Origin of the sequence: Pseudonocardia nigra (assembly GCF_019396355.1) — a bacterium.
Classification (GTDB): Bacteria; Actinomycetota; Actinomycetes; order Mycobacteriales; family Pseudonocardiaceae; genus Pseudonocardia; species Pseudonocardia nigra.
The window spans coordinates 1-56782 of the sequence record NZ_JAHKRK010000020.1; the positions used below are offsets into that span (position 1 = coordinate 1).

General features: G+C 73.0%; 53 protein-coding genes, 1 tRNA gene and 2 pseudogenes. 33 read left to right on the forward strand and 23 right to left on the reverse strand.

The features are described from left to right. Positions 1 to 312: 312 nt before the first annotated feature. The gene (locus tag KME75_RS07755) at positions 313 to 618 is read right to left on the reverse strand and encodes a DUF3024 domain-containing protein (protein ID WP_219413849.1); all 306 of its coding nucleotides are present in this window, start codon (positions 616 to 618) and stop codon (positions 313 to 315) included. A gap of 41 nt (positions 619 to 659) precedes the next feature. Here KME75_RS07755 and KME75_RS07760 point away from each other — a divergent pair, with 41 nt between their 5' ends. After that, the gene (locus KME75_RS07760; RefSeq protein WP_219413850.1) at positions 660 to 1238 is read left to right on the forward strand and encodes a peroxidase-related enzyme; all 579 of its coding nucleotides are present in this window, start codon (positions 660 to 662) and stop codon (positions 1236 to 1238) included. Here KME75_RS07760 and KME75_RS07765 read toward each other — a convergent pair whose 3' ends face one another. The 4 genes from KME75_RS07765 to KME75_RS07780 all read right to left on the reverse strand — a co-directional run bounded on the left by KME75_RS07765 (position 1239) and on the right by KME75_RS07780 (position 4402). Next, on the reverse strand, positions 1239 to 1379 hold the full coding sequence (locus KME75_RS07765; RefSeq protein ID WP_219413851.1) for a hypothetical protein: 141 nt from the start codon (positions 1377 to 1379) through the stop codon (positions 1239 to 1241). It lies immediately after the preceding gene. A 533-nt stretch (positions 1380 to 1912) separates the two neighbouring features. Further along, positions 1913 to 2665, reverse strand: a complete 753-nt coding sequence (locus KME75_RS07770; protein WP_308282632.1) for an amino acid ABC transporter ATP-binding protein — start codon at positions 2663 to 2665, stop codon at positions 1913 to 1915. A gap of 112 nt (positions 2666 to 2777) precedes the next feature. Next, positions 2778 to 3584 carry an amino acid ABC transporter permease gene (locus tag KME75_RS07775; RefSeq protein ID WP_219413852.1) on the reverse strand — a complete coding sequence of 269 codons (807 nt, stop codon included), beginning with the start codon at positions 3582 to 3584 and terminating at the stop codon, positions 2778 to 2780. Between the two features lie 8 nt (positions 3585 to 3592). Beyond that, entirely contained in the window at positions 3593 to 4402 is an 810-nt protein-coding gene (locus KME75_RS07780; RefSeq protein ID WP_308282633.1) for a basic amino acid ABC transporter substrate-binding protein, read from the reverse strand. A gap of 214 nt (positions 4403 to 4616) precedes the next feature. On the opposite strand from KME75_RS07780, the gene KME75_RS45710 reads away from it, so the two are divergent. From KME75_RS45710 to KME75_RS07805, 5 genes are all read left to right on the forward strand, one after another. After that, on the forward strand, positions 4617 to 4997 hold the full coding sequence (locus KME75_RS45710; RefSeq protein ID WP_219413853.1) for an antitoxin: 381 nt from the start codon (positions 4617 to 4619) through the stop codon (positions 4995 to 4997). Between the two features lie 239 nt (positions 4998 to 5236). Further along, positions 5237 to 6439, forward strand: coding sequence for a pyruvate dehydrogenase (acetyl-transferring) E1 component subunit alpha (gene pdhA / locus KME75_RS07790; RefSeq protein WP_219413854.1), 1203 nt, complete (start codon positions 5237 to 5239; stop codon positions 6437 to 6439). After that, complete coding sequence (locus KME75_RS07795; RefSeq protein ID WP_219413855.1) at positions 6439 to 7413, forward strand: alpha-ketoacid dehydrogenase subunit beta; 975 nt, start codon at positions 6439 to 6441, stop codon at positions 7411 to 7413. Before pdhA ends, KME75_RS07795 begins: the two co-directional genes overlap by 1 nt. A 6-nt stretch (positions 7414 to 7419) precedes the next feature. Then, positions 7420 to 8820 (forward strand): dihydrolipoamide acetyltransferase family protein, encoded by a 1401-nt coding sequence (locus tag KME75_RS07800; RefSeq protein WP_219413856.1) that lies wholly within the window; start codon positions 7420 to 7422, stop codon positions 8818 to 8820. Positions 8821 to 8970: 150 nt separating this feature from the next. Next, the gene (locus KME75_RS07805) at positions 8971 to 9495 is read left to right on the forward strand and encodes an FxsA family protein (protein ID WP_219413857.1); all 525 of its coding nucleotides are present in this window, start codon (positions 8971 to 8973) and stop codon (positions 9493 to 9495) included. Here KME75_RS07805 and KME75_RS07810 read toward each other — a convergent pair. Continuing rightward, positions 9492 to 10004 (reverse strand): hypothetical protein, encoded by a 513-nt coding sequence (locus tag KME75_RS07810; protein ID WP_219413858.1) that lies wholly within the window; start codon positions 10002 to 10004, stop codon positions 9492 to 9494. The genes KME75_RS07805 and KME75_RS07810 overlap by 4 nt on opposite strands. A gap of 78 nt (positions 10005 to 10082) precedes the next feature. Continuing rightward, positions 10083 to 10724: an SIMPL domain-containing protein gene (locus KME75_RS07815; RefSeq protein ID WP_219413859.1), complete on the reverse strand. Its 642-nt coding sequence runs from the start codon at positions 10722 to 10724 to the stop codon at positions 10083 to 10085. A gap of 97 nt (positions 10725 to 10821) precedes the next feature. Here KME75_RS07815 and KME75_RS07820 point away from each other — a divergent pair, with 97 nt between their 5' ends. Continuing rightward, positions 10822 to 11655, forward strand: a complete 834-nt coding sequence (locus KME75_RS07820) for a DUF1206 domain-containing protein (protein ID WP_219413860.1) — start codon at positions 10822 to 10824, stop codon at positions 11653 to 11655. 31 nt (positions 11656 to 11686) lie between these two features. Here KME75_RS07820 and KME75_RS07825 read toward each other — a convergent pair whose 3' ends face one another. After that, positions 11687 to 12259 (reverse strand): TetR/AcrR family transcriptional regulator, encoded by a 573-nt coding sequence (locus KME75_RS07825; RefSeq protein WP_219413861.1) that lies wholly within the window; start codon positions 12257 to 12259, stop codon positions 11687 to 11689. Positions 12260 to 12341: 82 nt separating this feature from the next. Between KME75_RS07825 and KME75_RS07830 the strand changes: the two genes are divergently transcribed. From KME75_RS07830 to KME75_RS07850, 5 genes are all read left to right on the forward strand, one after another. Continuing rightward, positions 12342 to 13889 (forward strand): MFS transporter, encoded by a 1548-nt coding sequence (locus KME75_RS07830; protein WP_219413862.1) that lies wholly within the window; start codon positions 12342 to 12344, stop codon positions 13887 to 13889. Positions 13890 to 14017: 128 nt separating this feature from the next. Next, positions 14018 to 15208, forward strand: coding sequence for an ATP-binding protein (locus KME75_RS07835; RefSeq protein WP_219413863.1), 1191 nt, complete (start codon positions 14018 to 14020; stop codon positions 15206 to 15208). 194 nt (positions 15209 to 15402) lie between these two features. Then, entirely contained in the window at positions 15403 to 15720 is a 318-nt protein-coding gene (locus tag KME75_RS07840; RefSeq protein WP_219413864.1) for a GroES family chaperonin, read from the forward strand. Between the two features lie 53 nt (positions 15721 to 15773). After that, entirely contained in the window at positions 15774 to 18347 is a 2574-nt protein-coding gene (locus KME75_RS07845) for a VanW family protein (protein ID WP_219413865.1), read from the forward strand. Between the two features lie 102 nt (positions 18348 to 18449). Then, a complete protein-coding gene (locus tag KME75_RS07850; RefSeq protein ID WP_219413866.1) occupies positions 18450 to 18875 on the forward strand; it encodes a CBS domain-containing protein in 426 nt (141 codons plus the stop codon). Positions 18876 to 18935: 60 nt separating this feature from the next. On the opposite strand, the gene KME75_RS07855 is transcribed toward KME75_RS07850, so the two are convergent. Further along, the gene (locus KME75_RS07855; protein ID WP_219413867.1) at positions 18936 to 20780 is read right to left on the reverse strand and encodes an acyl-CoA dehydrogenase; all 1845 of its coding nucleotides are present in this window, start codon (positions 20778 to 20780) and stop codon (positions 18936 to 18938) included. A gap of 18 nt (positions 20781 to 20798) precedes the next feature. Between KME75_RS07855 and KME75_RS07860 the strand changes: the two genes are divergently transcribed. Then, positions 20799 to 22025, forward strand: a complete 1227-nt coding sequence (locus KME75_RS07860; RefSeq protein WP_246631686.1) for a peptidoglycan recognition protein family protein — start codon at positions 20799 to 20801, stop codon at positions 22023 to 22025. 211 nt (positions 22026 to 22236) lie between these two features. Here KME75_RS07860 and KME75_RS07865 read toward each other — a convergent pair whose 3' ends face one another. After that, on the reverse strand, positions 22237 to 23058 hold the full coding sequence (locus KME75_RS07865) for a glucose-1-phosphate cytidylyltransferase (protein ID WP_219413868.1): 822 nt from the start codon (positions 23056 to 23058) through the stop codon (positions 22237 to 22239). Further along, positions 23058 to 23867, reverse strand: a complete 810-nt coding sequence (locus KME75_RS07870) for an IspD/TarI family cytidylyltransferase (RefSeq protein ID WP_219413869.1) — start codon at positions 23865 to 23867, stop codon at positions 23058 to 23060. The genes KME75_RS07865 and KME75_RS07870 overlap by 1 nt, the downstream gene beginning before the upstream one ends. A gap of 140 nt (positions 23868 to 24007) precedes the next feature. Between KME75_RS07870 and KME75_RS45715 the strand changes: the two genes are divergently transcribed. The 4 genes and pseudogenes from KME75_RS45715 to KME75_RS07880 all read left to right on the forward strand — a co-directional run bounded on the left by KME75_RS45715 (position 24008) and on the right by KME75_RS07880 (position 29116). Next, positions 24008 to 26629 carry a helix-turn-helix transcriptional regulator gene (locus tag KME75_RS45715; RefSeq protein WP_219413870.1) on the forward strand — a complete coding sequence of 874 codons (2622 nt, stop codon included), beginning with the start codon at positions 24008 to 24010 and terminating at the stop codon, positions 26627 to 26629. Between the two features lie 228 nt (positions 26630 to 26857). Next, positions 26858 to 27010: a hypothetical protein gene (locus tag KME75_RS42830; RefSeq protein WP_246631687.1), complete on the forward strand. Its 153-nt coding sequence runs from the start codon at positions 26858 to 26860 to the stop codon at positions 27008 to 27010. Between the two features lie 12 nt (positions 27011 to 27022). Beyond that, positions 27023 to 27310: pseudogene (locus KME75_RS47575) on the forward strand (UvrD-helicase domain-containing protein); the annotation flags it as partial. 87 nt (positions 27311 to 27397) lie between these two features. Then, positions 27398 to 29116: a UvrD-helicase domain-containing protein gene (locus KME75_RS07880; protein WP_246631696.1), complete on the forward strand. Its 1719-nt coding sequence runs from the start codon at positions 27398 to 27400 to the stop codon at positions 29114 to 29116. A gap of 152 nt (positions 29117 to 29268) precedes the next feature. Here the strand turns inward: KME75_RS07880 and KME75_RS07885 are convergent, their stop codons facing one another. From KME75_RS07885 to KME75_RS07905, 5 genes are all read right to left on the reverse strand, one after another. Then, complete coding sequence (locus KME75_RS07885) at positions 29269 to 30744, reverse strand: dynamin family protein (protein WP_219413871.1); 1476 nt, start codon at positions 30742 to 30744, stop codon at positions 29269 to 29271. Beyond that, positions 30741 to 32597 carry a dynamin family protein gene (locus tag KME75_RS07890; protein WP_219413872.1) on the reverse strand — a complete coding sequence of 619 codons (1857 nt, stop codon included), beginning with the start codon at positions 32595 to 32597 and terminating at the stop codon, positions 30741 to 30743. Before KME75_RS07890 ends, KME75_RS07885 begins: the two co-directional genes overlap by 4 nt. A 104-nt stretch (positions 32598 to 32701) precedes the next feature. Further along, positions 32702 to 33604, reverse strand: coding sequence for an IniB N-terminal domain-containing protein (locus KME75_RS07895; RefSeq protein ID WP_219413873.1), 903 nt, complete (start codon positions 33602 to 33604; stop codon positions 32702 to 32704). A gap of 251 nt (positions 33605 to 33855) precedes the next feature. Beyond that, positions 33856 to 34506 carry an IniB N-terminal domain-containing protein gene (locus KME75_RS07900; RefSeq protein WP_219413874.1) on the reverse strand — a complete coding sequence of 217 codons (651 nt, stop codon included), beginning with the start codon at positions 34504 to 34506 and terminating at the stop codon, positions 33856 to 33858. A gap of 45 nt (positions 34507 to 34551) precedes the next feature. Next, positions 34552 to 35421: a hypothetical protein gene (locus KME75_RS07905; RefSeq protein WP_219413875.1), complete on the reverse strand. Its 870-nt coding sequence runs from the start codon at positions 35419 to 35421 to the stop codon at positions 34552 to 34554. Between the two features lie 281 nt (positions 35422 to 35702). On the opposite strand from KME75_RS07905, the gene KME75_RS07910 reads away from it, so the two are divergent. Both KME75_RS07910 and KME75_RS07915 read left to right on the forward strand, forming a co-directional pair. Beyond that, on the forward strand, positions 35703 to 37736 hold the full coding sequence (locus KME75_RS07910) for an Hsp70 family protein (RefSeq protein ID WP_219413876.1): 2034 nt from the start codon (positions 35703 to 35705) through the stop codon (positions 37734 to 37736). A gap of 136 nt (positions 37737 to 37872) precedes the next feature. Then, positions 37873 to 38166 carry a hypothetical protein gene (locus tag KME75_RS07915; RefSeq protein WP_219413877.1) on the forward strand — a complete coding sequence of 98 codons (294 nt, stop codon included), beginning with the start codon at positions 37873 to 37875 and terminating at the stop codon, positions 38164 to 38166. A gap of 20 nt (positions 38167 to 38186) precedes the next feature. Here the strand turns inward: KME75_RS07915 and KME75_RS07920 are convergent, their stop codons facing one another. Both KME75_RS07920 and KME75_RS07925 read right to left on the reverse strand, forming a co-directional pair. After that, positions 38187 to 39479, reverse strand: a complete 1293-nt coding sequence (locus tag KME75_RS07920) for a sensor histidine kinase (protein WP_219413878.1) — start codon at positions 39477 to 39479, stop codon at positions 38187 to 38189. Between the two features lies 1 nt (position 39480). After that, positions 39481 to 40153: pseudogene (locus KME75_RS07925) on the reverse strand (response regulator transcription factor). Positions 40154 to 40309: 156 nt separating this feature from the next. On the opposite strand from KME75_RS07925, the gene KME75_RS07930 reads away from it, so the two are divergent. The 3 genes from KME75_RS07930 to KME75_RS07940 are packed head-to-tail and all read left to right on the forward strand — an operon-like array spanning position 40310 to position 42275. After that, the gene (locus tag KME75_RS07930) at positions 40310 to 41128 is read left to right on the forward strand and encodes a hypothetical protein (RefSeq protein WP_219413879.1); all 819 of its coding nucleotides are present in this window, start codon (positions 40310 to 40312) and stop codon (positions 41126 to 41128) included. Between the two features lie 42 nt (positions 41129 to 41170). After that, a complete protein-coding gene (locus tag KME75_RS07935; RefSeq protein WP_219413880.1) occupies positions 41171 to 41893 on the forward strand; it encodes an alpha/beta fold hydrolase in 723 nt (240 codons plus the stop codon). A 31-nt stretch (positions 41894 to 41924) separates the two neighbouring features. Next, positions 41925 to 42275 carry an MmcQ/YjbR family DNA-binding protein gene (locus tag KME75_RS07940; protein WP_219413881.1) on the forward strand — a complete coding sequence of 117 codons (351 nt, stop codon included), beginning with the start codon at positions 41925 to 41927 and terminating at the stop codon, positions 42273 to 42275. Here the strand turns inward: KME75_RS07940 and KME75_RS07945 are convergent. Beyond that, entirely contained in the window at positions 42267 to 42905 is a 639-nt protein-coding gene (locus KME75_RS07945; protein ID WP_308282635.1) for a TetR/AcrR family transcriptional regulator, read from the reverse strand. The two genes, KME75_RS07940 and KME75_RS07945, sit on opposite strands and share 9 nt — an antisense overlap. Before the next feature lie 54 nt (positions 42906 to 42959). On the opposite strand from KME75_RS07945, the gene KME75_RS07950 reads away from it, so the two are divergent. Both KME75_RS07950 and KME75_RS07955 read left to right on the forward strand, forming a co-directional pair. After that, a complete protein-coding gene (locus KME75_RS07950; protein WP_219413882.1) occupies positions 42960 to 43463 on the forward strand; it encodes a quercetin 2,3-dioxygenase in 504 nt (167 codons plus the stop codon). Between the two features lie 336 nt (positions 43464 to 43799). Further along, positions 43800 to 44048 (forward strand): hypothetical protein, encoded by a 249-nt coding sequence (locus KME75_RS07955; protein WP_219413883.1) that lies wholly within the window; start codon positions 43800 to 43802, stop codon positions 44046 to 44048. A 66-nt stretch (positions 44049 to 44114) separates the two neighbouring features. Here KME75_RS07955 and KME75_RS07960 read toward each other — a convergent pair whose 3' ends face one another. Then, a complete protein-coding gene (locus tag KME75_RS07960; protein ID WP_308282636.1) occupies positions 44115 to 44672 on the reverse strand; it encodes a GrpB family protein in 558 nt (185 codons plus the stop codon). Between the two features lie 223 nt (positions 44673 to 44895). On the opposite strand from KME75_RS07960, the gene KME75_RS07965 reads away from it, so the two are divergent. The 7 genes from KME75_RS07965 to KME75_RS07995 all read left to right on the forward strand — a co-directional run bounded on the left by KME75_RS07965 (position 44896) and on the right by KME75_RS07995 (position 50156). Continuing rightward, on the forward strand, positions 44896 to 45081 hold the full coding sequence (locus KME75_RS07965; RefSeq protein ID WP_219413884.1) for a hypothetical protein: 186 nt from the start codon (positions 44896 to 44898) through the stop codon (positions 45079 to 45081). Beyond that, positions 45078 to 45542 (forward strand): DedA family protein, encoded by a 465-nt coding sequence (locus tag KME75_RS07970; RefSeq protein WP_308282641.1) that lies wholly within the window; start codon positions 45078 to 45080, stop codon positions 45540 to 45542. The genes KME75_RS07965 and KME75_RS07970 overlap by 4 nt, the downstream gene beginning before the upstream one ends. Before the next feature lie 142 nt (positions 45543 to 45684). Continuing rightward, positions 45685 to 46434: an SAM-dependent methyltransferase gene (locus KME75_RS07975; protein WP_219413886.1), complete on the forward strand. Its 750-nt coding sequence runs from the start codon at positions 45685 to 45687 to the stop codon at positions 46432 to 46434. Positions 46435 to 46473: 39 nt separating this feature from the next. Further along, positions 46474 to 47451: a helix-turn-helix transcriptional regulator gene (locus tag KME75_RS07980; RefSeq protein WP_246631688.1), complete on the forward strand. Its 978-nt coding sequence runs from the start codon at positions 46474 to 46476 to the stop codon at positions 47449 to 47451. Positions 47452 to 47577: 126 nt separating this feature from the next. Then, entirely contained in the window at positions 47578 to 48303 is a 726-nt protein-coding gene (locus tag KME75_RS07985; RefSeq protein WP_219413888.1) for a hypothetical protein, read from the forward strand. 579 nt (positions 48304 to 48882) lie between these two features. Then, positions 48883 to 49287, forward strand: coding sequence for a cupin domain-containing protein (locus KME75_RS07990; RefSeq protein WP_219413889.1), 405 nt, complete (start codon positions 48883 to 48885; stop codon positions 49285 to 49287). A 2-nt stretch (positions 49288 to 49289) separates the two neighbouring features. Further along, entirely contained in the window at positions 49290 to 50156 is an 867-nt protein-coding gene (locus KME75_RS07995; protein ID WP_219413890.1) for an NAD-dependent epimerase/dehydratase family protein, read from the forward strand. Here KME75_RS07995 and pdxR read toward each other — a convergent pair. After that, positions 50134 to 51528 (reverse strand): MocR-like pyridoxine biosynthesis transcription factor PdxR, encoded by a 1395-nt coding sequence (pdxR, locus tag KME75_RS08000; protein WP_308282637.1) that lies wholly within the window; start codon positions 51526 to 51528, stop codon positions 50134 to 50136. The genes KME75_RS07995 and pdxR overlap by 23 nt on opposite strands. On the opposite strand from pdxR, the gene KME75_RS08005 reads away from it, so the two are divergent. Beyond that, positions 51496 to 54570 (forward strand): ATP-binding protein, encoded by a 3075-nt coding sequence (locus tag KME75_RS08005; RefSeq protein ID WP_308282638.1) that lies wholly within the window; start codon positions 51496 to 51498, stop codon positions 54568 to 54570. The genes pdxR and KME75_RS08005 overlap by 33 nt on opposite strands. Positions 54571 to 54678: 108 nt before the next feature. Then, on the forward strand, positions 54679 to 55692 hold the full coding sequence (locus tag KME75_RS08010) for a methyltransferase (RefSeq protein ID WP_219413893.1): 1014 nt from the start codon (positions 54679 to 54681) through the stop codon (positions 55690 to 55692). A 42-nt stretch (positions 55693 to 55734) separates the two neighbouring features. Here KME75_RS08010 and KME75_RS08015 read toward each other — a convergent pair whose 3' ends face one another. Both KME75_RS08015 and KME75_RS08020 read right to left on the reverse strand, forming a co-directional pair. Continuing rightward, entirely contained in the window at positions 55735 to 56427 is a 693-nt protein-coding gene (locus KME75_RS08015) for an EamA family transporter (protein ID WP_308282639.1), read from the reverse strand. Positions 56428 to 56662: 235 nt separating this feature from the next. Next, a tRNA-Gly gene (locus tag KME75_RS08020) sits at positions 56663 to 56733 on the reverse strand. Between the last annotated feature and the right edge of the window lie 49 nt (positions 56734 to 56782).

Sequence of the window (56782 nt, forward strand, 5' to 3'; positions counted from 1 at the left end):
AGCTCGGCGAGCGTGTCCGCGGCCCAATACCAGCCATAAGTCGCCTCGCCCACCACCTCCGGGGCCTCACCGGCGCGGGCCATCACCTGCCGCAGGAACTCCCGGTCGTTGGAGATCCGCACCGTCTTCCAACCGCTCGCCCGGACTCGGTCATCCGCACCAGCACCGACCGCCGCCGATGCAGATCGATCCCGACAATCTGCCGTCCCGCGTACTGTTCGCTCACAAGGGACCTCCTCGAACCGTGGGACGTGCGCACCCCGAGCATGAGCCGGGAGTCACGAGGAGCGGAGGCCCCGCTCCTTCATCACATCAGGCAGAGACGAGGTCGAGCAGGGCGATCGGGTCGGCGCCCTCGGTCTTGTGCCGCCAGCCGCTGCCCGCCGGGCTGTAGAGCGACCACATTCCCGGCGTCGGGTCGTCCAGGCGCAGCTGTGCGATGGCGGTGGACGACCACGCCGCCCCGAGCTCCGGGTAGGTGGGCGTCCTCCGGTCCAGGATCGTGACCTCCCGGCCCTGGATCGTGTAGCTGATCTGCCGCTGCTCGCGCTCGCTGTGGGAGACGCGGGCGGCGCACCACCTGGACAGCCGGGTGCGGATCTCCTCGGGCACGGCCATGCCCCGCATCGTCCCGGTTCCAGGGGCTACCGTCGACCGCTATGAGTGGAGACCGCGTGAGCCGGTTCGGCCACGTCGAGCTGGAGGACATGCCCGAGGACCTGCAGAGCAGGATCGGGGCGATCGCCGAGAAGTCCGGCTTCGTCCCGAATGTGTTCCGGGCGCTCGCACGCCGGCCCGCCGAGCTCCGGGCGTTCCTGGACTATCACGACGCCCTGATGGAGTCGTCCGACGGGCTCAGCAAAGCCGAGCGCGAACTGGTGGTCGTGGCCACCTCGGGGGCCAACCACTGCACCTACTGCGTGGTGGCCCACGGTGCGATCCTGCGGGTCCGCACCAAGGACCCCGAGATCGCCGACCGGGTGGCGACCAACCCGTGGGGGGCCGAGTTGAGCCCGCGGGAGCGGGCCATCGTCGACCTGGCACTGCTGATCGCCACCGACTCGGCCGCGCTGAGCGACGCCGAGTTGGACGACGCGCGGATGGCCGGGCTCACCGACGACGAGATCTGGGACGTCGGCGCGATCACCGCGCTGTTCGCGATGTCCAACCGGCTCGCCCACCTGACGGCGTTGCGCCCCAACCCGGAGTTCTTCCTGATGGGGCGCCTGCCGAAGTAGCTACTCGCAGCCGACCCCGTCGTTGTCACTGCCGTCGAGCCCGTAGACGTCCTCGCCGGTGACGCGCACCGGGCCGGACACGTACGACGGGCCGTTCCCGGAACCGCCCTCGCAGTCGACGTCCTTCGGGTCGTTCGGCACGCACGGGTCGTAGTTCGGGTTGCAACCTCCGGACGCCCGCGGCTCCGGGTTCGACACCGCCTGCGGCTGGGGCTGCGGCTGGGGCTGCGGGTCGGGCTCGGGCTTCGGTTGCGGCTCGGGCTCCGGTGGCGGCGCGGCCGGCGACTTCGGCGGCGGGGCCGGCTGGGACTTCGGCGGCGGGGCGCCTGCGCGGGGGCGACCGGGGCGACCGTCGTCGGGGCCGGGGTCGTCGTCGGTGCGGGACGGTGGTGGGCGTGGCCTGCGCGGTGGTCGTCGGCGCCGCCGTCGTGGCGGCCTGCGCGGTGCCCAGCGTGGGCTCGGCACCGCCGCAGCCTGCCGTCAACACGAGCACGGCCGCGACGGCGGCGGGGAGCTTGCGAATGATCACTGGGGATCAATCGGGAACGGCGCACTGATCGTTTCGTGCGGTGCCGGGGAGTGTCTCTCCGCGATCAAGGCGGGGATGTCGCTGCTGAATCGGTGTAGGCCGACATCGGCGCCTTGATCAGCGGGTTCCCGCCCGGCTCAGGTGCTCAGGCGGGGTGCCGGTCGTGCAGCACGCGGGCGAGGAACGTGCGGGTCCGCTCGTGCTGCGGGTTCCCGACCACCTCGGCAGGGGGCCCCTGCTCCACCACCACTCCGCCGTCGATGAACAGCACCCGGTCCGCCACCTCGCGGGCGAACCCGATCTCGTGCGTCACCACGAGCATCGTCATGCCCTCGTCCGCCAGCTTGCGCATCACGTCGAGCACGTCCCCCACGAGCTCGGGGTCGAGCGCCGAGGTCGGCTCGTCGAACAGCATGACGGCCGGGTCCATCGACAGCGCCCGCGCGATGGCGACGCGCTGCTGCTGGCCACCGGAGAGCTGCCCCGGCTGGGCGTTGACCTTCTCGCTGATCCCGACCCGCGCGAGGTTCGCCCGCGCCGTCTCCTCGGCCTCGGCCCGGCTCCGGCCCAGCACCCGCCGCTGGGCGATGGTGAGGTTGTCGAGCACGCTGAGGTGGCTGAACAGGTTGAACTGCTGGAACACCATCCCGGTGCTGCGGCGGGCGGCGTCGATGTCGACGTCGGGGTCGGTCATCTCGTGCCCGTCCACCACCACCGTGCCGCTGGTGGGGACCTCCAGGAGGTTCACGCAGCGCAGCAGTGTCGACTTGCCGGAACCGGACGGGCCGATGATGCAGAGCACCTCGCCCCTGGCCACCTCGAGGTCGATGCCACGGAGCACCTCGTTCGCGCCGAACGACTTGTGCAGATCGATGATCCGGACGATCGGCTCGGTCACCGCACTCCCTCGCTGTGCCTACCCACCCCGCCGGCTCCGCCGGCTGCCGTCCCCCGGTGCTCGGTCGGCGGTTCGCACCGGTGCTGTGCCCATGATTCGCTCGCAAGCTCGCTCATACCTCGGCCCCCTTCGGCATCCCGGCGCTGCCGTACCGGCGCTCCAGTCGGCGGGCCAGGTAGCCCAGCGGGAGCGTGATGATCAGGTAGCAGAGCCCGACCAGGAGGACCGGGGTGAGGCTGCGCTCCTGGTTCAGCGCCGTCCGGCCGAACTGGGCCAGCTCCTGCTGCTCGAGCGTGGAGCCGAGGAAGAACGCGAGCGACGAGTCCTTGGTGAGCAGGATCAGCTCGTTGGTCAGCGGCGGCAGCACGATGCGGAACGCCTGCGGCACCACGATGAACGACATCGTCTTGGCGGGCGACATCGCGAGCGACTGGGCCGCCTCGACCTGGCCGCGGGGAACCGCCTGGATGCCCGCGCGGATCGTCTCCGCGATGTACGCGGAACCCACCAGCCCGAGCGCGATCATGATCGACAGGTTGCGGTCGAGGATCACGCCGAACGCGAGCGGGACGGCGACGCCGACCCCGATGAACACCAGCAGGGCCGGCAGCCCGCGGAAGAACTCGATGTATGCGGCGGCCACGATCCGGTACACGGCCACCGACGACAGCCGCATCAGCGCGAGCACGAGGCCGAGCGCGAACCCGAGCCCGAACCCGAGTGCGGTGTAGATGATCGTGTTCTTGAGGGCGATCGTGAAGACCTCGGGCATGAGGTTCACGGCGACCTGGACGTTGAAGAAGGAACGGCCGATCTGGGACCAGTCGGCGGTGAACGCGGCCACCAGGACGACGGCGAGCGCGATCGCGTACTGGATTCCGCGGGAGGCCCTGGCGCGCTGGCGACGGGTGAGTGCCATCGAGCGCGTCAGCCCTGGCTCGGGGCCTGGCCGAACCACTTCTCGTAGATGCGGTCGTAGGTCCCGTCGGACTTGGTCTGGGCGATCGTCTCGTTGACCACCTCGAGCAGCGCGGTGTTGCCGGTGCGGACACCGAACCCGTACTGCTCGCCGGTGTCGAACTCCGTGGTCACCTCGAGCCCGGGGTTCTTCTTGGCGAAGTCGAGCAGCGGACCGTTGTCGTTGATGGCCGCGTCGACGGTGCCGGTCTGCACGGCGGTAAGCAGCAGCCCGAGGTCCTCGAACACCACGAGCTCGGCGCCCTGGACGTTCTCCTGGGCGTAGGTCTGTCCCGTCGTACCGTTCTGCACACCCAGCCGCTTGCCCGCGAGGCCGCTCGCGTCGGTGATACCCGAGTCGGCCGGGACGAGCAGGGCCTGGGTCGCCTCGAAGTAGGGGTCGGAGAAGTCGAGGTTCTGCTCACGCGTCTCGGTGATCGTCATGGCGGCCGCGGCGATGTCGCACTTGCCCGTGTCGAGATCGGCCCCGGACTGGATCGTGTCGAACGGCGTGTCGATGATCGTCTGCTCCACGCCGAGCTTCTGCGCGACGAGGTCGACCATGTCCACGTCGAAGCCGACGATCTCGTCGCCCTGCTGGAACTGGAACGGTTCGTACGGCAGGTGCGTGCAGGTGGTCAGCTGCCCGTCGTTGACCAGGTCCACCTCGCCGTTCCCACCCTGGGCCGCCGGTTCACTGCTCCCCCCACAGCCCGCGAGAACGACGGCGAGCGCGGCCGCGGCGAGCGCAGCCGGCAATGATCGGGAGCTGGGCGACACGGTGACCTCCGGTCTTGTGGACGGCGAGTAGGCGGGAATGCTGCCATCTCGCCGACTCCTGGACACCTCGGGCCGGGTCACCGTTGCGTGACGTCACCGTCCGTGATTCCCGCGGTTCCACGCGTGACGGCCCGGCTAGGTTGGGTACTCCCGGAACCACGACACGCCGACCGGGCGTTGTACCGCTGAGAGCACCACACGACGGAGGACCGCAATGCCCCTGTTCAGGAAGCTGGCCACGCTCGCGACGGCTGCCGAGGCCGCGCGGCGCTACGCCAAGAACAACCCGGAGAAGGCAGGCAAGTACCTCGACCAGGCCGCTGCCTTCGTCGACAAGCAGACGAAGGGCAGGTACTCGGGCCAGATCAGCGGCGTGGCACAGAAGGCGAAGAACGTGGCGGGGATCCGTCACACGCCGGGCCACGGCGCCACCGGCAACGGCCAGACCCAGGGCTACGACCAGAACGCCGGGTTCGGCAAGACCGCCGGCTACAGCGAGCCGCCCACGCCGCCCACGCCGCCCACGCCGCCCCAGGCCGCGCCGAACCCCTCGCCGCAGCCCGGTCAGCCCTACCCCGGCACGCCGGAGCGCTGAGGCGGGCTCGCGGAGCGATCACCTTTCGCTGAGCAGCCGGGCCACGAACGGCACGTCCCGACGCCGGGACGTGCCGTTCGTGCGTTCGTGGCCGGTGCTCCCCGGCGAGCGCCCGCTCGTGTCAGGATGACGCCGAAGCGCCGGATCGTGGCCACCCTCACCCGGGCGTCGTGATCCGGCCGGGCCCGTCCCGCGCCCGCCACGAACGGTCGCGGGTCCGTGAGCACGAGGAGGCATCCATGTCCGTCCCGCACGAGTGGACCCCGTCGGAAACACCGACGCCATCGGGGCCGCGCCCCAGCCGCGAGCAGGTGGTCGCCGGGCTGAAGGCCACCGACGAGGGCGGCGCCGATCTCGTCCAGCTCCTCACCCCGGAGGGCGAGCGGGTCAGCGACTCGCGCTTCGACAGCTATGCGGCCGACGTCGACGTGGCCGCGCTGCAGGCGCTCTACCGCGACATGGTGCTGGTGCGCCGGTTCGACCGCGAGGGCAACGCGCTGCAGCGCCAGGGCCAGCTGGGCATCTGGGTGCCGCTGCTCGGGCAGGAGGCGGCGCAGATCGGGGCGGGCCGCGCGCTGCAGCCCCAGGACATGGCGTTCCCGTCCTACCGGGAGCACGGGGTGGCGTGGACCCGCGGGATCGACCCCACCGAGCTGCTCGGCATCTTCCGCGGCACCGACCACGGCAGCTGGGACCCGAAGTCCGCGGGCTTCCACCTGTACACGATCGTCATCGGCAACCAGTGCCTCAACGCGGCCGGCTACGGGATGGGGCAGCGCTTCGAGGGCAAGGTCGGCGAGGACCCGGACGCCGAGGCCACGATCTGCTTCTTCGGCGACGGCGCCACCAGCCAGGGCGACGTCCACGAGGGCTTCGTCTGGGCGGCGGTCTACGACGCCCCGCTCGTCTTCTACTGCCAGAACAACCAGTGGGCCATCTCCGAGCCCACCGAGCGCCAGACCCGCGTCCCGCTCTACAAGCGGGCCACCGGGTACGGCTTCCCCGGCATCCGGGTCGACGGCAACGACGTGCTGGCCTGCCTGGCCGTCACGCGCTGGGCGCTGGAGGAGTGCCGCACCGGCAACGGCCCGGTCCTGATCGAGGCGTTCACCTACCGCATGGACGCCCACACCACCTCCGACGACCCCACCCGCTACCGGCTGGCCGACGAGCTGGAGCTGTGGAAGCTCAAGGACCCGATCGAGCGGGTGCGGGTGAACCTCGTGCGCGAGCACGGGGTGGAGCAGGAGTTCTTCGACGGCGTGCAGGCCGAGTCGGACGAGCTGGCCGAGCGGTTCCGCAGCTTCTGCCGTGAGATGCCGCAGCCTGCGCCGGACCGGATGTTCTCCGAGGTGTACGCGGAGGCCTCGCCCGTCCTGGACGCACAGCGCGAGGCGTATCTGAAGTACCACGAGTCCTTCGAGACGGAGGGGTCGCGCTGATGACCGCGATGACGATGGCGAAGGCCCTCAACGACGGGTTGCGCGCCGCGATGGAGCGCGACCCCAAGGTGCTCGTCATGGGCGAGGACGTCGGCAAGCTCGGCGGCGTGTTCCGGGTCACCGACGGGCTGCAGAAGGACTTCGGCGAGCAGCGTGTGCTCGACACGCCGCTCGCGGAGTCGGGGATCATCGGCACCGCCGTCGGCCTGGCGATCCGCGGCTTCCGGCCGGTGTGCGAGATCCAGTTCGACGGGTTCGTCTTCCCCGGCTACGACCAGATCGTCTCCCAGCTCGCGAAGCTGCACTTCCGCTCGCAGGGCAAGGTGAAGATGCCGGTGGTCGTGCGCATCCCGTTCGGTGGCGGGATCGGCGCCGTCGAGCACCACAGCGAGTCGCCCGAGGCGCTGTTCGCACACGTGGCCGGGCTCAAGGTGGTGGCCTGCTCGAACGCGGTCGACGCCTACTGGATGATCCAGCAGGCGATCGCGTCCGACGACCCGGTGATCTTCTTCGAGCCCAAGCGGCGCTACTGGGAGAAGGCGGAGGTCGATCCCGACGCCACCCCGCCGCCGCTGTACTCGTCGCGGGTCGTCCGGCCGGGCAGCACGCTCACGCTCGCCTCCTACGGCGCCGAGCTGAAGACGTGCCTGGAGGCCGCCACCGCGGCCGGGGAGGACGGCCACGACCTCGAGGTGATCGACCTGCGCACGCTGTCCCCGCTGGACCTCGACCCCGTCCTGGACTCGGTGCGCCGCACCGGCAGGCTGGTCGTGGTCGCCGAGTCGCCGTCCGAGGTGTCGGTGGCCGCCGAGGTGGCCGCCAGGGTGCAGGAGCAGTGCTTCCACTCGCTGGAGGCGCCGGTGCTGCGGGTGTGCGGGTTCGACACCCCCTACCCGCCGTCGCGCTGCGAGGACGACTACCTCCCCGACCTCGACCGGGTGCTCGACGCCGTCGACCGCTCGCTGGCCTGGTGATCGAGGATGCGTAGAGAGTTCGCGGTGCCCGACGTCGGCGAGGGTCTGACGGAGGCCGAGGTCGTCGGCTGGCGGGTGGCCCCGGGCGACACCGTCACCGTCAACCAGATCATCGTCGAGATCGAGACGGCCAAGGCGGCCGTGGAGCTGCCGTGCCCGTGGGCGGGCACGGTCGGCGAGCTGCTCGTCGAGGTGGGGCAGACCGTCGACGTCGGCGCGCCGATCATCACGATCGAGACCGCGGAGGCGGGTTCGGCCCCCGCGCCCGCCCAGGGCGCCGCCGAACCGACGGGTGAGGGCGGCGCCAAGATCGGCGAGGCCGGCGCCGACGGGCGGATCGCCACGCTGGTCGGTTACGGCCCGCGCGCCGGTTCGGTCAAGCGCCGGCCCCGGCGCTCCACGGCGGAGCCGGTGGCACAGGGGGCGGCTGCCCGGGCGAGCACGCCACCCGCCGCACCGCCTGAGTCCCCCGCATCCCCGGAGCCCATGGCGGCCGAGCCCGCCGGCGGGAGCTCGAACGGCGCCCCGGCGGCCGGTGGGCTCGTGCCGCTGGCCAAGCCGCCGGTCCGCAAGCTCGCCAAGGACCTGGGCGTCGACCTGCGGGAGGTCACCGCCACCGGGGACGGCGGCGTGATCACCCGCGCCGACGTGGAGGCGTACGCCGCAGGTGGTACCGCCGCGCCGGAGCCCGCCGCCGCCCCGAGCGTCGGCGGCGTCCGGCGGGAGCCGATCCGCGGCGTCCGCAAGGCCACCGCGGCGGCGATGGTGAGCAGCGCGTTCACCGCCCCGCACGTCACCGAGTTCCTCGCCGTCGACGTCACGGAGACGATGGCGCTGCGCGACCGGCTGCGCGCCACCCGCGAGTACGCCGACGTGCGGCTGACGCCGCTGGCGTTCGTCGCGAAGGCGGTCTGCCTCGCGGCGCGGCGCACCCCGGAGGTCAACGCCCACTGGGACGAGGCGGCAGGCGAGATCGTCTACCACGACCGGGTGCAGCTGGGGATCGCCGCGGCCACCCCGCGCGGGCTGATCGTGCCGAAGGTCCGCGACGCCGACACGCTCTCCCTGCGCGACCTGGCGGCGGCGCTCGGCGAGCTCACGGCCACGGCGCGGGCCGGGAAGACCCCGCCCGCCGACCTGGTCGGTGGCACGTTCACGATCACGAACGTCGGGGTGTTCGGCGTCGACACCGGCACGCCGATCCTCAACCCGGGTGAGGCGGGCATCCTGGCCGTCGGCTCGATCAAGCAGGCGCCGTGGGTGGTCGACGGGGAGCTGGCGGTTCGCACCGTGTGCCAGCTCGCGCTGTCGTTCGACCACCGCCTGGTCGACGGCGAGCAGGGCTCCCGGTTCCTGGCCGACGTGGGCGCGCTGCTGACGGACCCGGGCCTGGCCCTCACCTGGTAGCCGGCCCTCGGTGTCAGGAAAGCCACGTTGCTGTCGTTCAGCGTCAGGAACGTGGCTTTCCTGACGGTTCGGCAGGCCTGATCACTCGCTGACACCCATCCGTGACCCTTCGTCGGGAGCACGAACGGCATCTCGTGCGTTACTAGAGGCATGCCGTTCGTGCTCCTGTACCTCGTGGTCGAGATCGTCGCGCTGGTCGCGCTGGGATCCGCGATCGGGCTGGGCTGGACGCTGCTCGTCCTGCTGGCCGGATCGGTCCTGGGCCTGTGGCTCGCCCGCCGGGAGGGGGTGCGCGCCGCGCAGGCGCTCGCTGAAGCGGTCTCGAACCGCCGGGTAGCCCACTCCGAGCTCACCGACGGGCTACTCGTGGCGGCGGGCGGTGTGCTGCTGTTCGTCCCCGGCCTGGTCACCGACCTCGCCGGGCTGCTGCTCGTGCTGCCGCCCACCCGCGCGCTCGTGCGCAGGCGGCTCGTGCGGGCCGCCGAGCGGCGCTCGCCCGGGCTGCGGTCGGCGCGGATCCGCTCGCAGGGGCCGGTCGTCGACGGCGTCGTCGTGGACGACGTGGACGAGCGCACCGGCGACCGGCCGAGTCACGACGGCCGGGTGAGCGAGGGCCGGGTGAGCGAGGGCCGGGTGATCGAGGGCACCGTCGTCCCCGGTCCCGGGGAGCGCTAACGCGCCCGGCCGCTCCACACCGGCTCGACGCGGGCCCACTCCGTGGCCCAGGCGGCGCTGTCGCGGGCCGCCAGCCGGCTGCGCCACACCGCACCCGCAGCGAACACCACGGCCCAGCCGCCCAGCGCGGTCGCGACGCCGACCTGCAGCCCGCTCGGCCGGGCCAGCTCGCTGTCCCCCACCGCACCGACGAGCCGGCCGGCCGCGTCGATCTCGACGGGCACGGTGGCACCGAGCGGCAACCCGGCGGCCACCTCCAACAGGCCGGTGTGGGCTCGGCCGTCCGGGTCCGTCCAGCCGATCGCGGTGGGGGACGCGGCGCCCACCATCGCCAGCTCCGGTGCGGGACCGGGCTCCAGCAACTCGGCCACGACGACCGCGTCGGGGTCGGGCTGGACGGCCTGCTGCACCACCGCCGTACCGACGACCACGGCGACCCCGGCGACCAGCAGGCCGAGGAACACCTCGACCCGGCGCAGCACGCCGCGGGCGTGGTCCGTGGGGCGCATCAGGGGTGCCGGGGCCCCGCCGGGCTCACGCTGCGTGCCGGGTTCCACATCAGATGCATCGGGCGCGTGCTGACGGTGTTACTGCGTCGGCAGGAACGCCCAGGTGGTGGTGCACTGCGCCGTCACGCGGACGGGTTCCGGCTCGAGGCCGAGATCGCGGACGTCCGGTCCGGCCGCTTCCGCCGCCGCCAGCCGGTACCCACCGGCCGGGAGCGCGTGGTTGAGCCCCTCCGACAGCTTGCGCAGCGGACCGAGCGTGCCGCCCAGCGCCACCGCGTAACCCTCCGCCCGCCGCCGGGCGTCCTCGACGGCCAGCCGCTGGGCCTCGCGCAGGCCCGCGGCGGGGTCGGTGAGCTGCCAGCGGGGGCCGTGCAGGGCCGTCGGCTCGGTGGCCACGAGCGCGGACAGCGTGGCCTCGAGGACCGTGACGTCGGTGACCAGTAGCGCGATCTCCTCGGCCGCCCGGCAGCCGACGACCCGGTTGCCCCGCCACTCGTTGTGCACGCGGAGGCTGCGGCGCGTGACACGGAGGCCGGGACCGTCGAGCACGGGGTTCGCACCTGCGACGCGGTGGTTGAGCTCGTGGACGGCGTCGGTGCGCGTCCGGGCGATCGCGGTGTAGGTGAGGTCCAGCTCCGCCCGGTCGCCCGGTTGCTCGTGCCAGCCCGCCCCTTCGGTCACGATCTCCGGGCCGGTTGCGTCGAACAGGCTCTCGTCCACGCCGTCACTCAACCAGATCGGCTCGTATACGCCTTCCTAGCGAGAATCCGAGAATGGACAAGAGAGTGCGATGAGGAGCTGCGGGGTAGGTGACCGCATGACCCGTCCGCTCGCCAGCCTGCGTCGCTCGGTGCGGAAGGGGCGGTCGGACGCGCCCGGCCGGATCGTGGACCTGCTGGGCCGGATCGGGCTCGTCGGGTACGGGTTGGTGCATGTGATCGTCGCGTGGCTCGCGCTCGAGGTGGCGTTCGGAGTTCCCGACGCGCCGCCCGACCCCGAGGGCGCCGTCGGGACGATCGCCCGCACCCCGGGCGGCGTGATTGCGCTCGTGCTCGGCGCCGTCGGACTGGTCGCGTTCGCCGTGTGGCAGCTCAGCGCCGCTGCCGTCGGCTTCCGCTGGGTGCACGGCGGCGAGCGGTTCCGCAAACGCGTCGGGGCGGTCGCCAAGTCGATCGCGATGGGCGGCCTCGCGGGCATCGTCGTCAACTATCTCGTCGGCCGCAGGTCGCAGGACGGCACCGCCGTGCAGACGATGGCGGCGCAGGTGCTGGCGCTCCCGGCCGGACGGATCCTGCTCGGCCTCGCGGCGGCCACGATCCTGGTCATCGCGGGGGCGATGACCTACACCGGCGTGCGCCGGACCTTCATGGGCGACCTCGACCTGCGCGGGCTCGGGCCTGCCGCCCGGCGGACGATCGAGCTGGTCGGGGCGGCGGGCCACCTGGCGCGGGCGCTGGCGATGGCCGTCATCGGTGTGCTGGCCGGGTCGGCGGCCCTGTTCTCCGACCCGCAGCGCGCCGGCGGGCTGGACGCCGCGCTCCGCGCACTCGGGACCACCGGGCTGGGCGCGTGGCTGCTCGTCGTCGTGGCGGTCGGGTTCGCGGCGTTCGGGCTGTTCTGCTTCGCCGACGCCGTTACGCGGCGCGCGTAGCTCGCCTGCGCGCCGGCCCGCCGCCCGTGGCTCAGGTCCGGGGCGTCAGCAGTACGCGGATCGCCGCCGCCAGCTCGCTGCCCGACGGCGCCCGCTCCGGGTCGATGAGCCATTGCAGGACCATGCCGTTGACCAGGGCGAGCCCGAGCGAACCGATCGCACGGCCGCGCTCGTCGTCGATCTCGCTCTCTTCGACCTGCAGCAGCATCGCGGCGAACGCCCGCCGGCCGCGGTTGTACGCCTCGCCGAGCTGATCGCGCAGCTCGTCGGAGTACTCGGCCTGGGCGGCTGCCTGCAGGCTCGCCCCGGCGAGCGCTCGGTCGGAGGTGGCGGCGTGCAGGACGGCGTCGAGGAACGCGCTGAGTCGCTCGGCCGGTTCACGGTCGCGCTGGCTGTGCAGCGCCTGCTCGATCTCGTCGTCCCAGTCGTCGAACCAATCGATGACGGCAGCTGTGAGCAGGGCGTCCTTCGAGCCGAAGTGGTAGCCGATGGACGCGAGGTTGGTGCCCGACGCGGCCACGATGTCCCGTGCGGTGGTGCGGGCATAGCCCTTCTCGGCGAGGCAGCGCTTCGCGCCGGCGAGCAGGTCCTCGCGGTGTCCCATCCCGTCAGTCTACGAACCCGCCGTACGTGCGTCTTATACAAGCGTAATAGACGCACGTATAAGACCCTTGTATGGTTCCTGTATGACCACCTCCCCGGCGTGCGCGGGCGGACGTGAGTGGGCCGGCCTCGGGGTGCTCGTCCTGCCGGCCCTGCTCGCCTCGATGGACCTGTCCGTGCTCTTCATGGCCTCGCCGTGGCTCAGCGCCGACCTCGAGCCGACCGGACCGCAGCTGCTGTGGATCATGGACATCTATGGCTTCCTCATGGCCGGGCTGCTACTCACGATGGGCTCGCTCGGCGACCGCATCGGGAGGCGGCGCCTGCTGCTCGTCGGCGCCACCGCCTTCGGGGCCGCATCCGTCCTCGCCGCCTACGCGAGCACTGCCGCGGCGCTCGTCGCGGCGCGTGCCCTGCTCGGGGTCGGCGGCGCCACGCTCGCGCCGTCGTGCCTGGCCCTGATCCGTAACATGTTCCGCGACGCCGACCAGCGCCGCGCGGCGATCGGCGTGTTCACGGCGGCCCTCACCGGCGGCATCGCGATCGGCCCGATCGTCGGCGGCCTGCTGCTCGAGAACTTCTGGTGGGGCTCGGTGTTCCTGATCAACGTGCCGGTGATGGTCCTGCTGCTGGTGGTGGGCCCATTGCTGCTCCCGGAGTCCACCGACCCCGACCCCGGCCGCTTCGACCTGCTCAGTGCACTGCTGTCGATGGCGGCGATCCTGCCCGTGATGTACGGCGTCAAGGAGATGGCGGAGGCAGGGCGCGTCGAGTGGCTGCCCGTGGCGACGGTCGCCGTCGGCATCGCGGTCGGGGTGACGTTCGTGCGCCGCCAGGCGACGCTGTCGGACCCGCTGTTCGACGTCGGGCTGTTCCGCAACAGCGGCTTCACGGCCGCGTTCGGCGCGTACGGGCTCCTCATCGTCGGCAGCGCCGGGATGGGGTACCTCGTCACCCAGCACGTGCAGCTCGTCCTCGGCCTCCGGCCCTTCGCCGCCGCGCTCTGGCAGCTTCCGACGATCGGCGGGACGCTCACGGGGATCGTGCTCGCGACCACGCTGGTCCGGTGGGTCCGGCCCGCGGTACCGGCGGGCGCGGGCCTCCTGCTCGCCGCAGCCGGCTTCGCGTTCGTGAGCAGCCTCGGCGCGGCCTCCGGCGTCGGCGTCCTCGTGCTCGGCTACTCGGTGCTGACGCTCGGCACGGGGCTGCTGGCCCCGCTCGCCATCGACATGATCGTCACCACCGCGCCGTCGGAGCGGGCGGGGAGCGCGGCCGCCATGGGTGAGACCGGGGCGGAGCTCGGCGGTGCGGCGGGCATCGCGGTGCTGGGCAGCATCGCCGCGGCCGTCTACCGCGCACGCGTGGCCGACGCCGTTCCGCCGGGTCTTCCGCCGGAGGACGTCGAGGCGGCGTCCGGGACGCTCGGCGGGGCCATCGCGGTCGCCGACCAGCTTCCCGAGACGCTCGGCGGGCCGCTGCGGGAGGCCGCGACAACGGCGTTCGCGGCAGGCTTCAGCACCACCGCCGCCGTCGCCGCCGGGCTCATGCTCCTGACGGCGGTCGGGGCGACCGCCCGGCTGTGGCGGGTGCGCCTGGACGCCGGCACGGGCCAGCCCGCCCGCGTGCACTAGCGATCGCGCCTTCTACGCGTATCTAGGGAAGAGCCGAGAAACCTCGATACGGACCGATCGGCGACACGCCATCGCGTTCGCTAGCCGCTTCTACGGTTCGGGCAAGATTCGCCGATACCGTCCGATGGGTGGATCCCGTGCGCAACCCGTTCGCCCCGGGTGCCGGCCAGCGCCCACCCGAGCTGGCCGGTCGCGACCGGGAGGTCGACGCGTTCGAGATCGTGTTGGAGCGGGTGGCGCGCGGGCGCCCGGAGCGGAGCCTGGTGCTCACCGGCCTGCGCGGTGTCGGGAAGACCGTGCTGCTCGGCGAGCTGCGGTCGATGGCGATGCGGGCCGGCTGGGGCGCCGGCAAGATCGAGGCGCGGCCGGACGCCGACCTGCGCAGACCCCTGTCGGCCGCGCTGCACCGCGCGATCCGCGACCTGGCCGTGCGCCACCGGGCGCCCGAGCGCGTCGACGAGGTGCTCGGGGTGCTCAAGGCGTTCGCCCTGCGGTCCGCCCCGGACGGGGCGAAGCTGCGCGACCGCTGGCAGCCGGGCATCGACGTGCCGGTGAAGAACGGGCGCGCCGACTCCGGCGACATCGAGATCGACCTCGTCGAGCTGTTCACCGACGTCGCGGAGCTGGCCGCCGACGTCGGCACGGGCGCCGCTCTCCTGATCGACGAGATGCAGGACCTCCGCGCCGACGACGTCTCCGCGCTCTGTGCGGCCTGCCACGAGCTCTCGCAGTCGCGCGCCCCGCTCGTCGTGGTCGGCGCCGGGTTGCCGCACCTGCCCGCGGTGCTGTCGGCGTCGAAGTCGTACTCGGAGCGGCTGTTCAAGTACGTGCGGATCGGGCAGCTCGACCGGGCCGACGCCGACTTCGCGCTCCTCGCGCCGGCGGAGCGGGAGGACGCCACCTTCGACGCCGACGCCCTCGACGCCCTCTACGAGGCCTCCGGCGGGTACCCCTACTTCGTGCAGGCGTACGGCAAGGCGGCGTGGGACGCGGCGGTCCGCAGCCCGATCAGCGCGGCGGACGTGAAGATGGCCGCTCCGGACGCGGAGGCCGAGCTGGCCGTCGGGTTCTTCGGCTCCCGCTACGAACGCGCGACGCCTGCGGAGCGCGAGTACCTGCGGGCGATGGCCGAGCTCGCCGACGGCCGGGACGAGCCCGTGGGCACGGCCGGGATCGCCGAGCACCTGGCCCGGCGGGCCTCGTCGCTGTCGCCCGCGCGCGACAGCCTGCTCAAGAAGGGGCTCGTGTTCTCCGCCCAGCGGGGCCAGATCGCGTTCACCGTGCCGCACTTCGGCCGGTACCTGCTCGCCCAGCCCTGACTCGCAACTACTCCGAACAGGTGAAAACCCGGTGACAGCGCGTGCCGGGTAACGATGGGGCGCCCGGTTCCGATTCCCAGTACAGCCCCGTGGCGCTGTCGGACCCCCGACCTGACAGCACCACGGGGCTTTCCCGTTCCCGGGGCGCGAGGGCGTCCCCGGACCGCGACCGGGGAGGCCGTAGCATCGGGCCGGTGCAGGACCCCAAGCTCGAGATCCAGATGCTGCACGACCGCGTGATGGTGCGGCCGGACAGCGGCGGTGAGCGTCGCAGCAACGCCGGCATCGTGATCCCGGCAACCGCAGAGGTCGCCAAGCGTCTCATCTGGGGAGAGGTGTTCGGCGTCGGCGCCAACGTCCGCACGGTCAAGGTCGGCGACCGGGTGCTGTTCGCGAGGGACGACCAGTACGAGGTCGACGTGCACGGAGTGACGTACCTGGTCCTCCGGGAACGTGAACTGCACGCCGTCGCGACCGAGCGCACCGAGCACGGTACGGGGTTGTACCTGTGACGTACCGGGCCGCCCGCCGGCCCGGTCGAACTGGTTGAGGGGAAACGGACTTCATGCCCGAGCGGCAGTCCTCGCCCGGCGAGGCGACGGCCCGTCCGGAGACGGACCTGACGGAGAACGCCAGCGGCCACGGGCCGAAGGCACAGGTGGAACAGGCCGTGCCGGCCGCCGGAACCCCGGACCAGGGGGCCGAGCGCGAGCAGGCAGGCCCTGTTGCGACAGCACCGGCCCCGGACGGGTCCGCGGGCGACGTGCCTGCTGCCAACCCGTCGGAGGCGGACGAGAACACCGCTGCACCCGAGTCCGCCGCGCAGCCGGGCGCCCCCGCCGCACCCGCCGCGCAGCCGGGACCCTCCGCGACCCCGGAGGCGCCCTCTGGCGAGCGGCCCCGCCCAACTCCGCACCCCGCCCCGGCGGCCGAGCCGGCGGCTGCCGAGCGGCCCCGACCCACACCCCGTCCGGCGAAGCAGCCGGCCCCGGCCGACGCGCCGGCGCCCGAGCAGAGCACCGTGGAGCTGAACGCCGAGGCACCCGCGCGGCCGCGCCCGACGCCCGCACCTGCCGCCCGGCCGGAAGCCGCGGCGGCCAGGCCCGTCCCGCGCCCGCGGCCCGCTGCCGAGCCCGCGGCCGAGGCGGCGGACGAGGGGCCCACTGTTCGCACGGCCGTCGGGGCGGCGTCGGGCAGCGCCCCGGTCGGGAGCGAGGCCGCAGCAGCCGAGGCGCCGACCGTCAACGTCCGCGCCGGTGGTGCCACCACGCAGGTCACCCGTCCCACCGAGGGCAACGGCTCCTGGTTCAACCCCACGGACGGCGAGGCCACGCAGGCGCTCCCGCGCACCCCGCCGCCCCCCGGGGGCGCGCGCGGTCCCGTGGACCCGCCCACGGAGCGCATTCCGCTCACGGAGACCGCTACGGGCCTCCCGCCCACCGCTGACGCCGATGGTCCGGGCGGCGGCGAACGCCGCAGGCGGAGGCGGCCGCTGCTGATCGTCGCGGCCGTCGTCGGCGTGCTGGCACTGCTCTACGTCGGCGACCTGCTGCTCAGCTCCGGTTCGGTGCCCCGCGGCGTCACCGTGGCCGGAGTGCGCATCGGCGGGCTCGGCATGGCCGAGGCCGAGCAGCGCCTGCGCAGCGCGATCGAGCCCCGCACCACGCAGCCCGTGGCCGTCACGGTCGGGCCGGCGCGCAGCGAGCTCGACCCGACGGCGGCGGGCCTGACCGTCGACTGGGCCGGCACCCTCGAGCAGGCCGGCACGCAGCCGCTCAACCCGATCACGCGCATCACCTCGTTCTTCACCACCCGCGACGTCGCCCCGGTCACCACGGCCGACGACGCTGCGCTCACCGCGGCGCTGGAGCAGCTGTCGCCGATCGTCAACCGGGCGCCCGTCGAGGGCACCGTCCAGTTCGAGGGCACTACGCCGGTGCCCGTCGACCCCGTGGCGGGTCAGGAGCTCGACGTGCAGGCGGCCGCCGAGGTCCTGCGCACCGAGTGGGCTGCCGGCGACGTCGTCGACCTCCCGCTCACCGAGCTGCCGCCCACGACCACCCCGGAGGACGTCACCGCGTCGATGGAGGGCGTCGCCCGGCCCGCGGTGTCGGCCCCGGTCACGGTGCTGGGCGAGGGTGGAACGCAGGGCGTCCTCGAGCCCGAGGTGATCGCCACTGTGCTCTCCTTCCGGGCCGAGGATGGCGAGCTGGTGCCGGAGATCAACTCGACCGCCGTCACCGAAGCGCTCACGCCGCAGCTGGCCGCGTCCGAGCGCCCCGGCCGCGACGCCTCGCTGGACTTCTCCTCCGGTACCCCGGTCGTCGTCCCCTCGCAGGACGGGCGGGGCGTCGACTACGAGGCGACCGTGCAGATGCTGCTGCCCGCACTCACCACCCCCGCCCCGCGCGAGATCACCGCGGTGTACGCCGACCAGCCGGCCGAGCTGACCACCGAGGAACTCAACGCGCTCGGTATCACGGGCGTGATCGGCGAGTTCACCACCGGCGGGTTCGCCGCCGACTCAGGGCAGAACATCCGGCGGGCGGCCGAGCAGATCGACGGCACGGTGGTGGCGCCGGGTGAGACGTTCAGCCTGAACGCCGCCACCAACCCGCGCAACGCCGCCAACGGGTACGTCGAGGCGGGGATCATCCAGGACGGCCATCCCGCACGCGGTATCGGCGGTGGCGTGTCGCAGGTGGCCACCACGCTGTACAACGCCGCCTACTTCGCGGGCATGGTCGACGTGGAGCACCGGGAGCACAGCTTCTACATCAGCCGCTACCCCGCCGGGCGCGAGGCGACTGTCTACAACGACGTCATCGACGTGAAATTCCGCAACGACAACCCGACCGGCGTGCTGATCGAGACGGTCTGGACGCCGCAGTCGCTCACCGTGCGGCTCAACGGCACGAAGCGCTACGAGGTGACGTCCACCCCGGGCCCGCGCACGAACCCGACGGAGCCTCACACCGTCACCATCCCGGCCGGGGAGCCGTGCAGCCCCAGCCGGGGCGCGCCGGGCTTCACCATCACCGACACCCGCACGCTGCGCGAGATCAGCACGGGCGAGGTGAGCACCGAGACCCGGACCGTGACCTACAACCCGTCGCCGATCGTCATCTGTGGCGGCTGAGCGATCTACCGGCGGTAGCCCGCCCGCGACCGGGGTCTTCCGCGACCCCGGTCACACTTCGTACCCTCGAAACGGACAGTCGGCGAGGGATCGGGGGCTCGTATGCGGATCGCGGACCTGTTGCGGAACAAGGGCAGCGCCGTGGCGACGGTGGAACCGTCGGCCACGGTGGCGGACCTGATCGGAGCACTCGCCACCCACAACGTCGGCGCGATGCCGGTGGTGGACGACGACGTGCTGGTCGGGATCGTCTCCGAACGCGACGTCGTGCGCAGGCTGCACGACGGCGGATCGGGGCTCCTCGAGCTCACCGTCGCCGAGATCATGAGCTCGGACGTCACCACGTGCGAGCCGGGCGCCGACGTCACGGAGGTCGCCCGCACCATGACGGCGGGCCGGTTCCGGCATCTCCCGGTGGTGGACGACGGGCGGCTCGCCGGGATCGTCAGTATCGGCGACATCGTGAAGGCCCGGATCGACCAGCTGGAGTCCGAGCGCGAGCAGCTGCAGCACTACATCGCCGGCTGACAAGAGCACGCGAACGGCACTTTCGCACGACAAGTTCGTGCGAAAGTGCCGTTCGCGCCGTCAGAACGCCGCTTCGGGCAGCTCCATGAGGCTGTTGTCCGCCGCCTCCACCACCGCGCGCTGGGCCGACAGCTGCGGCAGCACGGTCTTGGCGAAGAACCGCGCCGCGCCGACCTTGCCCTCGTAGAAGGCCTGGTCCTTCGTGGAGACCTCGCCGCCGAGCGCGGTGAGCGCCACCTCGGCCTGGCGCAGCAGCAGCCACCCGACGAGTAGGTCGCCCACGCCCATGAGCAGGCGCACGGTGTGCTGCCCGACCTTGTACATGTTCGACGGGTCCTCGGCCGACGCCATCAGGTAGCCGGTGAGCGTGCCGAGCATGCCCTGCACGTCGGCGAGCGCGGTGGCGAGCAGTGCGCGCTCCTCCTTCAGCCTGCCGTTGCCGGACTCCGCGTCGAGGAACGCCTGGATCTCCCCCGCGACCTGCATCAGCGCCTGACCGTTGTCCCGCACGATCTTGCGGAACAGGAAGTCGAGCGACTGGATCGCGGTGGTGCCCTCGTAGAGGGAGTCGATCTTGGCATCGCGGATGTACTGCTCGATCGGGTAGTCCTGCAGGTAGCCCGAACCGCCGAGGGTCTGCAGCGACAGCAGCAGCTGCTCGCTGGCCCGCTCCGAGCCGACCCCCTTGACGATCGGCAGGAGCAGGTCGTTGACGCGCTCGGCGAGCGAGGTGTCCTCGCCCGCGGCCTGGCCCGCGCGGATCCGGTCCTGCCAGGTGGCGGCGTAGGTGTAGACCGCGCGCAACCCCTCGGCGTAGGCCTTCTGCAGCATGAGGATGCGACGGACGTCCGGGTGGTGGGTGATCGTGACGCGGGGCGCGGTCTTGTCGAGCATCTTCGGCAGGTCGGCGCCCTGCACGCGCTCCTTGGCGTACTCCAGCGCCGCGAGGTAACCGGCGGAGAGCGTGCCGATGGCCTTGGTGCCCACCATCATCCGCGCGTACTCGATCACCTCGAACATCTGCGCGATGCCGTTGTGCACCTCGCCGAGCAGCCAGCCGACCGCGGGCTTCCCGTGCGTCCCGAACGTCAGCTCACAGGTGGTGGAGGCCTTCAGGCCCATCTTGTGCTCGACGTTCGTGACGAAGGCGCCGTTGCGCTCACCGGGCTCGCCGGTCTCCGGGTCGAAGTGGAACTTCGGCACCAGGAACAGCGACAGGCCCTTCGTGCCCGGCCTGGGCTCCAGTCCGGGGCCCTCGGGCCGGGCGAGCACGAGGTGCAGGATGTTCTCGGTCATGTCCTGCTCGGCCGAGGTGATGAAGCGCTTGACGCCCTCGACGTGCCATGTGCCGTCGGGCTGCCGGATCGCCTTGGTGCGACCCGCGCCCACGTCGGAGCCCGCGTCGGGCTCGGTGAGCACCATCGTGGCGCCCCACCCACGGTCGATCATGAGCTCGGCCCAGCGCTTCTGCTCGTCGGTACCGTTGCGGTGTACGACGGCGGCGAAGTTCGGGCCGGCCATGTACATGAACGCCGCGGGGTTCGAGCCGAGGATGAGCTCCGCCGCCGCCCACTGGACGGTGGGCGGGATGCCGTACCCGCCGAGCTCGGCCGGCAGGCCCAGCCGCCACCACTCGCCGTCCCACAGCACCTTGTAGGCGTCCTTGAGCGACTGCGGCAGCGTCACCGAGTGCGTGGCGGGGTCGAAGACCGGGGGGTTGCGGTCGGCGTCGACGAAGGACGCGGCGAGCGGTCCGGTCGCGACGCTGTTGAGCTCGCCGAGCACGCCCTTGACCGTGTCCATGTCGACCCCGTCGAACGGGGCGGACCCCAGCCGGTCCTGGACGCGGAACACCTCGAAGAGGTTGAACTCGAGGTCGCGCAGGTTGCTCCTGAAGTGCCCCATACCCCGTCACTCCTCATCATGGGCGCCGTCTACTCCTCGGTAACCCACAGCGTATTACTCATGGGTAACAACGACAAGCAGCGGGCCCTCCCCGCCCGGTGGGCCTCGGACGGGCGACACCTCATCGGGGTGTGCGGTTTGTGCGTCGTCAATCGGTGCCGCATCGTCGTGATCACCGACAGCGAGGTGGTGCGGATCGAGGCGGCAGGAGGGCGGCGCGTGGAACGAGAGGGCGTGTCGCGACGCAGGGTCCTGCTCGGCGGGCTCGCGGTGGCCGGCACGGTGACGGGCACGATCGGCGCGGGCCGGGCGACGGCGGTGCCGTCCCCACCGATAATCGGCACCAGCGGATGGGGGGCTCGTCCGAACAGCGCGATCGTGCCCGTCTGGAACCAGCGTCCCATCAAGATCATCGTGCATCACACGGCGACGCCGAACCAGGCCGACTTCAGCCGCGCCGCCGCCGACACCCTCGCCCGCGCCATCCAGAATTTCCACATGGACCGCCGCGGATGGATCGACACGGGCCAGCACTTCACGATCAGCCGGGGCGGTTTCGTCCTGGAGGGCAGGCACCGCAGCCTCGAGGTGCTGCGGATCGGCAGGCAGCAGGTCGAGGGTGCGCACACCACCGGGCAGAACATCGTGGCGGTGGGCATCGAGAACGAGGGCATCTACACCGTCGAGCGGCCGCCCGGCGAGCTGTGGAACCGGCTGCGCGAGCTGTGTGCCTACATCTGCCAGCAGTACGCGATCCGGCCGACCGAGATCTTCGGCCACCGCGACTTCAAGGACACCGCGTGCCCCGGTGACGTGCTGTACGGGATGCTCCCGCAGCTGCGCGCCGAGGTGGCGGGCTTGCTCGGCCAGCACCTGTCGCGCGACGCGGCGGTGCAGGCGTCCTGGCCACTGCTGCGCATCGCCGACCGCGGCGCCGCCGTGCGCGCCGCCCAGCACCTGCTGCGGGCGGCCGGCCTGCGGATCGTGGACGCCAGCGGGGAGTTCGACCGCACGACCGCCGACGCCGTACGGCAGTTCCAGACCGAGCAGGGCACGGAGGAGGTCAACGGGATGATCGGCGGCGAGTCGTGGCCGCTGCTCGTGCGCGTGGTGCGTCCCGACGACGACGGCGAGGCCGCCCTGGCCGTGCAGGCGCTGACGAGCGGCGGCGGCCTGGAGGCCCCGACGATGCTCGGTGTGGAGGAGTGGAAGCAGCTCCTGAGCCACACCACCACCAGCCCGTAGCCCCGCGAGTCGCCCGCCCCCGACACGTGAGTCGCCCGGTTTGACGCGCGAGCCGCCGACTCCCGCCGCGCGAGTCGCCCGATCCGGACGGCGCGGGCCCGCTCGATGTCGAGACTGGCGGCTCGAAGCCCCAGAGCGGGCAACTCGCCGGTCGGAACCAGGCGACTCGCGTGCGGAAGTCGGGCGACTCGCGGGACTGTGGCGCGGGGTTTTACCAGGTGCGGGTGTCGTCGTCCCAGAGTTTCCAGGCCGCGTTGCCGGCGTCCCAGAGCTCGTTGAGGGCCTGGTAGTCCTTGTAGGTGTCCATCGCGGCCCAGAAGCCCTCGTGCTTGTTCACGGTGAGCTGCTGGTCGCGGGCGAGCTGCTGCAGCGGTTCGGCCTCGAGGAACAGGCCCTCGGAGTCGTCGAGGTAGTCGTCGAGGAAGGAGCGGTCGAACATGAAGTACCCGCCGCTCACCCAGCCGGTGACCTGCGTCGGCTTCTCGTTGAACTCGGCCACGAGGTCGCCGTCGACGTTCATCTCGCCGAACTTCGAGGTCGGGTGCACGCCGGTGACGGTGCCGACCCGGCCGCCGGCCTGGTGGACCTTCACGAGGTTCTCGATGTCCACGGCGCTGACGCCGTCGCCGTAGGTCATCATGAAGTGCGGGGTGTCGATGTAGTCGCGGATGCGGCGCAGGCGCGCGCCGGTGCCGGCGTTCAGGCCGGTCTCCGCGAAGGTGATCTCCCAGTTCTCGTCGGCGACGCCGTTGCGGAACCGCGGCTGGTGGTCACCCTCCGACAGTGACAGCGTGAAGTCCGACATGTGGGAGCGGTAGTCCAGGAAGAACTGCTTGATCTCCCAGCCCTTATAGCCCAGGCAGAGGATGAACCGTCGGTAGCCGTAGTGGCTGTAGAGCTTCATGATGTGCCAGAGGATGGGGCGGCCACCGATGTCGACCATGCCCTTGGGCAGCCGCTCGCTGACCTCGCGGATGCGCGTGCCCTGGCCTCCGCAGAGGATGACCACGGGCGTGTCGTGTTGTGCGTCCATCAGGAAGCGGGTCCCTCCGCTGTATCAGGTGCGCCACCGTCCGTGATCGATGCAGTGGCGTGAACATTCCCATTTGGTAGTGCAGATCGGACCGGATCGGCAAATCGTCCGGACGTGAGCCTCTGCACGACGCCGAGTTCTGCGGCCGTGGTGACGTGCAGATTGTCGGGTTCGCCCGGAACGACGTCGATGCGGTGGCCCAGCGCGACGAGCAGGCTCGAATTGTCGACCGGCCGGGGGCGGTCCGCGTGTGCGGCCCGCAGTACCGGTACCCGGAAGGCCTGGGGCGACTGGGTGAGCACCAGTTCGTCCTTCGGCACGGTCTCGACCGCGCGGCCCTGTCGCACGCGCTGGACGACCTCCAGGATCGGCATTACGGGCACCGCTCCGTCGGCACCGGCCCGGACGGCGGCCACCACCGCGCGGAACAGGTCGTCGGACGCGAGTGGGTGCGCCGGGTCGGCGACGACGGCGATCGCGGCGTCGGACGGCAGGGTCGCGAGCCCGGCGCGCAGCGACTCGGACTGGTGGTCGCCGCCCTCGGCCAGCGCGTCGACGGGTTCGCCGTCCCAGTTCCGGCCCGGGGGCAGGACCAGGGTGACGCCGTCGCACGTGCGCCGGGCGGCCGCGACCGTGCGGTCGACCATCCGGAGGCCGCCGACCCGCTCGAACTGCTTCGGCCGATCGCCGAACCGCCGGGACACGCCCCCGGCAAGCACGATCGCCCACACGGGCCCGTCCATCGCCTCCCCCAGCGTCACCGGTCGCCGATGCATCGTCCCACCGGGCCCCGAACGGGTGACGGGCACCCTCGCTCCTCGCGACCGTCCCTGCATGTGACCGCCGTCACCGTGAGTACGCTCGGCGAGGTCCGTCGGAGACCGAGCGGGGGTAGCTGGTGTCCACCCGAACGCAGCCTGCGCCCGGGGCCCGGGCGCAGGACGCGGTCGTGTCCGGATCGCCGGTGGCCCGCAGGCTCGTGCGCGACGTCCTCGCGGGCGCGCCGAGCGCCCGGCGGGTCGACGTGATCGGCGCGGGTGGCCACGGCAAGACCGTGTTGCTCGACGCGTTGGCCGCGGTGTTCCGGGACAGCGGCGTCGTCGTGCGCCGGGACGTCCCCGCGGCCGGAGAGGTCCTCGCCGCCGACGAGGCGCTGCTCGTGGACGACGCCCACCGGTTGGCCCCCGCGGAGCTGGAGCGGCTCGCGGCGCTGGCCGCCGACCCGCACGGATACCTGGTCGTGGCGCATCGGCCGTGGCCGCGCCCAATGGGTACGGCCGCGCTCGGCGCCGTGCTGGCGCAGGCCCGGCCACCGGTGGTGCTCGACGCCCTCGACCGCGCCGGGGTGGCCGCCAGGGCGGCCGTCCTGCTCGGGGCGCGCGACGACCGTCCGCCCGCCGACCTGGTCGAGCTGGTGCACACGCAGACGGCGGGCCTGCCCGCACTGGTCGACCGGCTGCTCGCGGCGCTCGTCGAGCGGGCCGCGCCGGACCACGCCCGCCACGCCCTGCCCGAGCGGCCACCGCCGGAGCTGCTCGCGCAGCTCGGCTACCTGGTGCAGGGGGTGGGCCCCGGCGTGCGCGGGCTGCTCCTGGCCCGCGCGCTGGGTGCGCCGCTGGAGGCGGAGGTGCTCGTCCCGCTGCTCGGGCTCGGCGACGGCGACGCGGCCGCCGAGCTCGACGAGCTGCTGGAGGCGGCCAGGGCGGCGGGTCTGCTGACGGCGGACGGCCTCGCGGTGCCGTTGGTCTCGGCCGCGGTCCTCGCGCGCACGCCACCCGCGGCCCGCCAGGAGATGCGCCGCGCGTTCGCGGAGATCGAGCTGGGCCGCGGCGGCAACGTCCTCACCGCGGCCCGCGGGCTGCTGGGCACCGGCGCGAGCGGCGCCCGCGTGGCGGCGGTGTTCACCGCGGCCGCCGACGAGGCGCTGCGCACCGGGAGCCCCGCCGCCGCCGAACTGCTCGACGCGGCCGTGCGCGCCGGCACGCCCGCGCTCGAGCTCGCCGCCCGCCGGGCCGAGGCCGCCGTGCTCGACGGCGACCTCGACACCGCTCTCACCCAGGCCGACCAGGTGCTGGCCGCCGCCGACCAGGTATCCGTACCGGACGCGGTGCGGGCCGGCACCGTCGCCGCCGCGGTGCTCGCCCGCCGCGGCATGCTCGCCCGCAGCGCCGAGCTGTACCGGTGGATGGGCTCGGCGTCGATGGGCCGGGCCGCGGTGCTCGCGGTGCCCGCGCTGATCGGCGCCGGCGCCCTCGACGAGGCGCGGGAGGTGCTGCACGGCCCGCCGGTGCCCGCCGGCGCGCCCCCGCGCCCGCCGACGCTCCTGGCCGGGGCCGAGGAGCTGATGGCCCAGGGCGTCTACGACTCGGTGGCCGGCTCGCCCACCGCGGCGCTGTCCCAGCTGACGCGCGCCGCCGCGCTGCTGGAGTCGTCGCACCGCGCTGCGCTGCTGCCCGACACACCCGCCGCGCTGGCGGCGCTCGTCGCCGTCCACTGCGGGGAGCTCGACGTCGCGCAGTCGGTGCTGGAGCGGGCGGTGCGGGTGCGGCTCGGGGGTCGGCCCGCCGCCACCCGGCACCGCCTGCTGCTCGGGTGGATCGCCCTGTTCCGCGGCGCCACCGGGGCGGCGCGTGCTGCGCTGGCCGCGGCGTCGCCGCCCGGGGCGGAGCTGGAACCGCGCGACGAGTTCCTCGCCGCCGCCCTCGAGGTGGCGCTGGCCCGCCGCGGGAGCGACCTCGCGGCGCTGATGCCGGCGTGGGGCCGCGCGCGGGAGGCGATCGTCCGGCACCCGGTGGACCTGTTCGTGCTCCAGCAGCTCGGGGAGCTGTCGATCGCGGCCACGCGGCTGCGCGAGTCGAGCTGGGTGCGCCCGCACCTCGACGAGGCGGGCGCGCTGCTCGCCCGCCTGGGCGATCCGGCCCTGTGGGCCGCCCCGCTGCACTGGTCGTCGCTGCAGGCCGCGATCCTCGCCGAGCGCCGCGACGACGCGCAGCGGCACGCCGTGGCACTGGAGGCGGCGGCCGACGGCACCCGCTACACCGCGGCGCTGGCGGCGGCCGCACCGCACTGGGTGCGCATGCTCGACGCCGACGTCGACGCCCCGGCCGTCGAGGCGGCGGCCCGGGGCCTGCACGGCGTCGGCCTGGCCTGGGAGGGCGGCAAGCTCGCCGGGCAGGCGGCGATCCGCACCCGCGACCGCAAGGCGATGAGCACACTGCTCGCGTGCGCGCGGGCATTGCAGAGCAGCGGCCCACGGCAGGTCGCCGCCGAACCCCCCGCCGACACCGGCACCGACACCAGCCCCACCGGAATCCCGGTCACCCCGCTCCCGGTCGCCCCGGAGGCCGACTGCGCGAGCGACGGGGAGGGCCCGCTGAGCGGTCGGGAGCGCGAGGTCGCCGCACTGGTGCTGGAGGGGCTCACCTACAAGCAGATCGGCGAGCGGCTGTTCATCTCCGCGAAGACCGTGGAGCACCACGTGGCGCGGATGCGGCAGCGGCTCGGCTCCGGCAGCCGGGGCGAGCTGTTCGCGCACCTGCGCCAGATCGTGGGCGGCCCGAGCGACGCCTGAACCCGCCCTGTCCTCGCCCGCTGCCCGGAGGTGGCCCGCGGACCGTCAGGAAAGCCACGTTCCTGAGGCTGAACAGGAACGTGGCTTTCCTGACACGGGACGGGTGCACTCCTGCGATTCACCTGATGTGGCTTTGCGCAGCGATAGGCGGAAAAGTTATTCTGATGAGTGCGATCAGACAATGAATCCGTAACTCTACAACTTAATAATAGCATGGGTGGGGAGAGCGTGGACAGACCCCCTTTCGAGCAGGAGTTGGAGGCGGAGACCGGGCGGATCCGCCGGCTGCATGCGCTGCTCGCCACCGAGCTCGCGGCCGCCACGGCCCAGGCGCGGGGCATGCTGGCCGCGCCGACGGGCGGGGAGCTCAGCGCCCGCTGAGAGCGCGACGTCTCCGTGCACAGCTGGTCGGAGCGGGCGGGCGCGCTGACCGCCGCCCGCTCGGGGTTGTGCTTCGGCCGGCTCGACCACACCGACGGGTCGACGAGCTACATCGGCCGCATCGGGCTCACCGATCCCGCGGACGGGGAAAGCGCGCTCATCGACTGGCGGGCGCCCGCCGCCCAGCCGTTCTACTGCGCAACCCTGGCCACGCCGCTCGGCGTGACCCGGCGACGGCATTTCCAGCTCGCCGGAACGGCGCCCGACGAGCGGGTGGCCACTTTCCACGACGATGTGCTGGACCGGGCGGCCCTCGCGCACGCCGATTCCGCATCCGCTTCCGATCCGGCACTGCTCGCCGCACTGAAGGCGCCGCGCGGGTCGACGATGCGCGACATCGTGACGACGATCCAGGCCGAGCAGGACGCGATCATCCGGCTGCCGCTCTCCGGCGTCGTCGTGATCGAGGGCGGCCCGGGGACCGGGAAGACCGCGGTTGCGCTGCACCGCGTCGCCTATTTGCTCTACACCCATCGCGAGCGGCTGGCCCGCAGCGGCGTGCTGGTCGTCGGCCCCAGCGCCGGGTTCATCCGGTACGTCGGGGGCGTGCTCCCCGCGCTGGGCGAGTCGGCGGTGGTGTTCACCACCCCCGGCCGGCTGGCGCACGGCGTCGTCGCGACCGCCGTCGATCAGGACGAGGCGGCCCGCACGAAGGGCGGGCTGGCGATGCTGGACGTACTGCGCCGCGCCGTCGCCGACCGGCAGGAGCTGCCCGGCTCGCCGATCGCGATCGAGCTCGACGACGTCACCGTCGAGAGCGACCGTGCGACGGCGGCAGAAGCCAGGAGGCGCGCCCGGGCCACCGGCCTGCCCCACAACGCTGCACGGACGACGTTCCGCGACACGCTCGGCAGCCTGCTCGTCCAGCAGGGCGTCGAGCGGCTCGACCAGGACCTGGAGGACCCGCCCGAGTTCGCCGACATTCTCCGCGAGCTCGGCGACCTCCCGGAGATCGCGCCGGCGGGCGCGGCGCAGGTGTCGGCAGAGCTGCGCCACGAGCTGCGCGACGACCTGCGCTCGGACCTCGGCTTCCACGCGGCGGTCGAGCGGCTCTGGCCGGTGCTGACCCCGGAGCAGCTCCTCGCCGAGCTCTTCGCGTCGCCGGAGCGGCTGGCCTCGGCAGGCGGCGAGATCGACCTCTCCGGGCTGTACCGCGCCGAGGGCTCCGCGTGGACGGTGGCGGACGCGCCGCTGCTCGACGAGCTGGCCGAGTTGCTCGGTCCCCCGCCCGGCCGCCCGGGCGGACGGGGCGACACCGAGCGCGAGCCCGACAGCGCCTACGCCGCGGAGGTGCTGAGCATCCTGGAGTCGGCCGACCGCCAGCTCGCCGGGGAGGATCCCGACGAGCTGCGCCCGACCGACTTCGTCACCGCGGACGTGCTCGCTGCTCGGCAGGTGCCCGAGCACCTCATGAGCGTCGCCGAGCGGGCGGCTGCCGACCGGGACTGGCGGTTCGGGCATCTCGTCGTCGACGAGGCGCAGGAGCTCTCCGCCATGGACTGGCACGTCCTGCTGCGGCGCTGCCCTTCCCGTTCGATCACCGCGGTGGGCGATCTCGCGCAGCGCAGCGCTCCCGCGGGAGCGCATGCGTGGGCGGACGTGCTCGCCCCGCACCTCGGTTCCCGGTGGACCCACCGGACGCTCACGGTGAACTACCGGACACCTGCCGAGATCATGGCGCTGGCCGCTGCCGTGCTGGCCGAGTTCGCGCCCGACCGGCAGCCGCCCGAATCGGTGCGGGCCACGGGTGAGGATCCGTGGCAGCGCACCGTGCCGGCGACCGACCTCGCAGCCGAGGTGCGCAAGGCCGTCGAGGCGGAGGTGGCGCAGCTGGGCGGCGGGACGCTGGCGGTGATCGCCGCCGATGTGGACGGCCTTGTCGGTCTTCCCGCGCAGCTGCACACCCCGGTGTCGGCAAAAGGTCTCGAGTTCGACGCCGTCGTGATCGTGGACCCGGAGCGGATCCGGACACACAACCCCGCCGACCTCTACGTCTCGATGACCCGCGCCACCCAGCGGCTCGGGCTGCTGCACGTCGAGCGCTGAGGCGGCACGACCACACAGACCGTGTGGGTCCTCGCAGGGCGCACACACTCTGCGAGGACCTCACGAGGTCTGCGACGTGCGCCCTGACCTACCGCGGGGGCGCCGTCCTCGCAGCGATCATGCTCTGGCTCCGCTGACCGAGGAGATACGCCCTACCGGCGGATGCCCGCCAGCACGCCCTCGCAGCTGCGCACCACCAGCCGCGCGACGTCGGACACCGCGCGGCTCGACATCGGGCTCTCGGCCCGGCGCTGCCACCGCGTCACCGCGTCGAGCGCGGCCGACCACATCTCGTCGGGCCCGGCGTCGGGCTCCAGTCCGAGCCGGGACGCCGCCGAGCCGCCGTCGCCGCCCAGCAGCCGCTCGGCCTCCTGCAGGGCCTCGGTGGGGAGCTTGACGGCGCCGGAGCGCAAGGTGGAGAGCAGCCGCAGCTCCGCGAACTCGTGCGCGCCCGCGAGGATCCGCTCCACCTCGGCCGCGAGCGGCGCGGCGGACGGGCGCGGCTCGCGGGTGAGCACCAGGTCGACGGCCAGCAGCGCGGAGCGGGCCTTGAGCAGGTCGCGGCGCTCCGTGAACTGGGTGGCGAGCACGGTGCGCAGCTCGTCGAGCCCGCTGCGCTTCACGAGCTCGGCGGCGATCGTGTTCGGATCGGTCATGCCCTGGCGGATCAGCGTGGTGGCCAGTCGCACCCCGAACAGCCCGAAGCGCTCCATGAGCCGGGCGCGGGTCTCGGCGTCGGGGGTGTCCAGCTCGGTGCGGGAGAACCGGTCCACCGACAGCAGCATCGCGTCGATGTCACCGCGCGGCAGCGCGGCGAGCGCGGTGAGGGCCGTGAACTCGTGCTGGCGCATGGTCCGGCCGGTCTGGGCGAGCAGGCCGGCCACCGCCACCACCGTCTGGCACAGCCCGCGGATCTTCTCGTCGGCCCGGTACCGGCGGGCGATCCGGCGCGCGGAGCTCAGCGCGTCGAGCCTGCCGACCCCGATCTCGTCGGCGCGGGAGAGCACGGCGATCGTGTTGATCGGGGTCGCCCTGGCGACGCCCTGGTCGAAGAACGACTCCAGGAAGCGGACGTCGGTGGCGTGCAGGTGCCGCATCAGGTAGATCACGGCGTCGGCCTGCGTGGGGGAGTCCTCCGGCGTGAGGAAGGCCCCCGCCCTGGCCGAGGTGTCCTGCGACAGCGACGCGATCCCCGGGGTGTCGATGAGGGTCTGGCTGCGCAGGTTCTGCGAGGGCCAGTCCACCTCGAGGCGGTCGACCTGCTCCACGGGCACGCCCTGGAGGTCGAAGGACAGCGCGCCTGCCGACCGTGCGATCGCGAGCTGCCGGGGCGGCGCCGACCGCGGGAACATCGTCACCCGCGGCACCTGCGCGTCGGAGTACCAGGTGACGATGCGCGTGCACTCGCCCGCGTCGGTCGGGGCGATCTCCTCGCCCACGAGCGCGTTGAGCAGCGTCGACTTCCCGGCCTTGACCTTGCCCGCGATGGCCACCCGCAGCGGCTCGTCGAAGCGGCTGAGGTTGTGCTGCAGCCAGCCGACGGCCTGCGGGCTGTCGCGGTAGGTGTCGATCGTGCGGCGCAGCAGCACCCGCACGACCGACCCGAGCTGGGGGCCGGGGCCGGTCACAGCGTCTTCCCCGCGGCGCCGATCGCGGTGCGCTGCGGCGCGGGCGGGAGCTCGCCGACGAGCGCGCGGGCCCGCTCGGCGAGCCCGTCGATCCGGGCCAGCTCCGCCTTGAGGTCGCGGATCCGCCGCTCCCGTTCCGAGGTGGTGGTCTTCACCGCGCTCTGCGCGGCGGCGACGGACGCCGCGAGCGACGTGCTCACCTCCTCGGCGAGCGCGCTGAAGTGGTCGCGCAGCTGGCGCTGGGCGAGGCGGAGCATGTCGCGGGAGTCCTTGCCGACCTGGAACGTCACCTCGTCGATGTGCTTGCGCACGGCGACCTTCGCGTCGCTCTGGCGGCGCTGCAGCGCACGCTTCTTGTCGTCCTTGACCTGCTTGCGCCCCAGCAGCAACGCGCTGCCCGCCGCGACGATGGGCGCGGCGAGGCCGATGCCGGGGATGAGGCTGAGCGGCATGAGGAACATGACGCCGCCCATGTAGCCGCCGCGCATGCCGCTGAGGGCGCGCTCGCCGATGCCCGGGCCGTCGGTCATGGGCTGCTGCAGCTGGTCGACCGTGCCCGCCATGCCGCGGGACTCGTCGAACCGCAGCTCCGGGAGGGCGACGTCGGCGCCCTCGGCGAAGTGGTCGGCCACCTGGCTCGCCAGCCACTGCGCCCGTTCCGCCGCCCACACGAAGTTGGCCGAGGCGGCAGCGGACACCTGCTGGTGGAACCACCCGGCGAACTGCTCCCACATCTCGGCCGGGTCGGCGTCGTCGAGGAGCTGCTCGGCGTCGCGGCCGATGGTGCGCATCCGGTCGCGCAGGTCGTACTCGATGTCGGACTGCAGGTCCGCCACGCCGTCGTTCAGCGTGATCTGCCACCGCGCGGAGCGCTGCTTGAGCTCGTCGGCCCGCGCCTTCGCCCGCGTGAGCTCGCCGACCAGCGCCTCGATCCGCTCGGGGTCCTCCTGCGCCGCGAGCTCGGCCTTCATGCCGGCGGCGAGCTGCTCGGCCACTGCGACGACGTCGTGGCTCGTGGACCGGCGGTCCAGGTCGTCGGACTCGGCGACGACCTTGCGCAGCAGGAAGTTCACCAGCTCGCGGAAGCCCGACTCGGCCATGAGGGCGTCGTCCTTGGTCTTCGCCGCGTGCAGCCGCAGCATCGACGACACCGGGAAGATCTCCGCGTCGACGCCGGCGTTGCGCAGGTGCCCGCGGTCGAGCTCCATGATCCGCCGCCAGTGCGGGTACAGGTCGGTCTTGGTGAGCACGCAGGCCACGTTGGGGCAGAGCTTCCGCGCGGCCTCGAGGAACTCCAGCTCCGGGCCGGTGTACTCCTGGGCGGCGTCGGAGACCAGCAGCACCGCGTCGGCGCTCGGGAGCGCGGACATCGTCGCCGCGCCGTGCGCCGAGCCGAGCCCGCCGACACCGGGGGTGTCGACGAGCACGAGGCCACCCGCCAGCAGCTTGCGGGGCAGACCGACCTCGGCGTAGCTCAGCAGGGCCTTGTTGCCCGGGTTGCCCGCCTCCGACACGTAGTCGGCGAGCTTGCCCACGGGAACCTCCGTGCGCTCCGGCGACCCGCCGGTGGTCCCCTCCCGGACCAGCGTGACCCCGGTCGTCTCCGCGTGCTTGACGACGGTCGGCACCGCGGTGGAGATGTCGTCGTCGACCGGGCAGACCGGGGCGTTGACGAGCGCGTTCACCAGCTGGCTCTTGCCCTGCTTGAACTCCCCCACGACGAGCACCCTGACGTCGGGGTCGGCGAGCCGCCTGCGCGTCTGCAGCAGCCGCCCGCCCAGGTCCGGCCGTTCGTACGCGGTGGTCGCCTTCAGCGCGAGGTCGACCAGGTCGACCGCTGCCGGAACCGCCACGGCGTCCCCGCCTCCCTCGTGGTCGCGTTCGATCGTCCGTCGCGAAACGTCACCGGGCGAGGCTACCTCTACCGAGGAGCCGGTCCGGGAAGCGGTGCGCTGGATCAGGCGTGCACGTCGACGTCGTTGTTGAAGCTGTCGTCGATCGAGTTGTCGCTGTGGTTGCTGTTGTCGCTGAAGTCGTTGTTCGAGTCGTCGATCGAGTTGTCCGAGTGGTCGCTGTTGTCGGAGTAGTCGTTGCCGACGTTCTCCAGCGAGTGGTCGGAGTAGTCGTTGCCGACGTTCTCCAGCGAGTTGTCGCTGTAGTCGTTGCCGACGTTCTCCAGCGAGTGGTCGCTGTTGTCCACCGAGGCGTTGCCGCCCGTGGCGAAGCCCGCTCCGTCGCCCACGTTCAGGTCGTCGCCGACCTTCGTGGAGCTGGCGTCGCCGGAGCCGAAGGAAGTGGTGTTGTCGTCCCCGGTGACGGCCTGGTTGTCGTCCCCGACGACGTTCCCGTCGCCCTTGACGTTGCCGTCGCCGACCTGGTTGTCGTCGCCCGTGACGATCGTGGAGTCCTCGATGTCGTCGCCGGCGGCGACGGAGCCGTCGCCCGACGCCACGGTCGAGTCGATGTCGATGTCCTGGTCGAAGTCGCCACCGTCGGTGTCGATCTGCTGGTTCACCGAGTTGTCGACGATGGTGTCGCGGTCGTCGACGTAGTTGTTCGTGATGTAGGTGTTCAGGTACTTGATGGCTGCGTCGTGGTGCGACTCGCCGGGCTCCGGCTGCGGCGGCGTCGGCGGGGTCGGGACGTGGACCTGGTTGCCGCCGGTGTTGTAGTCGCGGTTGAAGTCGGCCTCCTGGTTGTCCTGCACGAGCACCAGGGCGTCGTGCAGGTCGGCGGGGGTCAGGTCGCCGAACCCGCAGGAGGACAGGTAGCCGTCGGCGTCGTCCTCGAAGGCCGCCCGCGCCTCGGGGTCGCGCAGCAGGTTGAGCAGGAACTCGATGAGCGAGGTCGAGCTGGTCATCCGGAGTCATCTCCTCGGTGGGTCCGATGGTGCCGGGTGGATCCGGCGTTGGGGAGAACGCTAGGGCGGTGGGCCCTTCGGGCCATCGGGGATAGGCCAGAGTTCTCGCTCCCCGGGGATACGGGGGTCGGGGGCCCGGATGCTAGGGGGAATCGGGGATGCGGGCCCACCCCCTGATCCGGGGAAGCCGGGCGCCGGAACGACGACGACCCCCCACCCGGTATCCCGGGGGCGGGGTCGTGCGCAGACTCTCAGAAGCCGAGGTCGTCGGCGTCGGTCCCGAGGTCGTCGTGGTGGTCGGCCTCGATGTCGTCGACGTCGGGCTCGGCGTCGTCCGGGTGGGCCTCGTCGGCGGGGTCGCCGCCGGTGGTCGGTTCGGTCCATCCGGGTGCGCCGCCGTCGATCGCTGCGGGGAAGATCGCGTCCGCACCGATCGCGTCCTGCCCGGGGTCCCCGGAGCCGAACGCGAAGGTCTCGGACGATGCGGTGTCGTCGTCCGCCGTGGACCAGGAGCGGGCACTGCCCCATGCCCCGGCGTCCGACCGCACCGCGGTGTCGACATCGACCCAACGATCGAGGTCAGCGGCATCGTCGCTCCGGCCGGCGACATAGCTCGCCAGGTACTCCACCGCGGCCCCGTGGTGGTCGTCGCCCGCGCCGGGCACTGGCGGGGGCGACGGAACGGGGTCGGCGGTGAAGGCGCCGGTGAGGTGGTCGCGGCCGAAGTCGACGGTGCGGCTGTCCTCGGCCAGCACGAGTGCGTCGTGGACGTCGGCGGGGCTCAGCTCTCCCAGGCCGTGGGCGGCGAGGGTGCCTGTCGGGTCCGCGGCGAAGTCGGCACGCAGGTCGTCAGTGTCGAGCAGCGCCCGCAGGAACTCCAGCAGGGACAGGGGCTGAGCCATGGTCGTCTCCGTCGTCGCACTCGCCGGGCGAGAGCTCTCAGTTCATCAGACGTGCACGTCGACGTCGTCGTTGAAGCTGTCCTCGACCGAGTTGTCGCTGTGGTTGCTGTTGTCGCTGAAGTCGTTGTACGAGTCCTCGACGCTGTTGTCCGAGTGGTCGCTGTTGTCGGAGTAGTCGTTGCCGACGTTCTCCTTCGAGTTGTCGCTGTAGTCGTTGCCGACGTTCTCCTGGGAGTGGTCGGAGTTGTCGACCCAGGCGCTGCCGCCGGTGGCGAAGCCGGCGCCGTCGCCCACGGTGAGGTCGTCGCCGACCTCCACGGAGTTGGCGTCGCCGGAGCCGAACGAGGTGGTGTTGTCGTTCCCGGTGACGGCCTGGTTGCCGTCGCCGACGACGTTGCCGTTGCCGGCCACGTTGCCGTCGCCGACCTGGTTGTCGTCGCCCGTGACGATCGTCGAGTCCTCGATGTCGTCGCCCGCCGCGACCGCGCCGTCGCCCGAGGCGACCGTCGAGTCGATGTCGATGTCCTGGTCGAAGTCGCCACCGTCGGTGTCGATCTGCTGGTTCACCGAGTTGTCGACCGTGGTGTCGCGGTCGTCGACGTGGTTGTTGGTGATGTAGCGGTTGATGTACTCGATCGCCGACCCGTGGTCGTCGCCGTGGTGGGCCGGCGCGGCCGGGACCGCGATCGGGAGGGCCTCGACGTGGTTGCCGCCGGTGTTGTACTCGCGGCTGAAGTCGGCGTCCTGGTCCTCCTCGTTGATGAGGACCAGCGCGTCGTGCACGTCGTCGGCGGTCAGGTGTCCCAGGCCGTGCTCCTCGAGCGCCTTCTCCGGCTCGGCGGCGAAGTAGTCGCGCATCTCGACGTTGAACAGCAGCTCGCGGATGAACTCCAGAAGCGTCAGGTTCTCGGACATTAAGATCACTCCGTCGTCTCGTCGTGGGTGCCGGCCCGGTGAGCCGGCGCTGACAAGGAAGCTAGGAGCGGGGGGCCGACCGGCCATCGGGGATCACCCAGAGTTGCGTCTTCCCCCTATTCGGGGATAGGGGTGTCACGAATAGGGGAAGTGGGGGGTCGACCGGCTCCCCGGCCCGATAAGCGATCATGGGCTAACGATCCGCCCGGGAGCCGCGATGGCGAGGGGTGGGGGCAGGTCCCGGCGGCGGGGCTGGTCGGCGGCGCGGGGAGGGAACGGTCATGGGATACCAGCTCGGGATCGACTTGGGGACGACGTACACGGCCGCCGCGGTCTGCCGCTCCTCCGACCGGCGCTGGGTCGAACCCGAGGCCGTCACGCTCGGTACTCGCAACGCCGCTGTTCCGTCCGTCCTGTTCGTCGGTCCGGACGGTGCGGTCCTCGTCGGCGAGGCCGCCGAGCGGCGGGCGCTGACCGACCCCGACCGCGTGGTCCGCCAGTTCAAGCGTCGCATCGGCGATCCCACCCCGGTGCTCGTGGCCGGCCGGGCGTGGGCGCCCGAGGAGCTGTCGGCGCGGTTGGTCCGCTGGGTCGTCAACCAGGTCGCCGAGCGCGAGGGCGGCCTCGCCGACCGGATCGCGGTCACCCACCCTGCGTCGTGGGGCGACCACAAGAAGGACCTGCTCGGCCGCGCGCTGGCCGGGCAGGGCCTCACCGTCACCTTCCTCGCCGAGCCCCAGGCCGCCGCGCTGCACTACGCCGCGGCCGAGCGCGTCGCCGCCGGGTCCACGATCGCGGTCTACGACCTGGGCGGCGGCACCTTCGATGCCGCCGTCGTCCGCAAGGGCGACGCCGGGTTCGGCCTGCTCGGCAGGCCGGAGGGCCTCGAGCGGCTCGGCGGCGTCGACTTCGACGAGGCCGTCTTCGAGCACGTGCGGGAGGGCCTGCCCGGCGCGTTCGACGAGCTGGACGAGACCGACCCCGCCGTGCTGTCCGCCGTCGCGCGGGTGCGCCGGGAGTGCACGGAGGCCAAGGAGGCGCTGAGCAGCGACACCGAGGTGTCGATCCCGGTGCTGATGCCCTCGACGCGGGGATCGGTGCGGCTGCACCGCAGCGAGTTCGAGGCGATGATCCGCCCGCAGGTCGAGGAGACGGTCTCGGCGTTGCGGGCCGCTGTGGTCTCGGCCGGGCTCATGCCCGAGCAGCTCACCACGGTGTTGCTGGTGGGCGGCTCGTCCCGGATCCCGCTCGTCGGCCAGCTCGTCTCCGAGCAGCTCGGCAGGCCGGTGGCCGTCGACGCCGACCCGAAGAACGCCATCGCGAAGGGCGCCGCGCTCGCCGTCTCGCCGAAGCCGACCGCGTCGTGGCCCGGGGTGGCGGTCCCGCCCGTCCCGGCCGCCGCAGGCGCACCGGTCGCCGCGATGGCCGCTCCGATGGCCCCGCCCGGCCGCCCGCCGCGGCCCGCCTTCACCCCGCCGCACGGGATGCCGCAGGCCGGTGGCCCGTACGCCCCGGCACCCCCGATCCCACCGGGCGCCCGCGCGCACGAACCGGCCACGTCACTGCTCTCGGGCAACTCCCCCGAGCCCACCCGCCCCGTGCGACCCGCCGCGCCCGCCCCCGAGTGGGACGACGAGCCGGAGCCCGCCCAGCGCCGTCCCGCCGGGATGTTGGTGGGCGTCGGGGGCGTGCTGGCCGTCGCCGCCGTGATCGCCGCGTTCCTGCTGTGGCCGGAGGCGCCGTCGACCGCGGGCGTCGGGCCCAGCGGCGGGACCGGGACGCCCGGCGTCACGCAGGTCGTGCCGACTCCCGACGAAGCCGCGCCCGAGCCCGCCCCGGCCGGTGACGCCGGTGCTGGTGACACCGGCGCCGCCACGGATGGCGGCGGTGGGAACACCGGTGGTGACGCGGGCGGCGGTGCCCCCCGAGGCGACGGCGGCGACGACAACGCTGGGAGCGGGCCCGTCGCGCCGGCGAACCCGGACGACGGCCAGGGCGATGACTCGTCGTCCGGGAACGACCAGGGCGGTCCGATCACCGACCCCGACCTCCCCGACGTTCCCCTCCCCACGGCAGACCCGGAGCCCACCGATCCGTCGGCTCCCGGTGACCCCGAGCCCCCAGTCGACGACAACCAGGGTGGCGACGGTCAGAACGATCAGACGGACCCGGGCACCGACACCCCGCAGGACGAGACGAACACCGACGGTGGCGGTGGCGGTGCCGGCGACGGTTCGGGCGACAACGCCGCGGGCGAGGCGCCGGCGACCGGCACGCCCGACCCCGGCCTGGGGGCGACCGACGGCACGCTGTAGCCGCTTGCCGGAAGTGTGACGGGGTCGTCATCTCGTTCCGGTTGCGATACGGGGCCGGCGCGTCACGTTCCGCGTCGCCCGATCGATGAACCCACGTCGGGCGCCGGGAGGGCGTCCCGCACGAGGGGAGAGACGCGTGGTGCGGTTGGGCGGAGCGGTCGTCGCCTTGGAGGTTGCGGCGGTGGTGGTCGCCTATCTGGCCTTCGGCTGGCCGGTGCTGCTGGTCGGGGCACCGCTGCTCGTCGGGACGGTGCTGGTGTTCGCGCTGGTGCGGGCCTCGGAGGGGCCGCGCCGCAAGCTGCAGGAGCAGCGCGCGGCCCGTTGGGACACGACAGCCGCCACGCCGGGCGGCCTGATGAGCGGCTTCTTCGAGCTCTCGCCGCAGCCCACCGAGCGGCCGGACGAGCCGAGCGGGACGCTCGCCGGCTAGAGGCTTCCTGGTTCCGCTCGTCACCCCGCACAGGGCAGGCGTGCCCGCAGCCGCGCGCCGGGCGGCCCGGCGACCACGGCGAGCGTCCCGCCGTGGCGGACGGCGACGTCGCGGGCGATGGCGAGCCCGAGTCCCGATCCGCCCGCGTCGCGGTCCCTGGCCTCGTCGAGCCTGGTGAACCGGTCGAAGACCGCTTCGCGGTGCTCGCGGGGGATCCCCGGGCCGTCGTCCTCGACGTCGAGCACGGCCTGCCCGTCCCGGCGTGTCAGCCGGACGAGCACCGCGCTGCCGGCGTGCCGTACCGCGTTGTCCACGAGGTTCGCGATCAGGCGGCGGAGGTGGTCGGGGGATCCGTGGACCACGACCCCGGACGCGATCCGCAGGTCGACGCGGATCTCGGGTCGCGGTCGGGCGAGGGTGGCCTCCTCGGCGGTCACCTGGCCGAGGTCGACCTCCTCGGCGGCGGCCGGTTCGTCGGCGTCGAGCCGGGCGAGCAGGAGCAGGTCCGCCGTGAGGCGCTGGATCCGGTCGAGGTCGGTGAGCGCCTCGCGGGTGAGGGGCTGCGGCGGGGCCGTCTCCAGGCGGGTCCGCAGGATCGCGAGCGGGCTGCGCAGCTCGTGCGCCGCGTCGGCGACGAACCGCTGGTGCCTGCCCACCGCGTGCTCCAACCGGTCCAGGGTGCGGTTCGTGGTCTTGGCGAGCTGCGCGATCTCGTCGCGGGCGCGGGGCACCGGCACCCGCCGATGCAGGTCGGTGGCGGCGATGTCGGCCAGCTCGGCGCGGATCGCCGACACCGGGGACAGCGCCCGGCCCACGGCGAGCCACGTGAGCCCGGCGACCAGGGCGAGCAGGGCGGGCACCCCCGGGATCAGGACGGCGCGCAGCGCGTTCAGCGCGGCCATGGCCGGTTCCAGCGAGGCCCGGGCACGGACGTAGACGAGCCCGTCCTCCGTGGCGACCGCCTCCGTCGCGAGCATGTAGGAACCCGACGGTGTCCGCTCCTGCCGGGTCACCGGCTCGTCGACGGTGGCCACGCCGGGCACCGCGTGGACCGGCGCGCCCGTGACCAGGACGTCGGGGTCGATCACGGCGCCGACCGGGGCCGCCGGTTCGGCGGCGAGCAGCGCGGCGGCCTGCTCGGCCCGTCGCACGGCCTCTGCGGTGACACTGCCCTGCAGGTTCGCCTGGAGCACGCCGACGAGCACCGCCGCGGCGATGCCGAGGGCGACGGCGACGATCGCGGTGGTCGCCAGCGTCGTGCGCAGCCGCACCGACAGTCTCGGCGGGAAGCGGCCGGCGCAGGGGATGCCCATGTCAGGAGTCGAGCCGGTAGCCGGCGCCGCGCACGGTGACCAGCGAGGCGCGGCCGAACGGGGCGTCGATCTTGCGACGGAGGGCGCTGATGTAGACCTCGACGATGTTGGGGTCGCCGTCGTAGGCGAAGTCCCACGCCTGGGCCAGCAGCTCGCGCTTGGACAGGATCTGCCCGGGCCGCCTGGCGAGGCCGTGCAGCACGGCGAACTCCTTCGGGGTCAGCGCGATGTCGGTGTCGCCGCGCCGGCAGCGCAGCCCGGCGGGGTCGAGGCTGAGGTCGCCCACCGTGATCGAGACGGGCCGGGCCGTGCCGCCCCGCCGCACGAGCGCCCGCAGCCTCGCGAGCAGGACGACGTAGGAGAACGGTTTCGACAGGAAGGAAGTCGTCGGCGCCCGTGTCGAGGGCGTCGGCCTCGTCGTGCACCCCGTCCTTCGCGGTGAGCATGAGGATCGGCGCCCAGTTCTGCGCCTCCCGCAGGCGGGCGCAGACCGTGTAGCCGTTCATCCGCGGCAGCATGACGTCGAGGACGATGACGTCGTAGGCGTTCTCGGTCGCCATCCACAGCCCGTCGCGCCCGTCGTGGGCGACGTCCACCGCGAACCCCTCCGCTGTCAGGCTCGCCGCGAGCAGATCGGTCATCCGTTTCTCGTCCTCGACCAGCAGCACGCGCATGGCGCCGAGTGTGGCCGCCGGACCTATGGTGAACCTGAAGACGCGTTCGGGGGTCCTCGGTCCGTTTCAGCCCCCGCGGTATGGAGGCCCGTGACCTGCGCCGCGGTCCGGCGGCCCGGCGGCACGCGCGCCCGACGCAGAAGGCATGCTGGCGGCGTGCTGGTGGGGATCCTCGTGGCGACCGTCGCCATGGTCCTCAACAGCTGCGGCGCACTGCTGCAGGCCGAGGGCGCCCGGCGGGCCACGCGCACGCGCCCGGCCGCCGTCCAACCCCGGTACCTCGCCGGGCTCGCCGTCGACCTGGCGGCCTGGATGTGCGCGGTGCTGGCGCTGCGGACGCTGCCCGTGTTCGCCGTACAGGCGGTGATCGGCGGCACCATCGCGCTCACCGCCGTCATCAACGCCCGCATGATCGGGGTCCGGCTGCCGGTGACCACCCAGGTGGCCGTCGCGGGGTGCCTCGCGGGGCTCGTGCTCGTGGCCGCGAGCGCAGGCCCGGAGCAACCCCCCGTGAAGCAGCACGGGGTGGACGTGGTGCTGCTGGTCTCGCTGCTGCTGATGGGCCTGGCCGTGCTGATCTTCCGGCAGGGCAAGCACGCCTGGCCGCTCGCCATCGTCTCGGGCCTGGGCTTCGGCGGCAGTGCCCTGTCGGTGCGTGCCGCCCACGTCCAGACCGGCGAAGGGCTGGACCTGGCGCTGCTGCTGGGCCAGCCGTCCACCTACCTGGTGGTCGGGTTCTGGCTGGTCGGGATGGTCGGCTACACGGCGGCGCTCGCCAGGGGCGACGTCGGCGCGGTCACCGCCGTCTTCACGGTGACCGAGGTGGTCGTACCCGGGATGGTCGGCATCCAACTGCTCGGCGACCCCGTCCGTCCGGGGTGGGGGTGGGTGCTCGCGCTCGGCCTCGCCGCGGCGGTGGCGGGCAGCGTCGCGATCGCCAAGGCGCCCCCGCTGCGACCGCCGCGGGTCCGCTGAGGCCGCGGCGCACCGCCTTCGATCCGTGGTGCACTGAGCGGCATGCCCATCCTCGAACGCGACGGTGCCCGCATCGCCTGGTCCGAGCACGGTTCCGGCTTCCCCGTCCTCGTACTCGCCCCCGGTGGGATGCGGTCGACGGCCGCGGCGTGGCACCGGATGCCCTTCGACGCGATCTCCGAGCTCTCGGCAACCCACCGCGTGATCGCGATGGACCAGCGCAACGCGGGCGGATCCACGGCCCCGGTCACCGGAACCGAGAGCTGGGCCACCTACACGGCCGACCAGCTCGCGCTGCTCGACCACCTCGGCGTCGACCGGTGCCACGTCGTCGGGATGTGCATCGGTGGACCGTTCGCGTTGGGCCTGCTGGAGGCCGCGCCCGAACGGGTCGAGCGCGTCGTCGCGCTGCAGCCGATTGGGCTCGACGGCAACCGCGACGCGTTCCGCGAGCTGTTCGACGAGTGGGCGGCGGAGCTCGCCCCGCAGCACCCGGAGGCAGGCCCCGCCGAGTGGGCCGCCTACCGCGAGGGCATGTACGGCGTCGAGCACGCGCTGTTCAGTGTGCCCGAGTCGGCCCTTCCGACGATCACGGCGCCGCTGCTGGTGCTCCAGGGCGACGACCGCTACCACCCGCGCAGCGCGTCCCGGCTGCTGGCCGCGGCGGTGCCGGGGGCGCGGCTCGTCGAGCGCTGGAAGGAGCCGGCCGACCTCCCGGCCACCTGCGCCGAGATCGCGCGGTTCCTGGCTCCCGTTCGTCCATGACAGCTGCCGTTGCGGCGACCACCATGTCCGCATGCCGACATGGGACGACGTCGTCGCGCTCGCGCGGGAGCTGCCGGAGGTGGAGGAGACCACGTGGTTCCGGACCCCGGCGCTCAAGGTGAAGGGGAAGGGCTTCGCGCGGTTGCGCACGGAGGCCGAGGGCGGGCTCGTACTGATGTGTCAGCTCGACGAGAAGGAGGCGTTGCTCGCGTCCGGCGACCCGGCCTTCTTCACCACGCCGCACTACGACGGCTACGGCGCGATCCTGGTCGACCTGGACCGGGTGACGCGCGAGCAGCTCACCGAGCTCGTCGTCGAGGCCTGGCGCCGGCGCGCCCCGGTCCGCCTCCACAGGGCGTTCGACGAGAAGACGTCAGTCTGACAAGAACATCCGGCACAGGGCGTCGGCGAGCCATGCTTCGTAGCGCTGCGGCGACCACCCCCGCCCGGTCACGGTCTTGCGGTAGACCATCGGCGTCCCGACCGACCACAGCACGTCGGTGACCGCGTCCTCGTCGTAGTCCCCTCGCAGCGGGGTGCGGGCGACGAGCGCGGCGGCAACCATCCGTGACCCCGCGAGCCGCTGTTGCTGCAGCGACGACCAGAGCGCGGCGGCCTCCGGGTCGGCGGCCGCGGCCGACTCCACCGCGCAGTAGAGGCCCGCCACCCTCTCGCCGATCATGCGGATGTTGCGGGCGTGCAGGTGCAGCAGCCGCCGTGGGTCGGGCTCGTCGAGGAGCTCGCGGAACCACGGCCGGTCCCGGACGGGTACCGGGTCGTCGTCGCCCGCCAGCGCGATGTCGACGGCCTCCTTGAGGATCGCGCTCTTGCCGCCGACCGCGGTGAACACCGTGGGGCGGGCGACCCCGGCCGCCTCGGCGATGTCCTCGATCGAGGTCGCGGCGAAGCCCTTCTCGGCGAACAGTGCAGTCGCGGCGGCCAGGACCGCGCGGCGGGCCTGACCACGGGGGATCGACGACGTGTAGCGACGCCTCTTGACGGGCTCGGTCACCGGATTAGGCTCCTCATCTATTCAATAAGACTCTCAGTCTAACTGGAGGCCGCCATGTCCCTCACCCGTGGTTCGCACCTGGCCGACGGCGCCGGGGAGGCCTGGTGGTTCCTCGACACCCGGATGACGGTCAAGGCAGCAGGCGAGGCGACGGGCGGGGCGTACTCGCTGATCGAGTTCGCCGCCCCGACGGGCTTCGGTCCCCCGCGGCACGTCCACCACGCCGAGGACGAGGGGTTCTACGTTCTCGACGGCAGGCTGCGGGTGGAGTGCGGTGACGACGCGTGGGAGGTGGGGCCCGGCGGGTTCGTCCTCCTGCCGCGGGCGGTGCCGCACGCGTTCGTGGTGAGCTCGCCCGAGCCGGTCCGCGCACTGCAGCTCACCAGCCCCGGCGGCTTCGAGGGGTTCGTCGCCGAGGTCGGTGCCCCGGCGGCCGGGCCGGGCCTGCCGGTGCCGGCACCGCCGGACGTCCCGCGCCTCGCCGCCGCGGCCGCCCGGTTCGGCACCGACATCGTCGGCCCGCCGCTGGACGTCAATTCCGCCACTCCGCACGCGTGACCGCCGGTACCCCACCCCGCCGCTGCATGGGGAGGTGACGCGTCACATCCGGGTCGTTGCTCAGCGCGAACAGGGGGTGCTCGTCCGCCGCGTGTTTCGCCGCTGGACCAGGCGGTTCGTCTCCAGGAAGATCGTCACGCGGCGGATTCTCGGCGTCCGCCCGCCCGTCGCCCACCGGTTATCCGGACGCGACCGTGGGTCACTTCGGGCAGTATGGACACCGCTGCCCGTGAAACACGCTGCCTGACAATCTCCTGACGCCCGCGCTTCCGACCGGGGAGCACGCGGTCGGCTGGGGAAGAATAGTGAGGTAGGCCACTCGACCCGAGGAGAGCGATGCCAGCAGCAGACCTGCACTCGCCGCCCGACTGCGTCGCGGCCGTCACCGGCGACCTGGCCGCGGAGTTCGCCGGACTCCTGCCGTTCGAGGTCGTCTCGGAGGAGGTCGCCTCGGCCGAGCACGATCTGCGCGGGCAGGTGTCGGCCCCGGCGCTCGCCGAACTGCTGCACCGGCTGGCCGGCCACCGGTGCCAGGAACGGGCGATGGCGCAGCTCCAGCATGCGGCGACCGACGCGGTCGACTGACCATCGCGAACGGGGCGCTCACCGGACGGGTTCCGGCGGGCGTCCCGTTCGTCGTGTCCGGGGCGATTACTCCCGCCACCCCGCGCGGGCCAGGATCTCGGCGATCACCGGACCCTTGGCCTCGGCGTAGTAGTTCATGTCGCGCCACTCGCGGCGGGCGAGCTCGCGCTTCACCGTCTCGTAGCGCACCCGGTCGGCGGCGTCCGAGCGGAGCCGGTCCCGGAACGCCAGGTACTTGCGGACCTCGACGTGCTCGGGCGGATAGCAGTGCAGATTGACCGGCTCGTCCGGATCGCCCGCCCGGAAGCATCGGTGCCCGGGTTCCCGCACGCGCAGGTCGTAGCCGACGGCCTCGAGGTCCGGCAGGAACGCCCGCTCGTCGTCGGGGTCGTCGATCCCGACGACGATGTCGACGACCGGCTTGGCGGCCAGCCCGGGCACGGACGTGGAACCGACGTGCTCGATGAGCCGGGCCCGCTCGCCCAGGACCCGCCGGAGCTCCTCGGCCCTCCGGGCGAAGCGTTCCGACCAGCGGGCATCGTGGTCGGCCAGTACCACGCGGGTGGGACGCAGGCCGCGCACCAGCTTCGCGGCGAGGAGGTCGTCGGTGAGGTCGTGGGTCACGCTGCGGCCCTTTCCGTCCGGAGGCAGCGGGCCAACGTATCGCACCCGGTGCCCGCGAGTTCCGCCCCCGAGGTGGGCCGGGGGAAGACCTGAGGAAAGTCAGGGTGTTCTCGGACTTTCGCCCGATGTCCGCGCCGTCGGGCCGTCGCTAGCGTCCGTGTCGGCTCGAAATCGGACGAGGGGGGAACATGGGGAATCCGCGCGATGGCGTCGGTGATGCCCGATGATGGATGCGGTCCTGCATTTCGTCCACACCATCATCACATCGCCGTGGTTCTACCTGGTGATGTTCGCGTTGGCCGCGGTGGACGCGTTCTTCCCCGCGGTACTGAGCGAGAGCGTGGTCATCACCGCCGGGCCGCCGGGGTGTTCGCCGCGAGCGGCGGGGAACCCGATTTGTTCATCGTGATCGGGGTGGCGGCGCTGGGGGCATTCGTCGGCGACCACGTCTCCTATTTCATCGGGAGAAAGGCCGGAAACGGCCTGGTGAAGCGGATGCCACCGGACAGCAAACGGCGGGCGGCGCACCGATGGGCGGCACGTGAGGTGGCCGTCCGCGGCGGCCTGGCGCTCGTCGTGGCCCGCTACATTCCCGGCGGCCGCACGGCCGTCACGCTCACCACCGGGACGGTCGGCTACCCGCTGCGCAAGTTCAGCTTCTTCGCCGCGATCGCCGCGACGTCCTGGGCGATCTACTCCGGCCTGATCGGCTACTTCGGCGGCATGGCGTTCGAGAACGACCCGATCCGCGGTCTGCTGCTCGGCCTGGGCATCGCCGTCGGCGTCACGGTGGTCGTCGAGGTGGTCCGCTACGTCCGGCGCAGGCGCCGGGAGGCCGCCGCGCCGACGGTCGAACTCGAGAAGGTCTGACCGGCACGACCGGCCGCCATGGGGGGTACCGGCGGTTCGCTCCCGGCCCGGGGGTGGACCGCCGGTCGGCCGTCGAGGCGGGCTGCCGAGCCGCGGGCAGAATCCGGTTGCCGACGGAATGGTGCTCGCCGACGCTGCCGCGGTGCCTTCGACGCTGGAGCTCCACGAGATCGCCGAGAGCGACCACCGCATCCTCGACCCGTTCACCGACGCACAGCTCCTCGAGCTCGGCGCGGTCGCCCGGGTCGGACCCACCACCCGCGTCCTCGACCTCGCCTGCGGGAAGGCCGAGATGCTCTGCCGGTGGGCGCAGGAGTTCGGGGCCCGGGGCGTCGGCGTCGACCTCAGCGAGGTGTTCGTCGCCGCGGCCCGGCGGCGGGCCGAGGAGCTGGGCGTCTGCGGGTGGGTCACCGTCGAGTGCGGGGACGCTGCCGCGTACCGGCCCGAGCCGGCGGCGTTCGACGTCGCGGCGTGCATCGGGGCCACCTGGATCGGCGGCGGCGCCGGCGGCACCATCGACCTGCTGCGCCCCGCCGTCGGATCGGACGGGCTGCTCCTGATCGGCGAGCCGTTCTGGCGGGAGCCCCCACCCGCGGAAGCACTCACCGCGCTGGGCGTCGGCGCCGACGACTTCGCCGATCTCCCCGGCCTGCTCGACCGGTTCGACGCGGCGGGCGCCGACCTCGTCGAGATGGTCCTCGCCGACGAACACAGCTGGGACCGGTACGTCGCCGCGCAGTGCTGGGCGCTGCGGCGCTGGCTCGATGACCACTCGGACGACCCGGCGGCGGCCGACGTGCGACGCTTCCGCGACGCGACCCGACGTACGCACCTCGCCTACCAGCGGCGGTTCCTCGGATGGGGCGTGTTCGTCCTGCGGCCGACGCGCTGAGCGGCTCGACGAGCTCGGCGCCGTGCGAGCATGGCGCGCATGGCCGACGTGAGCCGCCGGATGCTGGCGCTGCTGTCGGCGCTGCAGACCGGGCGCACGTGGACCGGTGCGGAGCTCGCATCCCGGCTGGGCGCGAGCCCACGCACGTTGCGTCGCGACGTCGAACGGCTGCGCGATCTCGGCTACCCGGTGGAGGCGCGACCCGGGCCGGGCGGGCACTACCGGCTGGTCGCCGGCACCGCGATGCCGCCACTGCTGCTCGACGACGAGGAGGCCGTGGCGATCGCCGTGGGGCTGCGACTGGCGGCGGGCACGGCCGACGGCGACGGCGACGAGGACGCGTCGGGCCGGGCGCTGCGCAAGCTCGAACAGGTGCTGCCCGCCCGGCTGCGGCGGCGGGTCGCCACCGTCCACCACGCGACGGAGACGGCCCCGACCAGGGCGACCGCGGTCAGTGCCAGGCTGCTGGGCCTGGTCGGCACGGCCGCGCAGCAGCACGAGCGGCTCGCGTTCGGCTACCGGGACCGGGACGGCACGGTGACCCGTCGCCGCGTCGAGCCGTACCGGCAGGTGCTGGCCGGTCGGCGCTGGTACCTGCTCGCCTGGGACCTCGACCGGTCCGAGTGGCGCACCTTCCGCCTCGACCGGCTCGCCGACGCACGCAGCACTGGGGAACGGTTCTCCCCGCGCGAGCTCCCGGCGGCGTCGGCCGTCGACTACCTCGACGCCACCCTCAAGGCCGCCCGCCACCGAGCCGTCATCACGTTCCACGCTCCGGCCGAGCAGGTGGCTGACCGGCTGGTGAACCAGGACGGGGTGATCGAGTCGCTCGCGGCGGACCGCTGCCGGTACACGACCTGGGTCGACTCCTTCGAGTGGCTCGCGGTCACCACCACGATTCTCGGCGTCGAGTTCCGCGTGGAGGAGCCCGCCGGATTCGTCGCGTACTGCAGGACGTTGCGCGACCGGCTGGACCGGGCCGCGGCGAATCCCGCACGTGGACCTTTCGTACCATAGGTCGCCTGAAAGGGGCTTCCGTGCCGCCCCTTGCCTCTCTGGAGTAACGGTTCACCTGCCGGAACCGAGATCATCTGGAGTGCTGACGCGAGGCCGGGGAGACAGATGCGCCGTATCGTAGTGTTCTTGATGCTCGGTGCCGGACTCGTGGCCGCTGGCTGGTTCAGCGCGATTCTGATGATGAAGGGGAGCCTGGGTCCGATCGAGCAGGATGCGGTCGCCAGGGAAACGTTGCCCTCAACAGTTGCCCGGAGTTCGTCCCCACCCTCTCGTGTTGCGCCTACCCCGACGTCCATACCGGATTCGTCGATCCCGAAGCAGGTGTATCACGGTGCTGGTACGGACGTCGTAGATCTCACCACACCGGTCGAGGTCGGAGTCCTCGCTTTCGATTGTCCTCGGTGTGGCGATCGCGCCGAGGTAACCACCAACGCGGGAATCGACGAGCAAGTGATCTCGCACTTCACCGGCGGCCCGTACAGCGGAATGCGGTGGCTGGGGATGCGTGGAGGAGTGACGTCGCGTGTGCAAGTGAAAGCTGAGGGTCCGTGGACGCTGACCATTGGAGGCCTGGATCTAGCCGCACGATACGACGGCGCGCAGCCGGTCAGCGGGACAGGTGACGCCGTGGTGCTCCTTGAGACCGCTCCAGACACCGTCGATGTCTCCCACTCGGGGGAGAGCAACTTCACCGTCAAGTTGATGACCGACCGGCACAGGACCGGGCCGGATCTTGTCGTGAACGAGATCGGAAAATTCAGAGGGACAGTGTTTTTCGATGTCAGCGGCACGGATGCGGCGTTAGTCGAAGTAGGTGCTGACGGAGCGTGGACGCTGGTACCTCAGCGGTAGGGCCGATCAGATGTATGTCCTCGGGACCGGCTTGAAATGCTTGTCCTCTTGATGCCGTTGACCGAGGCTTCTGACGAAACCGAACCATGCGACTCGACGTGCTCGACCACGGCCACCGCCGCCGAACCAGGCTGTTCCTGGCCGCCGTGGCACGGCTGTCCCAGGCGGAGATGGCCGACGTTGCGAAGTCGATGCCCTACCGGCCGGAGTTCCTCGGCGGCCCGTTGCTCGACCTCACCGCCGAGGTGATGCGGGCTCGTCGTTCTGGTCGCCCGCGGAGCGCAAGTACCTGGCCGTGTGCATCGCCGAGCTACACGCCTGCGCTTTCTGCCTGGAGACCCACACGGAGCTGGTGCGGATCGCGGACGACGGCGCGTTTCAGCCCGCACTGTCCCGAGCTCGCGGCCGTGTGGGCACTCCTCGCGGCCACCCCGGAATCCGCCGGTGTCGCCGTCACGGCGGTTCGGGAGGTGGCGGTCTCCGCCGTCGACGACGCGCTGCTCGTGGGCCGGAACCGGTACAACAGAACGAGCGTGATCTGGTCCACCCGAGCGAACCGCTCGGTCATACCGTCGGGGCATGTCCACGCAGCAGGTCTCGAACACCCTGGTCACCACGCTGTCCCACCAGCCGCTCCCACCCCTCCGGGAACCGGCCGAGGTGATGACGGCGCTGGTCGAGCTGCCGCCCGGGGATCCGGGGACGCCGCCGCACCGGCACTCCGGGCCCGTGTACGGCTACATGCTCGAGGGCGAGATGGTGTTCGAGCTGGAGGGCGAGCCGGAGCGGATCATCCGGGCGGGCGAGACGTTCTGGGAGCCGGGGGGCGACGTCATCCACTATCAGGCCGGCAACAGCCTGCGGGATGCGTGGAGCCGGTTCGTGGTGGTCATGATGGGGGTGCGGGCTGAGCCGATGCTGACCCTCGTCGACGAGGCCGAGCTGGCCCGGCGGCACCACCTGCGCGCTGCGCGACGGGACTGACCGTGCGCGTCTTCCTGGCCGGATCAACGGGCGTCGTCGGGAGGCGGCTGCTTCCGCTGCTGATCGCCGACGGCCACCACGTCACCGCCCTCACCCGCCGCCCCGAGCGCGCTGCCGGGCTGCGCGCGGCCGGCGCCGAGCCGGTCGTGGCCGACGCCCGGGACGGCCGCGCGCTCGCGGCGGCGGTGCGGGACTCGGCGCCCGACGTCGTCGTGCACCAGCTGACGGACCTCGGCAGGGCCGACCTCACCGCGAACTCCGAGCTGCGCCGGGTGGGCACGCGGCACCTCGTCAACGCCGCGCTCGACGCGGGCGCACGCCGCATCGTGGCGCAGAGCATCGCGTGGGCCTACGCGGGCGGTGACGGGCCCGCCGCCGAGGACACGCCGCTCGACCGGGACGCGCCCGAGCCCCGGCGGTCCACCGTCCACGGCGTCGCCGCCCTCGAGGAGGCGGTCGGCGAGGCCCCGGAGTGGGTCGTGCTCCGCTACGGCATGTTCCACGGCCCCGGCACGTGGTTCGCCCCGGACGGGGTGCGGGCGGGGGACGCGCGCGCCGGCCGGCTCGTGGCGAAGGGCGACGTCACCAGCTTCGTGCACGTCGACGACGCCGCGGCGGCCGCGGTGGCCGCGCTGAACTGGCCCACCGGGGCGGTGAACATCTGCGACGACCACCCGGCGGCCGCGTACGAGTGGATGCCGGCCTTCTGCGCCGCCGTCGGGGCGCCGCCGCCCCCGGTGGACCGCGGCGCGGAGCGGCCGGCGTGGGCCCGCGGGGCGGACAACACCCGGGCCCGCACCGAGCTCGGGTGGGTCGCGCACCACCCGTGCTGGCGCGACGCGTTCGCTATCCGGCCGGCGTCCCGCTGAGCAGCGCGGCCAGCGCGTCGAGGGATCGCCGCCAGGCGTGTGCGGGCGGGGTGGCGTACCCGAGCACGAGGGCGGCCTGCCGCTCCGGGTCGGGCAGGTGCCAGTAGCCGGCGGTGTGCAGGCCGTGCAGCTGCACGCCGGCTCGGCGGGCCGCGGCGACGAGCCGGTGCTCGCGGTCGGCCGACTCGAGGGGCAGTAGTGCGTGCAGGCCCGCCGCGACCCCGGCGAGCGGTGGGGCCGACACATCCGCGAGGCGTGCGGCGAGCTGCTCCCGGCGTTCGCGGTAGGCGCGCCGGACGCGTCGCACGTGACGGTCGAGGTCACCCCGGCGGATCAGGTCGGCGAGGGCGAGCTGCTCGATCACCGGCACGGTGGTGCCGGTGTCCACCACCGCGTCCAGCAGTGGCTGCCGAAGCGCCGGCGGGACCACCAGCCAGGCGAGGCGCAGCCCGGGGGCGAGCGTCTTGCTCGCACTGCCGCCGAAGACGACCCGGTCGGGGTCGAGCGGTTGCATCGCCCCGACCGGCTGCCCGTCGTAGCGGAACTCGCCGTCGTAGTCGTCCTCGACGAGGATCGCGCCGTCCCGCCGGGCCCGGTCGACGAACGCGGCCCGCCGCGCGGGCGCCAGAACGACCCCGCAGGGGTGCTGGTGGGCGGGGGTGAGCAGGACCAGCGCGGGCCGCGCGGGCAGGCCCGCCGGATCCGGTCCCTCGGCGTCGACCGGCAGCGGGGACAGCCGCAGCCCGGCCGCGCGCAACAGCTCCCGGTGCCGTGCGAACCCCGGGTCCTCCACGGCCGCATCCGACATCCCGAGGCCGCGGACCGCGCGGCCCAGCAGCGCGAGCGCCTGGCTGAACCCCGCCGTGACGATCACCGTCTCCGCACTCGCGCGCACGCCGCGCGTTCGCGAGACGTGCTCGGCGAGGGCCGCGCGGAGGACGGGCAGCCCGGCGGGCTCGCCGTAGTCCAGCGCCGTCGAGCTCCCGGCCAGCGCGCGCCGGACCGCGGCAGCCCAGACCGCGCGGGGGAACGTGTCCAGGTCGGGGCGGCCGGGACGCAGGTCGATCGCCGACGGCCGGGCGATGGAAGGCGCGGGCGGCGCCGGTGCGGGTTGCGCAGGGGCGGGGACGTGGCTCGCGACCGTGCCCGAGCCGGGCTTCCCGAGCAGCCACCCCTCGGCGATCAGCTGCGAGTACGCTTGCACGACCGTCCCGCGGGACAGCCCGAGATCCGCGGCCAGGCTGCGCGAGCCTGGAAGGCGCGTCCCCGCCCGCAGCCTGCCCGACCGCACCGCCTCGCGCAGCGCCATCTCGAGCGCACGCTGCCGTCCGTCCCCGGCGTGCAGGTCGAGGTGCAGATCGAGGCCGCCCACCCGGCCATCCAACCTCCGTGCGGGATGGGACCGGCGCACTGGGGTCGGGGCCTCGCCCGGGCGCCGGTCGACATCGGCAGCGGGGCCGGAACGGGTCATCATGAGCGGGTGGCCACCGGGCGGGAGGGTCGAGGACACCGGTCGCGGCGCGAACCGCTGCTGGCGTCCCGGGTCGTCGGGCGCGCCGACGAGATCGATGTGCTCCGCGCCGCGTTCGAGCGGGCCGTCGGTGGCCGGGGCGGCGTGCTGTTCGTGGTGGGCGAGGCCGGGATCGGCAAGTCCCGGCTCGCACAGGTGGTGGCCGCCGACGTGGAGGACCGTGGCCTGCCGGTCCTGCGCGGCCGCGCGGTGCCCGCCGCCACCCCACAGGCCTACCGGCCGCTCACCGAGGCGGTGTGCTCGGTCGTCCGTGGCGGCGCCCTCGCGGACGCGCCCGGCCTGCGGCCGTTCCGGGCCGTACTCGGATGGCTGGTCCCGGAGTGGCGCACGGACGGTGCCAGTGCCGACGACTCGGTGATCGCCCTCGCCGAGGGGGTGCTGCGGCTGCTGCGCGTCCTGGCCGGCGACCGGGGGTGCCTCGTCGTGCTCGAGGACCTCCACTGGGCCGATCCGGAGACGCTCCGGATCGTCGAGTACCTGGCTGACAACCTGGCCTCGGAGCGCGTCCTGTGTGTGGTGACCGTGCGCGACGAGGACCCGTCGGCCGGGCTCGAGCTCGGCCGGTCGCTGTCCGCGAGGCGGGCGTCGAGGATCGTCGCCCTGGCCCGCCTCGGCCGGCCGGAGGTGGCCGAGATGGTCGGCTCGTGTCTGGGCGCCGACACCGTGCCGGACGACGTGCTCGAGGTCGCCGCCCGGGCGGACGGCGTTCCGTTCCTGGTGGAGGAAGTGCTGGCCGTAGCCGTGACGTCGGGCGCGCTCGTCGCGCACGGGGACTCGTGGACGCGGTCGAGCACCGCCGAGCCGCTCGTCCCCCTCACCTTCGCCGAGAGCATGCGGCGGCGGCTCGGCGCGCTCGGCCGACCCACCCGGGACGTGCTCGTCGCCGCAGCCGTGCTCGGGCGGCGCTTCGAGTGGAGCCTCGTCCCCGCGATCACGGGACTCGGCGGCGACGAGGTCCTCGCGGCGTTGCGCGCGGCCGTCGACGCGCGCATCGTCTGCGTCGACCGCGCTGACGCGACGTTCCGGTTCCGGCACGCGCTCTCGCGGGACGCCGTGCTGGGCGAGCTCCTCCCGCCCGAGCTGGCCGCGTTGTCGCGTCGGGCACTCGAGGCGGTCGAGGCGAGGCATCCGGAGCTGGAGGACGACTGGTGCGAGCTCGCCGCCGAGCTGGCCGAGGGGGCGGGAGACCGCCGCCGGGCGGCCGTGCTCCTGCTCGAAGCCGGCAGGCGGAGCCTCCGGCGAGGTGCGCTGGCGAGCGCAGAGGCCGCCCTCGAGCGCGGGCGCGGGCTGCTGGCGGCGGACGACCCGAGCGGGCTTGACATCGACGAGTGCCTTTCCGAGGTGCTGTCGCTGGCCGGCAAGCGGGACCGCGCCCGCGCCGTGGGCGCCGCCCTGTTGACGCGGCTGGGGAACGACCGCGGCCAGGCCCGACGACGGGCGGAAGTCCATCTCCGCCTCGCCCGGGCCGCACTGGCGGCGACACGCTGGAACGAGGCGGACGAGCTCCTGCGGCGAGCCCGCGCCGAGGGCGCGACGGCGCCGGACGAAGGTCTCGCCGCCCGCGTGGAGGTCGTCCGGGCCCAGAGCGCGATCCGGCGCGAGCCCGAGCAAGCGCCGGCGCTCGCCCGGTGCGCGCTGGAGGCCGCGGAACGCCTCGGCCTGCCCGACGTGGCGTGTGAAGCGCTGGAGGTCCTCGGCAGGAGCGAGCGGCGGCGCGACCTGGCGGCCGCCGAGGCCGTGTTCGGCCGGGCACTGACGCTCGCCGAGGCCCATGGCCTCACGCTGTGGCGGGCGCGGGCGCTGCACGAGCTGGGGACGATCGACCTGCTGCGCGGGGCGCCGGTGGCCCGGCTCGAGGAGGCGAGGAACCTCGCGGTGGCCCAGGGCGCCTTGGCGACCGCGGCCGTCGTCGACGTGCAGATCGCCGCCGCCCTCGCCGTCCGGGACGACCCCGAGCCCGCTGCGTCCGCCGCGCACCGCTCGGCGGAGCTGGCGAGGAGGTACGGCCTGGACCAGACGCTGGCGGCGGCCGTGGCGTTGGAGGCGCACGTCCATGCCCGCGCCGGGCGAGGTGAGGAGATGCAGCGCTGCATCCAGGACGCGCACGCGCACGCACCCGGGACTCCGGACGTCGAGGTGAAGACCTCGTTCGCCGCCGCGGTCCTGGCCTTCCGCGAGGAGGACCGCCGGTCGGCGCGGCACCATCTCGAAGCCGCCGTGGCCAGCGCGTCGGCCGGCCCCGGCGGTGACTACTCCGCTGTCCCCTGCGCCGGGATGCTGGCGCTGGTCCGCCGGCTCGACGGGACCGGGGATGCGGCAGCGGAGTCCCGGGTGACCGAGGCGTCCGTGCATTTCCTGGTCAGCGCCTTCCTCCGCTACGCACGCGCGGTCGCCGCCGGACGAGCCGGGCAGTCGCGACGCGCCGAGGGCCTGGCGGGGGAGGGCGACCGCGCGCTCGGCGACCACGAGTGGATGCGTCAGCTCGGGCGGCGCCTGCTGTCCGAGGCCGCGCTGGCCGACGGTTGGGGCGAGCCCGTGCAGTGGCTGCGTGAGGCACTGGTCTTCTTCGACGGTCGCGGGGAGCAGCGCATGGCGTCGGCGTGCCGTTCGCTGCTGCGCAAGGCGGGTTCGCCGGTTCCCCGGCGTCGCGCCGAGGCGGACACGCCCGGCCCGCTGCGCGCGGTCGGTGTCACGGCGCGGGAGCTCGAGGTCCTCCACCTGCTCGCCGCGGGCCTGCCCACCAGGGAGATCGCCGCCCGCCTCTACCTGTCGCCACGCACGGTCGAGCGCCACATCGCCAACATCGCCGTGAAGGCGGGCGTCGGGAACCGATCCGAAGTCGTGGCGTTCGCGGCCCGCACGCTGGGCGCGGCGCCGCGTTAGATGGGGGCCGCCCGCTGTCCGGATGGCGGCTCTCCCCCATGTGCGGCCCGGGTCCCTCGCCGGAGCATCCCAGGTCTCGAACACCTCCGGGACGACGAGGAGAGCGCCATGACCACGGACGAGGCGACACCCGACGCCATCCTGCAGCTCGGGCTGGGGTTCTGGGCGTCCAAGACGCTGTTGAGCGCGGTGGAGATCGGGCTGTTCACGACGTTGGCCCGGCGGCCGCTCACCGCCAAGGAGGTGGTGGCCGAGCTGGGACTGCAGCCCCGCGGCACGTCCGACTTCCTGGACGCGCTGGTGTCCGTCGGGATGCTCGAGCGGACGGGCGACGAGTACGCCAACACGGCGGCCACCGATCTGTTCCTCGACCGCGCCAAGCCGTCCTACATCGGCGGGATCCTCGAGATGGCGGGCGCGCGGCTCTACCCGTTCTGGGGCTCGCTCACCGATGCGCTACGGACCGGCCGCCCGCAGAACGAGGTGAAGGCGGGCGAGGACTTCTTCGCCACGATCTACCAGGACCCCGCCCGACTGAAGCAGTTCCTGCACGCGATGACCGGCATCAGCATGGGCGCGGCACTGGCCGTCGCGGAGAAGTTCCCCTGGGAGCGGTACGACACCGTCATCGACGTCGGCGCGGCGGAGGAATGCGTGCCGGCGCAACTGGCCCTGCGTCACCCACATCTCACGGGCGGCGGGTTCGACCTGCCTCCCGTCGGGCCGGTGTTCGAGGAGTACGTGGGCTCGCTCGGCGTGGCCGACCGGATGCGGTTCCATCCCGGCGACTTCTTCGTCGACCCGCTGCCCACGGCCGACGTGCTCGTCATGGGGCACATCCTCCACGACTGGAACCTCGAGGAGAAGCTGCTGCTCCTCCGGAAGGCCTACCGGGCACTGCCGGACGGCGGCGCACTGATCGTCTACGACAGCATCATCGACGACGAGCGCCGCGCGAACACCTTCGGCCTGCTCATGAGCCTGAACATGCTCATCGAGACCGACGGCGGCTTCGACTACACCGGCGCCGACTGCCGCTCGTGGATGGCCGACGTGGGCTTCCGCCACAGCTATGTGGAACCGCTCGTCGGGCCCGACGCGATGGTCGTCGGCATCAAGTAGGCACCTGTGCGCCGTTCGCGTCGCGTCGGGTCCATGGTCGGCTCATCGGTCCCCGCCCGGCGCCGTGACGGGTGCGCGCGCGGCGAGCTGCACCACGGTCGCGCCGGCCAGCAGCACCGCGGCGCCGGCGAGCTGGGCCACGGTCAGCGACTGGCTGAGCGCCAGCCAGGCCAAGGCCGCGGCCACGATCGGCTCGCACAGTGCGAGCACGCTGACCACGTTCGCCGGCAGGTCGCGCAGCGCGCTGGTCGACAGCACGTACGCCACAGCTGTCGACAGCACCGCGCAGGTGACCAGCAGCGTCCACACCGGAACGTGCCGGCCGCCGAAGTCCGCGCCCGCGACGAGCCGGTCGAGCGGGATCGACCACGGCGGCGCGACCACGAAGATCGCGGCGGCGCCGACCACCATGCCCCAGGTGACCAGGCCCAGCGGCCCAACCGTGGCCGTCGCGTGCTCGGCGACCAGGAAGTACGCCGCCGAGCACAGCGCCGCGCCGACGCCGGTCACCAACCCAACCGCGTCCAGGCGCAGGCCCTGCCACACCTGCGCCACCACGGCGAGCCCGGCCAGTGCGAGCACCGTGCCCACCCAGATCCGAGCGGGCAGGACCGTGCGGCGGACGAACCGCACCCACTGGGCGACCAGGATCGGCGAGGTGAACACGAGGAGCATCGCGACGCCGATCGGGATGCGCGACACCGCGGCGAAGTAGAGCACCTGGACGCCGGCCACCCGACGCTAGGCGAGGTGCCACGGGGCGCACGATTGAATAGAACCAGCCCGAACGCAGACGTCGAGGGCGTGGACCACGGCGCGGATGACCGTGACGACGGGTTCGGGGGATGGCCGGCGCACTCGTCCCAGCGCAATGAGTGGCCTACGAATGGCCCGGAGCCGTGAGACGCCGGGGAACGACGAAGGCCCAGGACCGGAGGATTCGTCCTCTGGCCTGGGCCTTCGTGGTAAGAGCGGATGACGGGAATCGAACCCGCGTATTCAGCTTGGGAAGCTGATGTTCTACCATTGAACTACATCCGCAGTGTGTTGCAAGCAGCTTAGCACCTCACACTCCGTGACGAGCAAGCCC

Coding starts and splice junctions, on each gene's coding strand:
- KME75_RS07755 (WP_219413849.1), bottom strand. CDS start 618: ATGGCCGTGCCCGAGGAGATCCGCACCCGGCTGTCCAGGTGGTGCGCC.
- KME75_RS07760 (WP_219413850.1), top strand. CDS start 660: ATGAGTGGAGACCGCGTGAGCCGGTTCGGCCACGTCGAGCTGGAGGAC.
- KME75_RS07775 (WP_219413852.1), bottom strand. CDS start 3,584: ATGGCACTCACCCGTCGCCAGCGCGCCAGGGCCTCCCGCGGAATCCAG.
- KME75_RS45710 (WP_219413853.1), top strand. CDS start 4,617: ATGCCCCTGTTCAGGAAGCTGGCCACGCTCGCGACGGCTGCCGAGGCC.
- pdhA (WP_219413854.1), top strand. CDS start 5,237: ATGTCCGTCCCGCACGAGTGGACCCCGTCGGAAACACCGACGCCATCG.
- KME75_RS07795 (WP_219413855.1), top strand. CDS start 6,439: ATGACCGCGATGACGATGGCGAAGGCCCTCAACGACGGGTTGCGCGCC.
- KME75_RS07800 (WP_219413856.1), top strand. CDS start 7,420: ATGCGTAGAGAGTTCGCGGTGCCCGACGTCGGCGAGGGTCTGACGGAG.
- KME75_RS07805 (WP_219413857.1), top strand. CDS start 8,971: ATGCCGTTCGTGCTCCTGTACCTCGTGGTCGAGATCGTCGCGCTGGTC.
- KME75_RS07810 (WP_219413858.1), bottom strand. CDS start 10,004: ATGCGCCCCACGGACCACGCCCGCGGCGTGCTGCGCCGGGTCGAGGTG.
- KME75_RS07820 (WP_219413860.1), top strand. CDS start 10,822: ATGACCCGTCCGCTCGCCAGCCTGCGTCGCTCGGTGCGGAAGGGGCGG.
- KME75_RS07825 (WP_219413861.1), bottom strand. CDS start 12,259: ATGGGACACCGCGAGGACCTGCTCGCCGGCGCGAAGCGCTGCCTCGCC.
- KME75_RS07830 (WP_219413862.1), top strand. CDS start 12,342: ATGACCACCTCCCCGGCGTGCGCGGGCGGACGTGAGTGGGCCGGCCTC.
- KME75_RS07845 (WP_219413865.1), top strand. CDS start 15,774: ATGCCCGAGCGGCAGTCCTCGCCCGGCGAGGCGACGGCCCGTCCGGAG.
- KME75_RS07850 (WP_219413866.1), top strand. CDS start 18,450: ATGCGGATCGCGGACCTGTTGCGGAACAAGGGCAGCGCCGTGGCGACG.
- KME75_RS07855 (WP_219413867.1), bottom strand. CDS start 20,780: ATGGGGCACTTCAGGAGCAACCTGCGCGACCTCGAGTTCAACCTCTTC.
- KME75_RS07860 (WP_246631686.1), top strand. CDS start 20,799: ATGGGCGCCGTCTACTCCTCGGTAACCCACAGCGTATTACTCATGGGT.
- KME75_RS07865 (WP_219413868.1), bottom strand. CDS start 23,058: ATGGACGCACAACACGACACGCCCGTGGTCATCCTCTGCGGAGGCCAG.
- KME75_RS07880 (WP_246631696.1), top strand. CDS start 27,398: ATGCGCGACATCGTGACGACGATCCAGGCCGAGCAGGACGCGATCATC.
- KME75_RS07895 (WP_219413873.1), bottom strand. CDS start 33,604: ATGACCAGCTCGACCTCGCTCATCGAGTTCCTGCTCAACCTGCTGCGC.
- KME75_RS07900 (WP_219413874.1), bottom strand. CDS start 34,506: ATGGCTCAGCCCCTGTCCCTGCTGGAGTTCCTGCGGGCGCTGCTCGAC.
- KME75_RS07905 (WP_219413875.1), bottom strand. CDS start 35,421: ATGTCCGAGAACCTGACGCTTCTGGAGTTCATCCGCGAGCTGCTGTTC.
- KME75_RS07910 (WP_219413876.1), top strand. CDS start 35,703: ATGGGATACCAGCTCGGGATCGACTTGGGGACGACGTACACGGCCGCC.
- KME75_RS07920 (WP_219413878.1), bottom strand. CDS start 39,479: ATGGGCATCCCCTGCGCCGGCCGCTTCCCGCCGAGACTGTCGGTGCGG.
- KME75_RS07935 (WP_219413880.1), top strand. CDS start 41,171: ATGCCCATCCTCGAACGCGACGGTGCCCGCATCGCCTGGTCCGAGCAC.
- KME75_RS07940 (WP_219413881.1), top strand. CDS start 41,925: ATGCCGACATGGGACGACGTCGTCGCGCTCGCGCGGGAGCTGCCGGAG.
- KME75_RS07950 (WP_219413882.1), top strand. CDS start 42,960: ATGTCCCTCACCCGTGGTTCGCACCTGGCCGACGGCGCCGGGGAGGCC.
- KME75_RS07955 (WP_219413883.1), top strand. CDS start 43,800: ATGCCAGCAGCAGACCTGCACTCGCCGCCCGACTGCGTCGCGGCCGTC.
- KME75_RS07965 (WP_219413884.1), top strand. CDS start 44,896: ATGATGGATGCGGTCCTGCATTTCGTCCACACCATCATCACATCGCCG.
- KME75_RS07980 (WP_246631688.1), top strand. CDS start 46,474: ATGGCCGACGTGAGCCGCCGGATGCTGGCGCTGCTGTCGGCGCTGCAG.
- KME75_RS07990 (WP_219413889.1), top strand. CDS start 48,883: ATGTCCACGCAGCAGGTCTCGAACACCCTGGTCACCACGCTGTCCCAC.
- KME75_RS08010 (WP_219413893.1), top strand. CDS start 54,679: ATGACCACGGACGAGGCGACACCCGACGCCATCCTGCAGCTCGGGCTG.